Raw genomic sequence first — 45,000 nt, 5'->3', positions numbered from 1 at the left:
AAAAATTCAAGGGAAAAGCATTTGTAGGAACTTTTGTTTCTTACAAACGTTTGATTGTTGGTAGATAAGGATTTGGAAATTTGTTGAAAAATAGGAGTTCCTACATTTAGGTTTTTCTTTTCCCCCTATTTTTTTTCTGTTGGTTTTTGTCTTGTGGTTAATGTATTTCTTGATTTAACTCACGTTTTTCAAGCTATAAGGGGCGAATTTTGTCTAAAGTTATTTCAAAAATAATCTTTCCTATCCTAAAATGACGTTTCAAGATAAAGAAAAAAGGAGTATTTTTGAAGTGGGTTCTGGAAGAATTATTTCGTTCGTTCAATACCTTGAATCCAGTTTTCCGAATAAAATTATGTCTTATTTGATCCGGAGACTAGATCCTTCCAATAAGAATATTCTTATTCGATGAGTCCAAATGTTGGACTTTACGATTTTAATCTAAGAAAGTTCCATTTTCGGTTCTTTGCAAAAAACCGAATTTGAACTGGAATTGCAAAGTATAGTTGGAGTGGGCTTTAGATACTATTTTGATTGTATCGAACGATACTTTCCCCTAAAATCGGTTGTCGGATCCCCCTAATTCTAAAAATCTGGCATAAAATTATTTAGCGGGATATCCATGTCTGAAGAAACTCAAGAAAAGAAAAACAAAAAGATCAACAAAATGACCGTGGCGGAAATCAACACTGCGATTCAAACTTCAAAAGAAAAAATGAACGGTTCTTCCAGCAAATATATTTTGCATCTCAATGCAAGATTGGAAGAACTTGCGGCAAAAGGTAAGAAGTAATTTCCTTTTTTAATCTGTCGGTTTTCGACGGATTTGGTCTGCGTCGTTTTTACCTCTTTGAACTTCTCGATCCTTGCTTCAATTTATCGATATAAAACATCAATACGCTTCGGCCGTATTGTTTAATGGATTTTCCTGGCATATAAAACCCGGCGCTCGCGTTTGTCTTGTGGGCCCGAACGGTTCTGGCAAATCGACTTTATTTAGAATTGCGGAAGGGAAATTTATTCCAGACAACGGAACCGTAGCAAAATCAAAAAATACCGAAATTTCAGTTTTTCAACAGATACCGGACTTCGATCCGGAAGCTTCGGTCATAGACACTGTATTAGAAAAACATAAACATTATCGCGAGTATTCAGAACGATTGAAGGAAATCAATTGTAAGTTCGATCTTGTTTCCCACGATTCGAAAGAATTCACAGCGATCCTAGACGAACAAAGTGCTCTGGAAGAATACGCTTTTACGTACGGGATTCACAAGTTAGAATCCAATGCTCGCAAGGTTTTGGGAGGATTAGGATTTTCTAATGCTCAGATGGAAATGAAGGTTCGCGAATTCTCTCCCGGTTATCAACACCGTCTTGGTTTGGCGATCACTCTTCTGAATCCAGGCAACTTGCTTTTGTTGGACGAACCTACGAACCATTTGGATAACGCATCTAAGGAATGGCTTGCAGGTTATCTGAATTCCACCGGACAATCCTTCGTGCTCGTTACTCACGATCCCGAATTTTTGAATGCGACCTGCGATACAATCGCAGAACTTTCCCCTTCGGGAGTCATCGAATTTCGGGGAACCTTGGAAGAATATTTCGAACACAAAAATGAATTTCAGGAAAAGCTTCAAGCTCAATTCGAAAAGGAGGAAGCTTATCTTAAAAATAGAATGGAATGGATAGAGCGATTTCGTGCGAAGGCTACGAAGGCAAGACAGGTCCAATCTGCGATCAAAAAACTTGAAAAAAGAGATAAGGTGGAAGCGCCTCAGGAATCTTTCTGGAATTCCAAGTCCGATTATCGTTTTAATTTTATTTCCTCGGGAAAAATTACCGTAAGAATCGAAAACGGAGCATTTTCGTATTCCGGCAAGGCCCCTTATATTTTCAATAACGCTGATTTAGAAATTTCCGCGGGAGACAAAATTGCAGTTGTTGGTCCGAATGGGGCCGGAAAGTCTACGTTTCTTCGTTGTTTATTAGAAATTCATAAACTAATTTCGGGAAAGATTTATTACGGGCCGAAAACAAAAATCGGTTACTTCTCGCAAAATCATCACGAAGAACTGGATCCTTCCAAAAATCTGCTTCAAACCGTGATGTCCGCTTATCCTGATCTTACGGAACAACAAGCTAGAAGTCTTCTCGGTTATTTTTCTTTTTCAGATGACTCCGTTTATAAACAAACCAATCTTCTTTCGGGTGGAGAACAAAGTCGTCTTCGTCTTGCAATGCTCGTTCGTTTTCCGGCCAATGCCATTTTCTTGGACGAGCCTACAAATCACCTGGATTTAGTCGTTCGGGATAATTTGCGTCGGGCACTGATGGCTTATGAAGGTTCCCTTTTGATCATTTCTCACGATCCAGAATTTTTAAAAGATCTCTGTAACCGTACCATTTCGGTCGATAACGGGCAGATCCGTGATTTCAATTGTAGCTTCTCCGATTATCTGAAATACAATTTACAAGAGACAGTGCATCCTAAATTACAAAGCGACAGTTCTACCTTGAAAAAGGGGGAGACAAACCAAACCCGTTCTAAAAAAAATTCTGACAAAAATAGAATCAAAAAAATTCAGAAAGAATTGGAGCAGATAGAAACCAAAATCGAACTTTTAGAAAAATCCAAAAAGAATTTGGAAGAAGTGTTGGCTGATCCGGGCTTTTTTAAAAATCGTAGTTATCAATTGGAGTTAGACAACTTAAACGAAGTCAAAAATGAAATCACACATTTGACCTCCGCATGGGAATCGCTTCAATTTGAGTTGGAAGAACTTTCAGAAAAGTCTAAATTGTAATTTGGTTGGAATTCCGTGGAAACTATGAATTCGAATTACTTGAATTTTTAAGTCCGATTGTTTGAAAAAAAAACGGCTGATTCAGCGGATATCACGTTCTATTTTTATATTGAGGAATATTATCGTATGACCCCTAAAGAACTAAAGTCGAGATTGGATTTGAGAGAAATGAAAAAGGATTCATTTTATCTTCTCGATGTGAGAAATCCAAACGAAGTGGAAATCTGTACAATCGAAGGAACCGATCTTTTGGTTCCGGTAGGAGAACTTCCGAATAGGCTTTCCGAAATCAATTCTTGGAAAGAATCCGGTAAGGATGTGATCGTATATTGTCGTTCCGGAGGACGTTCTGCTATGGCTTGCGGGATTTTAAAACAATCCGGTTTTACAAAGATACATAATGTGGAAGGGGGGATTTTACTTTATTCGGACGAAGTTGATTCTTCTATTACTAAATACTAATAAGACTTTGCCAAAATCTCAAGTGCAGCGGGAAGGCTATATAGTCGCCCCAAAAATTTTTACAAGAATCGGCTGCAATCGGTTGATAAGTCCGTAATAAAAGTGGGATTCCGTATTTTGTGAAACTCAGGCGTCTGACTTCTACGGGCGCTCGATAAAACTCAGCTTTCACTCTTTACGGGTCGTTCGATGGGTTTAGGACAAGTTCTTAGAAGATAGTTTATCATTGGAATTCACACGATTTGAATTTTACGGTAAACTTAAAATCGGTCCAAAATGAACGTTGCGACGAATCGTAAGTTCAAAATTCGGTTGGAAATGTCTTAAAGTTCTTCATTCCCTTTTAATAAAGTCTAAATCGCTAATTCGGAGAATCTACTGATTTCGAGTTTTAGAATTAAATGTCGTTTTTTATCAGAGTTGCTATGTTGCCGAATGATTTTGTTCTCGAGAGTATATGAGAAAAATACGATTTTATGTTATAGTAGTTTTATTTTTTATCGGAGTGAATTGTCTTTTTATTGAAAGGTATTGGGTCCGATTCCAAGAATACGAATTCAAGTCCGATAAAGTCGCAAAAGATTTCGACGGTTATAAAATTGCAGTCGTTTCCGATCTTCACTACGGTTTTTTAAATCCTGAATTTTGGATTCGATGGGTTATAGAAGAAATCAATTCTCGTAATGTGGATTTAATCGTAGGCTTGGGAGATTATGTAAAGAAGCGGGATACGGATACAGAACTGTTAAAAGTTTGGCCTATTTTAAAAGAACTCAAGGCAAAGGACGGCGTTTATTTCGTTAACGGCAATCATGATCATTGGGCAAACGACGGACTATCGCTTGAACTTTTAGAAAGAAGCGGCCGGTCTATTAGAAATAAAAACGTAATAATACAACGAAAAGCGTCAAAATTTATCCTGGCCGGAGTCGGTGATTTTTTGGAGGATAGGACTGACATCGATAAAGCTTTATCCGGTACCTTTCATAAAGATTTCAGGATTGTGTTGTCTCACAATCCTGACGCATCCAATACAAAGCATGAAGAAAAAGTGGATTTGTTTCTGGCCGGACATACTCATGGGGGACAAGTAAGAATCCCGATTTTTGATCTTTCACCGATTTTACCCGTAGAGGATTCCAACTTTGACGTCGGATTTAAAAAAAATAAATCCGGCGAAGACGTATTTATTTCTGCGGGTATCGGCTGGTCAATTTTACCGATTCGATTTTTTTGTCCCGCGGAAGTTCCATTGATCGTATTGCGTTCTCCATAGGGATTGGCTCTAAGTCATAAATGGGAATTTGCTAGAATTTCTTGAAAATAAATTAGAATTATATTATGTTCTAAAGTATGGCGCTATCGCTATTTCTTTCGAGGTTTCGAACTTATAATTAAAAGGCTTATTCTCCTGAAAGAATTTTCTGAAAATACGAAAAACCTTCCGCTAACGGATCGTCTTTTCCTCCACGACGGCGTTTGAGCATATTCGTAAGATCTAATACCATCAATCCGTACATCCAAGCCCACATCGTTCTTGCTATTGTCGGATATTCCGTTTTGGGAAGTTTGAACTCGCGACTAACGCAGCCGTTTCTTATGGTTTCTAAAAACACTCTATAACTAGTGGGCAAACTTGGAAACGCCTTTCTATGCATGTGTCCATGGACCGTGTTAAACATTACTTTGTGGAGTTCTTTATTATTGAGAGAAAAGTCCCAATAGGTTCTTGCGATTCCTGCAAGTTTTTCAAAGGAATTCTTCCCATTTTTTTGCGCGTCTCGCAACCGTTGGGTTAGCTCGGTTTCTCCTTTGGCTATCAATACTTGAATGATTTCTTCTTGGCTTTTAAAATGAGAATAAGGACTTGCTACGCTGCAGTTCAACTTTTCGGCGATCTTTCGCATAGAAAGTCCGTCGATCCCTTCCTCTTGTAGGATTTCCATCGCGACTTGGACGATGTTTTCCCGGTTCAGGCTATTTCGGGATCTCCTTTTGTGTCGAACTACAATAGTCATTTTATTCCAAATTTATCAAGTAGCTTAATTGAAAGCGTCTAGATATTTCACTTTATATGTGTTGTTTCAACTTTATAAATCCCTCTATGATCTGAAAGCAAAAATCAATTTCTCAACGTTTATACGCGAAGTTTATAGAAGTCGCATGCAAGATGTTTATTATTATCAGAATCAAATGAGAATGATTTGGTAATTAAAGAAAAAACCGAAAAGAATTCCTACTTTCCAAAATAGGCTTTTTTTGAGGAGTTGGACGAAAATGAGTAATGGTGGATCGTTACGTTTAGGGTTTTTTCTAGTTTTGTAGATGGCAAAGACGATTGTGAAAAAAAATTGTGGGAATTCCCGTATTTAAATTTTTTCGGGAAATCCTTTTTAAGGAATTTGTAGGAACTACTACTTCTTCCACACGAAAAAAGGGTTTGTCTTCTTTTGGGAAATCAGGATCAGAGGATTTTTTATTTCCGCTTTGGACTAAAAAAGAATATAAAAACGATTCTTATAAACGAATTAGAATTAGCCGCAATTTTATTTCGAGTCAAAGATCAATGGAAAAAAAGGAAAGTGCAACTGTGCGATTTCTAAAGAAAAATTGGGTTTTACTTGGATCAAGGAAAAAGATCGAACTAAGATTTCCGTGTTTCGTAAACAAGAGGGATTTTTTCATGTAACGGTTTTGACGAAAAGTGTGTACTTTCCGGTTAAGACAGAAATTTTTCCATCTACCTGCTTCGAAAATTTTCCAATGGGATATCTACAGGCGCAATGTGTCGGATAATGCGTAGAAGTACACTACAAAGCGAAGAAACATTCAGGAATTAGAATATTAAAGTTATTAGGAGTAATTATGGAAGAGGCAGTCATCCTGGACGGAATTAGAACCCCGTTCGGAAATTTCGGAGGAACTTTAAAGGACCTTAGTGCGGTTGATTTGGGAGTTTTGGTTTCGAAAGCGATTTTGGAAAAAACAGGAGTTTCTCCGGACGGAATCGGAGAATCAATTTTTGGAAACGTAATTCCGACCGGAAAAGAGGCGATTTATCTCGCTCGCCATATCGGTTTGAAATCCGGTCTTCCTTTGGGGGTTCCGGCCTTAACTTTGAATCGTCTCTGTGGTTCCGGCATGGAAGCGATCATTCAGGCGGCAAAGAAGATTTACCTTGGAGATGCGGATGCGGTTCTTGCGGGTGGTGTGGAATCTATGAGCAACGCTCCTTACGTAGTTCGGAACGCACGCTGGGGTGTTCGTTATGGCTCCGCTGAATTCGAAGATTCATTGGAACAAGGTCTTACCGATCAATACGTAGGTTTGATAATGGGGCAGACTGCGGAAAATCTTGCGGATCAATATAAAATTTCCAGACAAGAACAAGACGAATGGGCTGCAATCTCTCAGACCCGTGCGGAAAAAGCGACTATGGAAGGTCGTCTTAAGGATGAGATTTTTACCGTTACGATTCCCGGTAAAAAGCCAGTTACATTAGAAAAAGATGAGTTTATCAAAGGTGTTGCCGGAATCGATAAACTTGGGACTTTGAAGGCTGCTTTTCGAGACGGCGGAACCGTAACTGCGGGAAATGCATCCGGTTTGAACGATGGGGCGGCCGCTACGATCGTGGTTTCTTCTTCTTATGCGAAAAAAATCGGTAAAAAACCTCTCGCGATTATCCGCGGTTATGGTCACGCTGGCTGCGATCCGGCTAAGATGGGAATCGGTCCCGCACTTGCGATTCCGGCCGCTTTAAAAAAGCAGGTCTAAAACTTTCAGATATGAGTCTTGTAGAAATCAACGAAGCTTTCGCCGCTCAGTATCTTGCCGTTCAAAAGGAACTCGGTCTTAATCCGGAGATTACTAATGTAAACGGAGGGGCCGTTGCCATCGGACATCCACTTGGGGCTTCCGGCGCCAGAGTTACGATTACTCTAGCATACGAACTAAAAAGAAGAAAGGCGAAATACGGTGTCGCTTCTCTTTGTATTGGAGGTGGTCAAGGAATCGCGCTCGTTTTGGAAAATCCGGAAGTGTAACTAAAAGTTTCGCTTCATGTTCTATCAAAAGGCTCGGAAAACTCCGGGCCTTTTTGTTATAGTTTGTATCAATCCAAGATATTATATTTTTTAAATATTATAGATGATTTTATTTTATGCGGGAAACGTGCGGGATCGAATCGGAAATCGCAATTATTTGTATTGCCGATTTTTTATTTGGATAAATGCTTCTGAATGTTTCCGCGGTTATAATCGTTCGATCGTTAGTAGCAAAAATGCGCTAGTTCCCATAGATTACGTCTCTTTGGGGAATTTATGGGCGGACTCTTACTGCTGTCAAACTCTCGTAGGAGTTCCTATAATTCTAATGCTTTGGGACAGACTTTTAACGGGAGTTCCCTAAAATTAAAACGATTGGATTTTTTTATAAAAGGGAATAATTTGAAGGTTAGGTTTAAAGAGCAAAAAATTCGAATACATTCCAGCTCGGTCCGGCCGGGGTTGGATTCAAGAAGAGCAAAGGTGGTGGGAATTCGTTCGTACCTTCTTGACGGTAAAGGATTCCCTTCGAATCTTGCATACAGAGCTTTATTCTAGGTTTCGATACCGATTTCGAAGAGCCGTACCGGAAAATAAAAATCCCGGCATCGACGATCCCAAGCGGGGAATGCCAGGAACCATCGGATGAGTTCAATTTCGATCAAGGTGTACTATAAAAATGGAATTTGCCCTTTCTAGTGAACAGAAAGAATTGCGTGATCTTGCCAGAAAATTTGCTAAAGAAGAAGTTCGTCCAAAGGCAGAACATCACGATCGTACGGGAGAATACCCCCTTGCAATCTTAAAAAAAGCCTGGGAAATCGGACTAATGAATCTTCATATCGAACCCCAATTCAACGGGGCCGGTATGTCGGAACTTGACGGGGTAGTCATTGGAGAAGAACTTTTTTGGGGGTGTTCCGGTGTGGCGACCGCAATTCTTGCAAACAATCTTGCGTTAGCTCCTGTTATTCTCGGAGCAAGTGATAAAATCAAAAAAGAATTTATTCAACCAATGACGGAGGAATTTAAACTCGCGGCTTATGCGGTGACCGAACCGGGTGCGGGATCGGACGTCGCGGCAATTCGTACCTCCGCAAAAAAAGTCGGAGACGAATATATCATCAACGGTTCCAAAATGTGGATCACGAATGCCGGATACGCAGATTGGCTTTTCGTTCTTGCAAAAACCGATCCTTCCGCAGGTCATAAAGGAATTACCGGATTTATCGTAGATGCAAAATCTCCTGGAATCATCGTAGGAAAGAAAGAAATCAACATGGGACAGAAATGTTCTGACACACGTGCAATCACATTCGAAGACGTGAAAGTTCCCTCGTGGCAGATGATTGGGAGAGAGGGAGAGGGTTTTAAAATCGCAATGGGGGCTTTTGACCGCACTCGTCCTGGAGTTGCAATCGGAGCTGTCGGGGTTGCACGTGCTGCGATGGAACATTCCGTCAACTATGCAAATACTCGTAATACTTTCGGTCGCCCGATCATGGATAACCAAGGAATCTCTTTTATGATCGCGGAGATGGCCCGCGACATCGAAGCCGGAAGACTTCTTTGTTATCAAGCGGCTTGGATAATCGATAACGGATTCAGGAACACATACCAAGCATCGATCGCAAAAATGTTCTGTGCGGACATGTGCATGAAAGTTTGCACGGACGCTGTCCAAGTTCTCGGCGGATACGGATTTAACACAGAATATCCGGTCGAAAAATTAATGAGAGATGCGAAAATTTTTCAAATCTACGAAGGTACTTCTCAAATTCAAAGAATGATCGTTTCTCGTTTTCTTGCGGATGGAAAGGGAATCGAGGGGCCGAACTCCTGAAAGAGTTTTCTCTCACATTCGAGGAGTTTTCCGCGCTTGCAGAACGCGGGAATTTGATTCCTGTTTTTAAACAGGTTTTTCTAGATATGGAAACTCCGGTTTCTCTGTTTGCAAAATGGGGATGTGAATCTTCACAGAATTCCTTTCTTCTGGAATCTGTGGAAGGTCGTGAAAAGCTGGGAAGAAATTCTTTTCTTGGCAAAACTCCTTCCCGTATCCTTCAGGGAAAGAACGGTCTTTTTTATATCACCGTCGAAAACGAACCTTCGACGGAAATCATTACTTACGATCCTTTGGTTCTCTTGGAGAATCTTCTCGGAGACGACGTTTACGTCCAAGACTATCGTCTTCCTTCGTTTGCGGGCGGGGCGGTAGGATTTGTGTCTTTTGCGGCGATTCGCTATTATGAGAACATTCCGGATACAAAACCGGAAGATGAAAACGCCCCCGATTGTTATTTTGCGGTCTACGACGAACTTCTTGTGGTCGATCATATCGATCATATTTTAAGAATTGTAGTTAATGCAAGAATTGGAGAACATTCTTCCTTGAAAGAATGTTACGATTCTACGATCAATAAAATCAATTCTATCGAAAATGAAATCCGAAACGGAATTGTTCCAGAAGAGATCAAAAACCCGAAGGTTGTAAACGGTGTTCTGCAATTAAATCCGAATATTCCAGACGAAGAATATAAGAAAAATGTGGAAAAGGCCAAGAAATATATTCAAGCTGGAGATGTATTTCAAGTCGTGCCTTCCAGAAAGTTGAAGTTCAAGCCGGATGTTTCCCCGTTTCAAATTTATCGCGGCCTAAGAACCGTAAATCCGAGTCCCTATATGTATTATCTCCGACTCGGTGAAATTACGATTGTGGGAAGTTCTCCGGAGATTATGGTGAAATACGCGAACAATCAGACGTTTCTTCGTCCGATCGCAGGAACTCGTCCTCGCGGTAAAAATTCAAGCGAAGATAAATTTTTGGAAGAGAATCTTCTCTCCGATCCGAAGGAAATATCGGAACATGTTATGCTTGTCGATCTCGGACGCAACGATCTCGGAAGGGTTTGTAAACCCGGAAGCGTTCGTGTGAACGATTTTAAAGTGATCGAGAAATATTCTCACGTTATGCACATTGTAAGTCAATGTTCAGGGGAACTTGATGAAAATAAGACTATTTATGATTTGATCCGCGCGGCTCTTCCTGCAGGAACTGTTTCGGGTGCTCCGAAAATCCGCGCGATGGAAATCATAGATGAGCTAGAGGCGACTCGAAGAGCAATTTATTCCGGAGCTTTGGGTTATATTTCATTTTCCGGAGAAAGTGATCTTGCAATTATCATACGGACGATCGTGTTTTACGGAGATACTGCATTCTTACAGGCGGGTGGCGGAGTTGTATATGATTCGGTTGCCGAGTTGGAACTGGAAGAAACAAAAAACAAAATGGCGGCCCTTTTAAAGGCGGTAGAGTTTGCGAGAAACGGACTCAAAGGGGAATGGAAATAATGCTTCTCCTGATTGATAATTACGATTCTTTCACGTATAATCTTTATCAATATTTCTGTCAGATCGGAAACGAAGTTGAAGTTTATCGAAACGACAAAATTACGTTAAGCGATATTAACGAACTTGCTCCGAAAGCGATCATTCTTTCTCCGGGTCCGGGTCGCCCTGAGGATTCTAAAGTCTGTTTGGATGTGATTCGCGAACTCGGCGGTAAACTGCCTATCTTTGGAGTTTGTCTCGGACATCAGGCGATTGGCCTTGTTCACGGCGGTAAAATCGTATCCGCCCCTTCCATCATGCATGGAAAAATTTCTCTGATCGAACACGATGGGAAAGACATTTACAAAGGGATTCCTTCTCCTTTCGTTGCAACTCGTTATCATTCTCTCGTGATTCAACCAGAAAGTATACCGCCGGAACTCGAAATAACTTCCAAAACTCCGGATGGGGTGATCATGGGAGTTCGTCACAAAACCAAAAAACATCTTTATGGCGTTCAGTTCCATCCGGAATCCATTATGACTAGCGCTGGGCTGGATCTGATCAGAAATTTTTCCTCGATCGTTCAGGGGTTATGAAATTTTTTTTCAGGCTTTTGTCCTATTCCGTACATTATAAATATCGATTCACGTTGGGGATCGTTTTCGCGTTATTGACAGCAGTTTTAAACGCGGTTTCTCTCACCGCGCTCATTCCTTTATTCGATTCTCTCGGAAACGACAAACAAACTCGCTTTCAATTACAAATGACTTTACCCGAGCAGAGAATTCTTCTCAAACAAAAAGTGTTCGGAAAGGAATCTCTGGACGGACTTGAAAGAACCAAGCTTCTTTTGATCAATGCAAAAGAATGGGTTAATAATAGAACTAAGGGGCTCGAACCGAAAGAGGTCGTTTGGTCAATTTGTGTCATAGTGATGCCTTTGTATCTTCTTAAGTTGATAACGTATCTGTTGTCCGTATTCTGCATCGCAACCGCGGGTTATAAGGCGGTACGCGACATTCGGCAGGAGCTTTTTGAAAAAAACCAGCTTCTTCCTTTGACCTATTTCTTTAAGGAAAAAACCGGTTTGATGATGAGCAGAATTATCAACGATGTTGAAATCGTTGCGGCTGTGATTTCGAGTAATTTCAGGGATGCAACAATCAACTTTTTTTACGTGATCACACACTTAATGGTTTTATTATATTTGAATACAGAGTTGTTATTGATCGCTTGTCTTACCGTTCCGGTTATTATTCTTCCTGTGACTTTGTTTACTAGAAAGATCACCAAATCCACCGCTAGATTTCAGGAAAAGATGGCGGATCTGAACGCGAACATTCAAGAGATGATTTCTGGGATCAAGGTGATTCGAGTTTTTAATTCTGAAAAATACGAGCAGGAAAAATTCGGAAAGATCAATCAAAACGTTTATCGCAGGAATTTTAAAGGTCAGTTTTATCTTCAGATTTCTCCTTCTCTTGTTGAGTTGACTTCTTCGATCGTGGTTTTAGGTTTTTTTGCGGCTGGTGCGAGCCTTATTTACAGCGGAAGATTCACTCAAGGCGAGTTCATGGCCTTTTTATTGACCCTTCTGTTTTTACTTAGACCTTTGACTCAGCTTTCTCAAATGGTGGGGAAGATCACTCAATCCATCGCTTCCGGAAAAAGAATTTTCGAGATCATCGATCTTGAAACCGAAGATCACAGCAAAGAAAGTAAGGTTGTTGCAACTCCTCTTGCATATAACATAGAGTTTAAGAATTTATTTTTCGCTTATCCTGGAACCGGCACAGCGGTTTTAAAAGATATCAATCTCAAAGTGAAAAAGGGCGAAACGGTCGCTCTCATCGGCGCTAGCGGTTGCGGAAAGTCTACTTTGATGGACTTGATACCAAGGTTTTTTGATCCCTCCTCGGGATCGATCGAGTTTGACGGAATTGATATTCGAGACGTCTGTCTCGGAGATCTTCGTAAAAAAATCGGGATCGTAACTCAGGATATTTTTCTCTTTCACGGCTCCGTAGCGGATAACATCGCTTATGGAAAACCGGGCGCAACTCGTAAAGACGTGATTCGTGCGGCTAGACTTGCGCATGCACACGACTTCATCAAAAAGATGGATAACGGGTATGATAGTATTTTAGGAGTTCGTGGATTGAATCTTTCAGGTGGACAAAGACAAAGACTTGTGATCGCAAGAGCTCTTCTTCGGGATCCTGAGATCATGATCTTAGACGAGGCCACTTCTGCGCTCGACGTTGAATCGGAAAGATTGGTCAGTGATGCGCTTCGGAGATTGTATGCGAACCGTACTACGTTTGTAATTGCCCATAGACTTTCTACCATCAAAGATATTTCGAGGATCATCGTGATGGACAACGGAAAAATCGTGGAAGAAGGAGATCACAATTCCTTATATGAGCAAAACGGAATCTATCGGAAATTATCCGACAATCAATTTGCGGCAAACAATGGAGTATTACCATGAAGAAGAACGTCTTAATCGTGGATGACAATGATCGTTATGCGAACAGCCTAAAAGTTTGGTTCGAGAAAAAAGGATTTGAAGTTATAAGAGCCGTAAACGCGGCCCAAGGTTGGGAAATTTATTCCAAGGATAAAAATCTTTTTCATACGATCGTAACTGACATCACTATGGAAACTCAGACTTCGGGGCTTTGGATGATCCGAAAGATTCATAAAGACGATTATCGAGGAAATAAAATCATTGCAACAACCGGTTTTGATTTTCCGGGAGTAATGTTTTTCTCTTCTTTGATACTGCCTTACTTTGCAGGCATCGGCTGGATGGTTCCGAAAGCCCCATTGAAAGAAGGAAAGGTGGTTTTTCTTTCCACTTCTTTAAAATCAAACGTGTCTTTTGAATCAGTTCTCTAAAGGAAGGCTTTCTTCCGTAGAAGGTTCCTCGTTCTGGCTTGAAGGAGCCGAATCTGTTTCTTCCATTTCAGAAGCGGGAGTAAATTTGTAGTTCTGCTTTTTTTTCAGAGATTTTCTAACTTTTTTCCCTTTAGGCTCTTTAGTCGGAGCCGTAATCGTTCTGATTTTCAGATATGCTCCGAATACCCAGGATTGAAACGTTTCGTAATAACTTTCCGGATTTTTGGATTCTAAGAGGAGAAGATAATAATAATCTTCTGCGAATTTATCTCCGACTTTTTGGATGAATCTGCGATCGCTCTTTTTTAGAATTTTTCCGACTTCTCCAGCGGAAAGATCGCGCAGTTTGCGGGATGTGGGATACGGATTTTCTTGGGAGAAGCCGCTTTCCACTTTCACGGTCCCGAATTGATAAAAAGCCTTTCTAAGATACAATTGCGCCAAAATTCTTTGAGTTAATTCTTGGGAAGTTGAGCTTTCTAATATTCTAATAAATGAATATGTTCCATAAAGACTCGTATTATTGCCAATCGCTTCTATGATGTCTTTTGCGAATTCGGGTTTTGTTTCCAAGGTTTGTTCTAAGATTCTTAATGAAGCGCGGGTTTTATGGATTCCCAGGGCTTCGATTGCGGTTTTTTGAAGTTCGAGATCGTCGGAATTCAGATACGTTTTGAAAAGTTTGAGATCCTCGTTTATCTGAAATGCGGCGAGCCCTAAGATGGAGGATTTCACAATTTCGCGTTTGGAAGAACGGATTCCCTGACGTAATAGTGCGTCTCTTGCGGAAGGGTCCTTGGTTTTACCCATTCCTCTCCAAGAAGAAAATTGAATTTCCGGATCGTTGGATTTGATTCCACTGAAAAAATAATTCAGAGAAGAAGGTGATCCGATATCAGCTAATGCTTTGTAGGCGGCTTGTTTGACTGCTTCTCCGTCTCTTTCGATAACACGATGTAGAGTTTTTACTTCTCTTTTGCCTATTCTGCCGATTGCTAAAACCGCCGCGGCTCTAACTCTTGGAATCGGATGAGTAAGGGCAATCCGATCCAGGACTTTATAACGTTTTTCGGTCTCTGCTCGGAAAACGGCAAGGATACCTTTTTTAATCAGTAGATCGTATTCGATTTCTTGTCGTTCTTGCGGTGTAAGATCCTTTCTTTTAATTTTTTCATAAGAGGAAACTCCGTCCGATTCTTCGGTAAGGTTTCTGGGGTCGTCTACGTTTAAACCGTCGGAAGAGTTTTCGTTTGTGGGTGATTCTTCTTGCGGATCGGAATTTTCGGCGAAGTTATCTGAGGCGTCAATCTGCCTTGGGAGATCGGCGTTGTGATAAGGAGGGGCATTCGATTCCGCTTTCAAATCGACTAAACTTGGAGAAGAACAAAGAATAATACAAAGATATAAGTTTTTAAGTTTTGAATATAAAGACATTGGATACCTTTGATACGTAAAGTTTTCTGTAAAGATACTACTCATAAATTTGACTGATTTTTCAGGTTTTTCCTATCTTTTTCCATGACAAGCATGATTTCCGGAAACCGAAAGGAATGCTTGACGGAAACTGGAAAACCTGTTAAGTTTCAGCAAAAGGAGAATTTCTGTATTAGTAAGCTCAGCGGTAATCTTAACGGTCTCAAATCCAATCAAATCCAAAGACTGAAAAAAGTTTCCGAGAAAAGAATCCGGGAAGACGTGATCATTAGTCAAGATTTTGCGCGCACACTCTGCGAATTATCCTTAGAAATCGGCAAACAAATCGGAATCTTAATTGATCGATCCGGCTACGTTACCCACGTGCTGGTCGGTTCCGACAATTCGATCGAGATTCCTTTTTTGGATAGACTTCGTACCTCCGAAGCGAGGCTTCGAGGTCTTAGACTGGTTCATACGCATTTAAAGGGAGAATCTTTGAACCAGGAGGATTTAACCGACTTAGCTTTGTTGCGTTTAGATTATATGACCGCTGTTGTTATGGATTCTTCCGGAAATCCAAACGGGTATTATTCCGCGCATCTGAATCCGGAATCGGAAAACGAGCTTTGGAGTGTTCTCCCCAAAAAATATCCCGGACAATTAACTGAAGGAATTTTGGAGGAAATCTTAGAAATAGAATCCAGACTTTCTCGTTCAAAAAGAAATCTAAAAGACGCTCAAAAGGAAAACCGTGCTTTTTTAGTGGGGGTTTATCCTGAAAGAAACGTGGGTAGACATCCTTCTTTGTCTATGGAAGAATTGAAGGAACTTTGCAGAACTGCGGAAGTTCATGTCGTGGATACTTTCATACAGAGAAAAAATCGTCTCGATCCTTCCACGGTTTTGGGAAAGGGAAAACTCGAAGAGATTATCTTGAAAGCGATTCAGAAACACGTGGAACTTCTCGTATTCGATCTTGAACTTACGCCTTCCCAAGCAAAGAAGATCTCGGATATCGCGGACATCAAGGTAATCGATAGAACGCAGCTCATTCTCGATATTTTTGCAAGGAATGCAAAGAGCAGAGACGGTAAACTTCAGGTGGAATTAGCTCAACTTAAATATCTCAAGGGACGGCTCACGGAATTGGACGATAACATGTCTAGATTAACTGGTGGAATCGGAGGAAGAGGTCCCGGGGAAACAAAACTTGAAATCGGAAAACGAAGAGTCGAAGAACGAATCACGAGACTCGAAGTTGAACTCAAATCTCTCAGAAAACGAAGAGAAATCAATCGAAGGCAAAGAAAGAGAAACGAGTTACCCGCTGTCGGCATCGTCGGTTATACGAATGCGGGAAAGTCAACGTTTTTAAACGCTTTAACAAACAGCGAGGTTCTTTCCGAAAACAAACTTTTTGCTACACTTGATCCGACCACGAGAAGAATTCGTTTTCCAGAAGAAAGAGAAATTATTATCTCCGATACGGTTGGGTTTATCCACGATCTTCCGCCTGAACTTTCCAATGCGTTTAAGGCAACTTTGGAGGAATTGGGAGACTCCGATCTTTTGGTACATGTTGTGGATGTTTCTAATCCGGATTATAAACTTCAGATGGAAGCCGTTGAAAAGATTCTAGAAGAATTAGAACTTTCTCATATACCGATGATCCAAGTGTTTAACAAAATCGATAATCTCGAAAAGTTCAAAACTTGGAAGACCGAAAACGATTCTAACGGTTATAAAGTTTTTTCCCGTCCTTCCGTTAATCATGGCCCTGGGCTAGAAGCGATCGCAGACTTGAAAGAGGAGTTGGGTATCGACGTTCATTCGGATACGGTTCTAGTTTCTGCCTACCAAGGTTGGGGATTGAAAACTTTTCTGGATCTTTTGGAAGAAAGAATCTATAATTTGTCCCGATCGAATTATTCTATTGCAGAAAAGTTGTAAGGGCTAACTCTGGAACACTCGTTTTGCCGTGGAATATTTTCGTTTCCTGTCTCCAGCACAATTTGGCGTTTTCATAGTCTGTTGAACGCATAACTGACGGCTGACTACGTTGTTCTCTTTACAACAATGCTAGATCACATGAGTCGCATTCTTTTCAATGTGCTTAGCTCATTTGAAAAGAAATTTACTAAAAATAACGTGAGTTCGGCGTAAGAAATTCACGATTTATTTTTTTTGTAGGAAGTTTGAATTTGAACTTTGTAAATCTATTTTTAAAATGTGGAACTATCGCAAATCGCGATTTTAGGAACAAATTCTAAAAGTAGGGACCCCTACTTTTAGAAAATTCTTTCTCATTTGCTTACGACCCTGCTCACGTTAAAAATAGGAAGGATACTAGAGTGGTCTCAAAAATAATTTGGAATGATTGGAATCGTCATTTTAAGCAAAGATAAAATATTTTTGAGATGGGCTTCTAATCAAAAAGAAAAACTCAAACATATTGCTCCTATCATAACGTTACCCACAAATTACTACTCGGACGCATAAAAAGAATACTGTAATAAGAGCCGGTCTCAAAACTGCTTGTACTGAGAAAGCATAATAATATCAATGTGAAATGGACAAATATTATTCAGAGATACCTGATGCCCTTTGGCAAAAAATCGCATCTTTTATCCCTAAAGAAAAGGTCAATCCCCAAGGGGGGCGCAATCGTGTACCTGCAAGAGTGGTAATGGCAGGGATTATCTATCGAATGAAAACGGGATGTCAGTGGCGTGCAATTCCGAATGACTTTGGGTCCGGTCAAACTTGTCATAGAAGATTTCAAGAATGGGAACGAGCGGGAGTATTTAAAAAGATCTATAAATCTATTTTAAAATATTATGATGTGAAGAATAAGATAGCATGGGACTGGGCTTCGATGGATTCCGCAATGGTTAAAGCTCCCAAAGGGGGAGCTTAACCGGAAAGAACCCTACAGACCGTGCCAAATTAGGGGTTAAACGGCATATTCTTACGGATGGAAATGGTATTCCTTTGGCAATTACGTTGACTGGAGCTAACGTTCATGACAAACGCGGTGTAAAAGATACGTTGAATTCAATCTTAGTTTTTCCGGAAGAAGAAGAAAAAAACCGAAGCATCTTTGTTTAGATAAAGGTTATGACTTCAAAGATATAGAAGCATTCATCAAGAAAAGAAACATTCGAGCTCATATTCGGAAAAAAGGTGAGAAGCCTCTCATCGGCAAATATAAAGGAAAACCAAGGCGTTGGGTCGTTGAAAGAACAAACAGTTGGCACAATCGATTCAGAGCTATTCTAATTCGCTGGGATAGAAAAGCGGAAAATTATCTGGCATCTCTTTATCTCGCAAGCTCCATCATTGCTTTTAACTTTTTTAATAGGTAGTTTTGAGACCGGCTCTAAGTTTGTTTCAAAAGTTAGAATGTTAGATCTTCTTTAAAAAAGCCAACAATTCTGGATTCGGCGCAATTTTGTGAGGACTTCTATATCTCTGCAAAAATCGCTCGTTAATTCTTGGTACCATTTTCATACGTCCGAGTAGTAAGTCCGACAAATTCAGATTCAATATTTCTTTCTCCAACCTTTGCGTATATTCCGTTTTTATTTCCTCATCATATTACTACTTTTAGATTTGAGTAGAATAAAATGTTTCGTTCCATTTTTTCAAAGTGGAGGAAGGAAGGTATCCAACCGATCGTCCGGACCCCAAATATCTTTCCCTTCTTTCTTGAACAGATTGATCCAAACAGGTAGATTATTACCGTTTAATTTTACAACTTCTTGAAGTTTTTTATTTTCATAAGGAGTTTTGGGAGAGGCATATACATAACTGCCAAGGTCTGAGTAGTGAAGGCATGCGCCAAGCCCATCACTCCAACGACCTTTACGATTGGTTACGACCCACTTTCCGGTTTTCCTCTCCCTGCATGCAAATTGATGCCAGATATCGCAGTGACAAGTGGACCAGTTTCCATCCGACCAAATCCGTCCACAATGTTCTTTATCCTCTGCATTGCGCGGCTCATCTTTACCCATAACCTTACTCACAAGTTAGGAGGATTTTGGAATAAGAAGGATCAAAAACGCAGATCTTTCAAGTGTTCCGACGTGTTAGTGATTAGGGGTTAGATTTTAGTGGATAGAACTTTACATATAATAAAACGCAAGTGTTCAGACAAGAATCCTATTTTTTACTTGCAAAAAGTATGATTTTCTGATAGAGAAAAATCTCCCGAGTTTTTCCACCTATTTCGCGACCCGTAGAGAGCGAAATAGCCAGCGAACAGCGGAGCATTACCGAGCGATCCCTAGAGAGCAAGGTTGAGTTTTGTAAGCGGCTCTCAACGAAGTTGAGAAAGAAAGCGAAATAGAGTTATTCTCCCCACCACCCAAACGCGGGGAAACTCAGGCACAACGCTTCCTGAACTCAGCAAACACCTTCCTATGGGTCGGTGTTTAGGGCGCGAAAGGTATAACTCAACACAACGCTTCCTAAGGGGCGCGTTGTGGGGCGTAAGTTACACAGAGGATTTGTCGTAATTCCGACAGATTTATCTTGAGATCCAAGTACTTGTGGGTAAGGTTATGATTTTTACCCCATGACCAGACTGGTTGTTTCGCAAAATCGACATCAAACTGATCAATTCCAAAAACGTTTACTTCACAAAAATGCATGGACTGAATATTACTATTTGTGAATGAACTTTGGATCTTTCCATGACCGCTTTGACAGCTGTCGCTCATAAGGAGAATCCTTTGACCTGCGTTAACCATATCTTTCAATTTCGGCATATCTGCGGAGGAAGGTTGTTTTGAACAACTTCCAGAATAACGATATAACTACGAGTCTAAGGAATTTTTCAAAACCTTAAGAACTTCGGAATAATGCCCGTCTAAATGATCTTTCACATAAATAAGCAGGACTTCATTTCTATTATTGGGTTTGGAAATCCAATCACGAATTTCTTCCAAACCCTGGCGAAAAGTACGATCGGAAGTTTTACAACCAGAGTGATTTGCCGCACCACTACAAAGAAGAAGTTCTTTGATGCCTTTTTTACTTCCGGTAGTCCAATGAACTTCCAATTCGAGATAACGCGCACCTAAACGAAGTTGATCACCAATGGTATATTTCTGGTTCGTAGAAAAGGAGCCACTTTTTGTGTAAGCACTACTGCTGTAAGAATTATGAGTTCCATAGAAAAGTGCCCGAGTTATCGGAAGGTTCATATCAACTTGGGTTTTTCTTTGCAAATTAAGAACCTTATTCTCATGTGATTTCTCGAAAATGTCGATTGGGTTTTGCACCACTTTTTCGCGATGTGCATGGAGATTCCCCACATTTCCCAAAAAGAGAAAACTGATGAATACCGTTTGAAGAAAAAGTTTTAAGTTGGGAAAATAATTTCCTCAAATATCATTCTCTTAAAAATTTTTGAGTATAAGATTTCTTTGAAAATTGCGAAAACTTAAGACACCCATAAGTTATTAACTTCCCCCTTTGATTTTGGAGATAAAGTCACCTACGGCTTTCAAAATTTCACCGGTTTTAAACCAGGACATTAAAATGATACCTGAGGTAATAAAAAGACCGTAAACGCTAATTCCTCCGAATCCTTCCGAGATTTTTGCATCTGGAAAAGATTTTAAAGTATAAAGACCTAGAAATAAAAATAAAAGACCTAGAAAAAAGGCACGATTTGAAATACGAAAAAGATTTTTTTCGACTACAATATAGTTTTCTAAACTTTTCTCCAATCCTTTTGCTTGGGAAGAATCAGGATGAACCGCTAAGATATCTTTTGCTTTGAGTGTTTGTTTCATAAATTTTTACCTAGAAAAAATTTTTTTGGCCATGTTTTGGTTTAAAACCGCATAACAAAAACCGGGAAACTTCGGATTTTTAATCCGAGCTTGTATAGATGCCTCCTTAAAAACTGAAATGAATTCAATCCACTCAGGCTCATCCCAAGTGGCTTTTGTAACCGTACAACCTAGAGAAGAAACCCCTACAGAATCTTTTTGGACGTTTTGAGCATGAATGTTTAACCCTACTTTATCGTAATATAAAGGATCAAGTTCATTCCAGACGTGATCCTCGTTTACGTCCCTGCGATAATAAAATGGGGAAGCTTGTACTAAGGCTTCGTGACCTCGATGAGTATCAATTTTAATCAAATAAAGACCTTCCTCGGCATCTTTAATGCCGTATTTGAGAAGGCTTTCTTTAGAAACTTTACCAGGATCCATTGTCACTACCCTGCTTCCCCAAGATTTAGCGCCTGGATAGATATTAAAAAGAATATCGTTGAAATGATCAAAAGAATTGTCGTTTAATAAAACTTTGTTATTAATGATACTAATACCTCTAACACCGATCAATACGAAATTGGTTTTAAATTCAAGTGTCGGCCACTTCTTTTTAGAATGAAGAAACTTAGATTCGGTTTCTTCAATCAAAGCCTGAACAAAATGATCGCATTTCATATCGCGATCTTAAATCCGTTCTTTTATCATTGAAATAATTTTTTTCAGTTCTGTAAAAGGAAACTTCGCTTATAAAAACATTCCATTGTCTTTTTAAAAAATATCAAGACGGATTTTTTTTACAATAAAAATGAAAATATAAATTTAAAACTGAATCAACTTGTCCGCATCACTCAAGGATTAAACTTCTTCGATTTTTAAATGACCCAAAAATAAATCAGTGCCTATCCCAAAATCTTACAATAAATCAGCTACAATCGCTTCCGCATTTGTTATATCGAACTCATGTTAAACAGAAACATTCGATCTATATTCGAAAAAAGGTGAGAAACTCTCATTGATAAATATAAAGGAAAACATAGACGTTGAGTCGTCGAAAGAACCGACAATTGACACAATCAATTCAGAGTCGTTTTGATTCGTTGGGATCGGAAAATTATCTTGCATCTCTTTATCTCGCAAGCTCAATCATTGTTTTTAATTTTTTCAATAGGTAGTCTTGAGATTGGTTCTAAAATTCCAAACTTTCTTATAAATTTCCTAGAATTTTGATTACATATAATATTGAAACTTACCCCAAAAATAGGGTGTAATATCCCGAAATAAATTCTCATTTTAAATGGAAGATTTTCCCCCTACTTTGTTGTATCTTACATGAAGTTATTCAAAATCAATCCGCGACTGATCCTTTTTTTCTTCTTTTCGGCTGTAAGAATTCAAACGAAGAATCCCCTCTACTTTTAGCGGGAACTCTTCTAACAATCGCACAACAAGGTGAGATTCAAGACTTAATCTCCGGTCCGGTGTTAATCGATCAAGAAGCAGAACTTACAAACTACAAGTTTAAAATTTATAATCCGACTCAAAAATTCATTCTTGAAGCTTATTTCTCAAAACCAGCAGGGATGGGGCCGTTTCCTCTGATCGTCATGATGCACGGATGTGCTGGCGCACATTCGAGTAGTGACGTCACAAAACCTCCCGCTTCTCTTTATACAGAATGGGCTAACCGAGGAAAAAATTTAGGATATTCTACTCTCTTAATCGATAGCTTTACAACAAGAAACACAGGACAAAATCAATGTAATAACGGCGCCAATGTCGGAACATCGGAAGTTACGGACAGACCAACGGATGCATATGCAACTTTAAGTTACGTAAAAAGGTCCAAAGTTATCAACAACGATAAAATCGTTTTGCTGGGATGGTCTCACGGAGGAAGTAGCGTATTTTCCACTGTGGATACAAATTCGACGACCCAATACCGCTCGGGAAATCCGAGACCGTTTAAAGCGGTTATTTCCTTTTATCCTGGGTGTGGACTCAACAACGCATTCAGTGGAATTTCTGCAAGCCAATATCTTCCGTATACGCATATTAAAATTCTTGCGGCCGGAGCGGACCCGCTTTATACAGTAGGTTATTGCAATACGAGAATTTCAAGGGCTCAAACCTTAGGCGCAAGCGCCGCAACAAACAACTCAATTTCGATGACCGTATATCCGAATACACATCATAGTTTCGACGAGGCCCAAAGTGTCTCTTCCAAATTCGACAATAACGATGTGACCGCAAAACCGAACGCGGACCAAGAAGCAATTAATTTCTTTCAGCTTCACAATCCATAAGAGAAGCTTAATCTTGTCCCGGGAAGATTGAAATTCACTTTTAAGCAGTTTTTCTGCGGGACATTTATAAATTCCCGTAAAAAGAAAAATCGAACTTTAGAACAGCCACAAATTTTATTTTTTGATTCGATAAACGTTTTCGCGAAAAAGGAAACAGATACAGTTAAAATAAAGGTTTCAAAACTCAACACTTCAATAAAGAATTGAATTGTTACACACAATTTCGATTCTATTAAGAATCTATCCCAAAACCTGCAGAGCGATCTAAACACCGACCCATAGGAAGGTGTTTACTGAGTTCAGGAAAGTTATGCGCTGAGTTTTATCGAGCGAGCGAAACGTTTTGTTTTTTCGAACGACCTGAAACGCGATTCCATAGCGAGCGTCGTTTCACTGAGTTCAAAAAATGATCAATTGAAATAGGTGCCTCATTTTCTACGGATCATTTCGACAGGGAGTGAGACGCTTTAGTTTCACAAAAACGCAGTAGTTCCTAAAAATTAGGTCTTTTTGGGGAATTGATAGGTTTTTAAATCGTCTTTTCAACATTACACTAGTAGGAGTTCCCACATTGGACGGTTTCGGGACAAGTTTTTGATATGGAAAAAAAAGATTACAGCGACGAAGTCCGTCTGCATCGATCTAAGGCCATTCGTTTTCTGCTTTTTATTGCCGGTTCTGTTTCCTTAGCTTTGGGAATCATCGGAATTTTTACGCCGATCCTTCCTACGACGCCCTTCCTTCTTTTATCCGCTGCGTGTTATGCGAGGGCATCTCATCGATTTTACAACTGGCTTATGAATAACCGGTACTTCGGTTCTTACATTCGTGATTGGAGGATTCACAAAACAATACCTCTTAGAGCCAAAATCATCGCGATTTCCATGATTTTTGTGACGATTGGAACTAGCGTATTTTTCTTTATTCCGATTTTAGCGGTAAAAATCCTAGTTTCATTGATCGGAATTCTCGTAGTGATTTACTTGATTCGGATTCCTACAAAACCGAAAACGTAATTCCTAATATTGCTCAGTATGGAGATCGTGACGGAAACATATGAAATACCTTAGAGTCGTTCTCCTTCAGAAGTTCCGCGGTATCCAAAATCTCTAGAATTTTACTTCGCTTCTCCGGCTCCTCTTGAAGCCAGGAATTCACAAAAGATTCGAGTCTTTTATAGTCTTTAATAAATGAAAGAGAACGAATGTATTCGATCTTATCTTCTTCTTGGGCGATTTTTAATTGAACGACGGCTTGATACGTTATAGCCGCTGCCCGATAATTTCCTGTATTGTAATAGGCGCGAGCTAAAAATCGTTTTTCCTGAAAAGGAAGTTCCCCGTATTGAGTATAAATCTTAATCGCCTTTCTATAATTTTGATGAATCTCCATTACAAGTCTCGCATGGATCAACATGTACTCTCGAGATATAAACCCTTCTTTAACAAAGTCAACACACTGAGAATAAGCATCCGCTTTATTACCCAAAAGAAAATTGGATTTCAGAAGAAGAAGTTTCGCGGCCCTAAAATTCGGTTTGAGTTCGATCGCTCTTTCCGCTTCGGCCTTCGCTCGAAGGTAATTTCCGGTTTCAAAATAAGCCAGTGCCAAATTGATTCTATAGAACGGATTGTAATTGGAAAACTCCACCGCTTTCTGAAAATATTCCAGAGACTTTGCCCATTTGGTTCTTTGAACAAAGATCATCCCCAACAAATAATAAGATGGATCGTGGTTCGGATGAATTTGAATCGCCTTCAGAAGAAAATTTTTCGCCTGAGGATATCTTCCCTGCGCGTAAAGATAAGAGCCTTTCAGATAGTGGTACTCCACCGAATTCTCATCTAATTTTCTGACTTTATCTATGTTGACCGAAGCTTTAGCGAGATTATTGGCGCGGATGAGATTTACGGTTTCAGTATTCAAAGCAGTAATCTGAACCCTACGACGAGCCGCCTCAGTCGGACTTAAAGAAATATTTTCTTGATTGAACGTGGAAACGGAATCTTCGGGGAGATTTTCGTCCTCGTCGTTTGCGAAAAGAACATACGAAAAAAAGAACAACAACAAAAGCAAATGAAAGATATGTTTCATAAGTTCCTTTTATCCGAACCGAATTCGACTCAACTCAAGAAAAAACGAAATCGGTATACGATTCAATTTTTCTCAAAGTATTCCTCATCATTGGTCTTTTTATTGAAAAGTCGAAGTTCTTTCTCGTTTACTTTTAAGATTCTATACTCCAAATCAAAAGCGAGGTCTGCGAGATTAAAATGGATATCGTCTCCTTGAATTTTATAAGTAAGATGAAAAGTATCATACTTGGCAAGGCCCTGCGGAAAAATTTGGAGATGATTTTTTTTCTCCTTATTTGGTGTGGTACATTCTCCTTTTTCGGAGCATTCTTTGACTTTTATCCAATCCCCTAAAACCAACTCTTCCTTTTTTTTACAAACGACAAATAAAAATAGAATCAAAGTGGAAACGAGAAAGATTTTTTTCATAGATTCAAACATAGAGATGTGTCTCCCACTGTCCAATGAAAATCACCCTCCCAAGAAACAAATCAAGAGGTCCCAACAATTTTCAAGGATTGAGCGAGAGTTTATCGAATGTCCAAATATTCTTTCAAACTTAGAATTTCGAACGTATTGAGAAGATCGGGATGAATTGCGCTGATCGTACAGGAAATCCCTTCGGAACGAGCATTTTTTAAAAACCAAACGAGAGAACTGATTGAAATGGAATTCATCATAGGAATATTTCCCAAGTTGAGAACGATACTTTTCGGTTTTTTATCGATCGCGTCCATAAGCATTCTCCTGAACGTATAGTAATCATTAAAAATGGCCGTAAGATCGGGAGTGATTTCGATCGTTTCAGGTGTTTCTGACATAAAAATTCATTTCAAAGTTTCTCCATATGCTTCCGTAAATCTCGGACAAAAAAACTTTCTCTTTGAAAAAATCTCTCTTGGAAATTGCAAATTCAACCGATTTTTTGGAGGGAGAAGAAATAATGTTCGAGAAAACCCATTTCATGAAAACCCAGGATCTCCTGGAAAGAGGAATGAATAATTCTATTCTCAAAAGAAAAGTAATTTCGGACAACATCGCAAACGCCGACGTTCCTCATTTCAAAAGATCCGAAGTAATCTTCGAATCGATGATGAAAAGAGCGATCGAGTCCGAGAAAATCGAAGCTTTGAAAGAAGTACCGACTCAAATTTCGGACGAACGCCATATTCAATTTTTCAAGCCGATGGATTATCGAGAGGTCCAACCGAAAGCAAACATAGATTACTTAACGACTATGAGAGCTGACGGGAATAACGTGGATGTGGAAAAGGAAGTCGTGGAAGCTTCCAATTCTCAAATGCAGTACATGATGATGACCGAAAGACTCAATCAGAACTACAGAGACCTAAAACAGGTTATGAGAATGGCTTAAAAATTTGGATTGAATCTTCTCGCATCTATTTTAATGAGGCATAATTTTACGTTTTAGGAAGTGGCCATGGGACTTTTTTCATCAATCAATATTTCTGCAACCGGCTTATCCGCCCAAAGACTGAGGATGGATGTTATCTCCAATAACATCGCAAATTCGACCACAACTCGAAATACAAACGGGGATGGCCCATTTAGAAGAGATCGAGTTGTGATGACTCCGATCAATTTGAGGACCAGATGGAGAAGTCCGGTTTATCCGTTCGGAGTCGCTCCCGGAGAAGGCAAGGGTGTGAAGGTAATGAAAATAGAAAAGGACATGACCCCTCTTCGATTGGTTTATGATCCGACACACCCGGACGCGATTCAGATCGGACCAAAAAAAGGATACGTGGAAATGCCTAACGTAAACATAGTCACGGAGATGACGGATATGATTTCGGCATCCAGATCTTATGAGGCAAACGTACAAATGATCAACGGGTCCAAAGCGATGTTCAATAAGGCTTTGGAAATAGGTAGGGCTTAATCATGGAAATCAATTCTAATTCCTCTCTCTGGTATACATATAACTCGGGTTATACGGGAAATAAACCTCATCCGCTCAGTCCAAAGGGGGATAATGTAAAAGTATCGACTACAGAGGAAAGACATTACAAAGACGTAAAACAACCTGTTTCTCCCGATTACGTAGCGGAAAGTTTTTCGGAGGCGATGAAGAACGCCCTAACTTCCGTAAACGATCTTCAAGTGGAAGCGGACGAGTTGACTCAAAAGATGGTTTTCGATCCGAATTCCGTAGACGCTCACGAAGTGATGATCGCTTCCGAAAAAGCAAGAGTGGCTCTGACGTTCACAAAGACGATCGCTGACGGAGTAGTCCGCGCTTATAGAGAACTCACTTCCCTAAGATAACATTTTTATAATATTCTAAAACGGCTTTTTCAGCCGTTTTCAAAAGAAAAACGTTTTTCCCTATTTCTAAAAATTCTTTCCATACAGGATGATGGAAAGAATTTCAGAATGAATTTCAATTCTATCCTTACAAGACGCTTTGAAATCAAAGATCATTTCGCGTTTCACATTCTTGCCCGATTGCAACCAAATACGACGGTAATAAACCGGTGTCTGAAATTCATTGAAAATTGTTTGCGCGACCGAAACGACAAGTTCTCCATACCTAAGTTCCGAATCTAGAAATTTTGAATTTTCCTCGAATACAGACAATGAAATCCCAAAGTTGCAATTTTTAGGAATCGTATTATCCCATCGATGGAGTATTCCTTTTTTATAGGGACGAGAGACGTTATATTCCACGTTGTCGATTCCGATTTAACCCCATTTAGTCTCATTTTCGTAATCGAATTCAAATTGTGGTAGGCCAAGGGAATTCTGAAATCGATTGCAGAATTTTTTTAGAGTAAGAGGACTGTAGAATGCCAAATGTTCGGTTAGACAAATGCGGTCTATATTATAACCCATATTTACATTCTTTCGAAGTAAGAAGGAACAAGAATCGAAGATGATTGACTTTTCGTAAAATCCAAGCTGAAACCGGGACTTTGAAGTCCCGGTAACTTATTACAACGAGTATCATTCCAAATGCAACATCTCTCTTCTTAAAACGCGATCCGTCGAACGACCCATAGGGAGTCATAACGTTACCCACAAATACTTGGATCTGAAAATAAATCTGTCGGAATTACTACAATCCTCTGTGAAACTTACGCCCCACAACGCGCCCCTTAGGAAGCGTTGTGCCTGAGTTTCCCCTTATTTTTGGGTGGAGGGGAGAAAACTCTATTTCGCTTTCTTTCTCAACTTCGTTGATAGCCGCTTACAAAACTCAACCTCGCTCTCTAGGGATCGCTCGGTAATGCTCCGCTGTTCGCTGGCTATTTCGCTCTCTACGGGTCGCGAAATAGGCGGGAAAACTCGGGAGATTTTTCTCTATCAGAAAATCATACTTTTTGCAAGTAAAAAATAGGATTCTTGTCTGAACACTTGCATTTTATTATATGTAAAGTTCTATCCACTAAAATCTAACCCCCTAATCACTGACACGTCGGAACACTTGCATTTTATTGTGCATAAAGTTCTATCCACTAAAATCTAACCCCCTAATCAGTAATACGTCGGAACACTTGCGTTTTATTGTATGTAAAGTTCTATCCACTAAAATCTAACCCCCTAATCACTAACACGTCGGAACACTTGAAAAATATCAGTTTTTGATCCTTATGATCCCAAAAGCCTCCTTAATTTGTGGGTAAGGTTATGATAGGTCGCAATGCGTAGTCAACGTTCTAGGCAAGATCATGTAAAGTTCACTCACTACTTGAAGTGTGGGAACTCATACATTTTAGGAGTTCCTACAATTAAAGTTTTGGCACAAGTTCTAAATACAAACTTGTGGTTTCGGCTGGCATTATTGAGTTTAGAAAGTTTTGCGTGAGGAAAGGTAATTTCTTAGGAAGAAAAAGCTTTTTTGGCTTCCTCAATAGAATGATAAATCTGTACTTTTTTCGGAAGTTCCATCAAACGGATTACGTTTTCCAAAAAATGATTGAGGCCGCCAATTACTATTTTGCCGGAATGTTGATCCACAGTTTTGATCAAGGTAAGAATCGTAGCAACTCCCACGCTGTTGATGTATTCGAGATTGGAAAGATCTAAGATGATGTTATAAACTTCCTCTTCGAAGATAAAATGAATTTTGCGGGAAATCTCGAAAGAGTTGGAGTTGGTTACCTTTCCGTTGAATATAACGAGTTGGACTTCCTTATCGGGGAGGCTTGTCCTTACCGTCTCAATATACAATGAATCGAATTCTACTTTCGCCATGAAAATTCCTTTTAATTTTTTCCGGATAAATTTTTCTCTTTTTTCCGAATTGCACCTTCATATTCCAAGTGTATGCTTCTATGAGAACATTTTTTTCAAATTCTACTACACAGACTATTCGGAAAATCCTACAGATTCACATTTGGGTTCGAAAAGTGAAAGAGGATTTTCTTACTCCAATCAAGAAGAATCTAAACCTTTCTTATTTTCCTCGGGATACGAAAATAAGTTAAAATCCTCCCGTTCTATTCAAGGAATTCTCAGAGTTTGTCTTCTAATCGAATCGCGACCGAAGTATGTCGGATTAAAGACAGCCCGTCTATGATCTTCAATGATTTTTTTATATTCTCTTCCGTTGCAGGATGTGTAATCACAACAACTTCAACGGGTTCTTTTTCAGCTTCATTTTGTCTCACCGAAGAAATCGAAATTCCATGGTCTCCCAGCACCTTAGAAATTTCAGAAAGAACTCCGGGTAAATCCAAGGTAGTAAACCTGAGATAATAACGCACTAGGGAGCCGTTAGCTTCCGAGATCGTTGCTTGTGGAAAAAGATTTTTTTCCCGAGAACGGCCTTTGTTTCTTCTCGCTCCATAATAAAGCACATCGGAGACGACTGAAGAGGCGGTTGGCAAAGATCCGGCTCCTTTCCCCACAAACATTCCCGGTCCTGCGTATACGGTTTGATAATAAACCGCATTCATCTCGTTCATAATGTTCGCAAACGGATGTTTGACCGGAATCATCACAGGTTGAACTCTGGCTTCGATTCGATGAGACAACTTTCGCACCAGCCCGAGAAGTTTAATTCTATAGCCGAGTTCACTCGCAAATTGAATATCTAATTTGCTAATCTTTGTTATACCTTCGATTTGTATGCTCTGTAAAGGAATTTTTTCGGAGAATGCTAAACTTCCCAAAATACTGATCTTGTGAGCGGTATCGATTCCTTCCACATCGAACGTGGGATCTTTCTCTGCGAAACCTAGGTCTTGAGCGATCCGAAGAGCTTCCGAATAATCCAGATGTTCCAACTCCATCTTGGAAAGAATAAAATTTGTCGTTCCGTTAAGAATACCGTATAAAGAAAGAAACGAATCGGAACCGAGCGCGGATTTGATCGAGCGAATCACTGGAATGGCTCCTGCTACGGATGCTTCCATTCCGATTTCTAAACCCTGCTCTTGAGCGAGAGAAAACAATTCATCCCCTTTTTGAGAAAGTAAAGCTTTGTTTGCAGTAATCACCGTTTTTCCATTCTTTAAAGCTTCTTTTACAATCGAGTAGGCGACATCCGTTCCGCCGACAAGTTCTAAAATCATATCGATTTCAGGATCGGTAATAATCTTTTGATAATCGGATTCCAATTTACAATTTGGAAAATTTTGGAGTTCCTTTTTGATTTTTTCGGGGGTCCGAGTACAAACGGAGGAAAGAATCAGTTCTATTCCAAATTTTTCGCGATATGAGGTACTTTCTTTTTTAAGAATTTCGATAACGCCTGATCCTACGGTTCCGGCTCCGATCAATCCAATACGAATGCGTTCCATGGTTTACCATCTTCGTAGTTTGCAGGGAAGATTCACTCAATTTTCGATGGAAAAGCGGCGTTCTTGGAAAGATTGAAATTTTAATTTACAACGCATCGTTTCTCTGGTACGAATCAATAAGAAATTCTTAAATTCAAAAACACAGGTCCAAATGGCAAACAAAAGAAGGCCTCCCAGAAAGAAGCATAGTTCGAATCAAAAAGGTCCAGGAGGGAATGAAAGGAATCGGGAAAATACGGATTCCAACCGAGGTGGGAGCGAGCAGAGAGAAGGAAATAGAAAATATTCTCACCAACAGCGCCAACAGCAAGGAAAGAATTTTCAAAGAAATCAAGAATTCCATCGCAAAAGCCGGGAACTCGCTATGGAGAAAAATTCCGCTCCTAAGATAAGAATACCTCGAGAAGGTGGAAAGTTGGTGGTACGCGTGATTCTTACCGTCAGTATTCTGTTGTTAGGAATTTTCAGTTATTTCATTTGCGAAAATTATCATACCAAAACTCCCGTTTATGGAAAACGCGGTTGGGATGATACGTTTCATCGATCTGCAACTTGGTCCGAAGCAAGGGAGATCTGTGAAGAAAAAGGGAAACGTCTTCCCGGAAAGGACCAACTCAAAACTTTCAGCAAGAGAGCGGAGCAAAAGTTACGAAGCGCGGGAATTTTTTGGTCTTCCAGTCAAGACGGAGAAACGGGTTATTACTTTTCGGTTAATTTCAAAGACGGTTCGGAGATTAGCAGTTCGGGAACGATGAAGTATAACGTGATCTGCGTTAAATGAAGTTGGGGCAATTTCGTTTTGTTTTAAGAAATAAGACGGAATTTCACTTCTTTACGGACTTTCTTCCGGGTTTTATGCAAAGAGATCCTGTATGATTAATAAAATATCCGGTAGAATTGTCACTCATGAGAAAGATTTTTTGGGAACCGTGGAATGGGATTCTAAAACAGGGCTCATTCTGGGGGTTCGGGAACACGCAGAAGCGAAAGTGTTTTGGAATACACGGCCAAAAGAGGATGAAATCCGATTTGATCCCTCCGAGACGGTGATATTTCCGGGTTTTGGAGACATCCATATTCACGCAAGGGAAGACGAAAGTGGTAAACACATCTACAAAGAGGATTTTATTTCCGCGAGTGCGGCGGCAGTCAATGGCGGAGTTATTCACGTTGCGGATATGCCGAACAATCCGATCCCTCCCGTGGACGAACTTACATATTCAAAAAAACGCAAGTTAGCCGATCGATCTAAGATACACATAACGTTATATGCGGGAATCGGACCAAACACAAAACCTCTAAAACAATCCGTTCCTTATAAAGTTTTTATGGGTCCGAGTATAGGGGAACTTTTCTTCCATAATAACCAAACTCTGGAAGATACGATCCGTGCTTATGCGGGGGAGAATATAAGTTTTCACTGTGAAGATCCCGAAATTCTTGAAAAATATCAGAATGAAAAATTTCACGAAGACAGAAGACCCCCCGAAGCGGAAACGACGGCAACCGACTTTGCTTTGTATCTGATCGAAAAATACAATCTCAGAGGAAAACTCTGTCATTATTCTACCGGAGAAGGTCTGAGCAAAATCAAACTCGCAAAACAAAAAGGACTCAAAATTACCTGCGAAGTAACGCCCACTCATTTGTTTTTCGATAGGTCTATGTTGACTTCCCAGAATCGTCATTGGTTTCAGATGAATCCACCTTTGCGGGGCAGGGAAGATCGGGAAAGAATGCTTGAGGGAGTCAAACAAGGTTGGATCGATTATCTCGCGACGGATCATGCTCCTCACAGTATCGAAGAAAAACACAAGGGTACAAGCGGAATCTCTCAGTTGGATACATATTCACTTTTTGTAACATGGTTGATCTTGAAGGCGGAAGTGGAATTAAAAACGATTGCAAGGATTTGCGCAAAGAATCCGGGCGACTTTGTGAACGAATATCTTCCCGAAAAATTCGGCAAAGGCTTCGGTGAGATAGAACCGGGTTATTCGGCCAATTTTACCGTTTTGAATTTAAAAAAGCCGAAGAAATTTCTAAAAGAGGAAATCAAAAGTAAGTCCGGTTGGTCTCCTTTTGAAAACTATGAGTTTCCGGGTTCGATTGAGGCGGTATTTTTTTGCGGCGTTAGAATGAAATGATCGGAAGATTTCTGAATTCTTACGGTTATCCTTTTTACTTGAACCTGTTAGGCAATTAAACGATTCGTAAACTGTTTCTCGAATCAAATTCAACTTTCAGAATTTAGATTATAATAACTAACGTGAGTTCGGCGTAAGAAAAATCTGGGCGAATCGCTTGCGGATTTCATAGCTTAAATGGCTCGCGAACACGCTTTTCGCTCCAATTCCTTCGGAATTTCCACTACAATTGCTTTCGCATTTGTTATACCGAACTCACGTTAACTAATTTCCTTTCTATTCTTAAATGAGGACTTTATGTGTACGTAGTCTTCGGCATACAGGAATTGGAAGTGTAAAAGCTTTCCCTTTAAAAAGATTTTTCTAATTTTTTTGTATCGAATTTGTATCCATCTAAAATTAAAATGCGGATTTTCTATGAATTTTTAAAAAGCCCAAAGTTTCCACTTCAGAGCGTGTAAAATTGTTTTTTTGTAAAATTCGGTTTAGAAATGTCTAAGCTGTACTCCAATGTCGAAGAAGGGTTGACTTTTCAAAACCAAACTTTTCGTAGACGCCCTTTCCCATCTCGGTCGCGTGTAAAATGATAAACCCCGGAAATTCTTTTCGAATTTCGCCTAATATATGTTCTATGAGAGCAGATGCGTAACCGAAACTCCTATGGTTGAGATCGGTAGTAATCGAATATAAACCGAAGGATTCTCCGTCATAAAAAGTCATTCCGGTCGTGGTCATTTGCCCGTTTATAAAGCCTCCGTATAGTCGAAATGAGTTTTGATCCAATAATTTAAGATACAGATTTTCCCGGTCTTCGGATTTGAAAGAATCGTTTAAGATCCTCAACCAAACTTTTAGATCTTTTTCGGTTTCGATTTTTCGAATATCGAGTTCCATATTCGATTTTTTGTTAAGCGAAATAGGATCTCCTTTTAAAAACATTCCGACCTGTTCGTTACAGGAATTATACCCGAGTTTATGAATCGGGATTTCGTGAGTTCTAGTATTCAAAAAATCTAAAATATCAGAATGGAATCCCTTATTCCTCAGATCCTCGATTTCCGAACTCAAGTCAGAAAGGGATAAGTTCCTTTTGAGGATGACTCTTGTAAACCAATGCGAAGCCGGATTCGAATAGAAGTCAAAACTTTTATAATTGAGGATTGGCGCTTCCATCAATTTGGAAAGCGTCCTATGAAGTTTTACGTAATTCTCCGTGATTTCTACGACGATCGGTTCCAATAGAATTAAGCGGGAGCGAGAATCTTTTTCTTCCAGTGATGTGCGCTTTTTCTTCCTTCTTCCATCGCATCCTTTCCATGTCTAAGCTGATTTGCGTCTATATAAGGAGTTACCGTTTCGATTCTTAATATTTCTTTTTTGTAATGTTTTGCGAGTAATTCTTTTAGTTCTCTTGTTTCATTTTCGATGATCTGAACCGAGGAATGAAAAGCGCGGATCATTGCCCTTTCAGAGTGGCCTTTTTTGGCGCGAACGCTGTGAATTACAATCTTACGGATGGACTTATCTAAAATCAATTCCTTGATTGGTTCCTGATCGGCGACTCCTCCGTCTATAAATTCTTCCTCCCCCAACTTTTGAATTTCAAAAAGGAAAGGAAAGGTCATCGAAGCGAGAATTCGATCGATCAAATCTCCTTTTGTTTTTAGTTCTCTGATTTGTTTTGTTATGTTTGAAACGGATATTCCCATCGGGATAGGAAGATCTTCTATCTTTTTATGACCCAAATAAGGTTTTAATAATTCTTTGATCTTTCTGCCGGAAAGAATTCCAGAATAATTTTTCAATCCTTTGCGGATTGGCTTTATGAAATTTGTGACCAAATTCCCTTCCCAAAAATCTTTTTTCCTTAAGTTTGAAATTAGATCGGTCATAGTATCGATGGGAACTCCGGCCGCAACGAGAGAACCGATCAAGGCTCCTGAACTACAACCCGTAATTTTGGAAGGATAAAATCCGATTTCGGAAAGTCCCTTTGCAAAACCCGCATGTGCGTAAAAACCGAAAAAGGCTGAGTTAAATGTAAGAGCTGTAAATTTTTGTTTAACATGTATTTGCATAATATAAAATTTTTTGAATATGTTTTATTCAGCAATAACCTCGCTGAAAATCCATGAAAAATATTCCCGATTCCCTTCCAATAAAGGAAGACTAACGACACAGGGCACGGAGTAACTATGCAAGGATTTGATCCTTAGGGTAAGTTCTGTCATGAGTTCGCTTTTTGTCTTCAGGATAAGAACGGCTTCGTTGCTTTCAACCAACTTTTTTTCCCAATGATAGATTGACTTTATCTTCGGAAGAATATTCGCACACGCGGCTAATCTTTCCTTTACGACGGTCTTTCCAATTTTAATAGCTTCCTTTTCGTTGCTAACTGTGACGTAAACGAGTCTAGCTTCCATTTTATTCTCCTTAAACGTAAACAAGTAAGAATTCTAATTTTAAATTTCGTCCGGATCGTATTTTTTCAGAAAGTTTTTTATACTTTCCTTATGTTTTAGTGAAATTTTACGAAACTATAACTATGAGGACACTTCTGGATCAAAACTGGAAATCTGAAACTACGGGTCAGGAGTTTCTTAAAATTGCATTTTGCGTTATTTTAATGTTTATAAACGTTAATCCTCTTTTTTCGGAAGGATCGGAAAAGTTTCTTTTTCGTTGGAAGTTGACTCCGGGAGAGAACGTTGAGTTAAACGAATATCATAACGTTCGTCTGATAAGCCAAGAAAGAACGATCAAAAGAGAAGATAAGAATCGAATTCTTTTGCAGACTCTCTCTTGCGAAATGAAAGTATGTTTGTTGGACGGATTCTTCGATACGTACAGTCGTTTTCCGGAAGTTGACTCCGCATTTCGCAAAGATAAAACGTTTAAAAGCAGATTTCAAATTACGGATTTAGGGCAATACAAGGTTCCACAGGAATATAACATGCCGAACCTACGTTCTCTTCCAAGTTTTTCCGAAAAGCCAGTTTCTGTCGGAGACGAATGGACTCAACCTGCTACGGAAAGTTTTCAATTTCCGGGCGGAAGAGTAATGATTACGGTTCTTGCAAAGTATAAATATCACGGCGTTGACGAATGGGAATTCCAGAATCTTTCCGATAAAGGCGATCGGATTGAATACAACTATACGTTATATTACGATTCTCAAACGGGACAAGAGGGAATTCCCTTTAAGATTTACGGGTTTGCAAGAGGTATGGTTTTTTTCAATCGTGAACTCGGCCTTCCTCAATATAAAAGGGTTCAGTTGAGTTATACTTTCATTTACGCAAATGGAATGGCTCAGGAAATGTCATTCGACATTCACGGGGTATATAATAAAAACGTAAAACTTACGGATAGTGATAAAGATAAGTTCGCTGAAGAAGTCCGTAAAATTTTGGGTGGGGAACTTCCTACCGGGATCGAATCAGGCTCTGATCCGAAAAAAAACTCTAAAAATTCTCCGAGAGAAACTCTTTCATGGCCCGAAGAAGAGGAGAACAAAGCTAAACAGGAAACAATGAAATCTTCTGGTCCTCCGGTTGAAATTCGAAGAACAGAAGAAGGAATCGCGATTTCATTAAACTCGGTGTTGTTTGATTACAATAGTTCCCAACTCAAAGATGAAGCGAAACTCGAATTAAAAAGAATCGCATCCGTATTGAAAAAATACGGAGATAGGGAGATCAGGATTAGCGGTCATACCGATAACTCGGGCGGAGACGAATACAATCGAAAACTTTCCAGAGAACGTGCTCTTTCCGTCTTAAAAGAACTTAGAGACGAACAAGGTTTGGAAGAAAAAAGGATGTCTTATGAAGGATATGGAAAGTCAAAACCAATCGCCGATAACTCTACAGCCCAGGGCAGACAAAAAAACCGTCGGGTTGATATTACCATCGTGATGGAATAGTTCTAAAATCCGAACTGATTGATCTAACCCTAAATTAGGAACTGGTTCGAAAAGTGAAAATTCTACGGAAATTAATAAGTTGGGGAAAGAGTGAAAAAAAGATTCAACAAAGAATAACTATTACAGGTAAAAATCAGTGTTCTGATTTCTTCTGAAAAGAGAAAAGGGTTTTGCCACATTTATTTAATGTGAGTTCGACGTAGGTTAACGTTCTAATATTTCCATAAATAAATGTGGAAACTCCTAGTTTTTTAAGGGCCAAGACAACATTACAGTTGTATATTCATTCTAATCTTAACCGTTCCAAAGCGCAGGAGTTCCTACAGATAGCGACTTTCATTTCGTAAGAACTTCTGAATTTGAGACAGGCTCTCTGGTTTTCTTACGCCGAGTTCACGTTATTGAAGGGTTTGTTCCTAAAGTTCTTATACTTTTCACTCTCTCGTTTTTCTGTCCTTTTTGATATATGAACTTTTGCATTAAATCAAATTCCAAGTTAGGAAAAAAGGATCGTTTTTTAGATTCTAAAATAATTTCAAAATCTATTTATTTTAACGTGAGTTCGGCGTAAGAAAGTTTGGGCGAATCAGAAACTAAAGTGCAACGACTCCCTGAACTCAACGCAGAGCTTTCCTGAACTCAGTAAACACCTTCCTATGGGTCGGTGTTTAGGTCGCTCTGCGGGTCGTCGTCGCAGCTCGCGAATTTCATAGATAAAATGGCTCGCGACCGCGCTTTAACTCAATGTTGCTGCCTACGATCGCAACATAATGCTCCAATTCCTTCGGAATTTAACTCAATGTTTCTCCCTACGGGTCGAAACATATAATCGCTTTCGCATTTTGTTATACCGAACTCACGTTATTTTAAATACCTCTTCTGAGAATTAGAAGCTACTTTTGACACTAAATAGTGATCTATTTATAATAAAGAGTCAATTTTATGTCTTAAGTGGTGCAAAATTTGCTTTACAAACAGATCACAAAATGGTTTTTCCGATGGCTCAAACAAAAAAGGAAATCGTTAGAGTAGAGTTTTTTTCTTCGAAAAAAGTGTAGGGAGAAACTATTCCATGAAGATTGGATTGGGTATTCAGAAAGTTCAAAGTCGATTTAGAAGGATTGTTCTGGTCGTAAGTTTTCTAGTTTTTTTGTCCGGCGCAAATTCCATTAGCGCCGCTTATGAAAGGGAAATTCTTACGTACAATTTGGTAGGTCGCGGTTTCAATGTGCTTGAAACCACCTATTATAAGATCAATGTCGTTCATTACCGCAAACCAAGCGGAGGGCCGATCATTATCAATGGGAAAACGGTTTTGTTTGTTCACGGTTTTGGAGACAATAGTGCTTTCTTTGAACCGTTAGCCAAAGAATTGATCAACCAGGGAAAAGCGACTCACGTTTATATTATGGATCTTCCGGGACATGGTGCTAGTACCATGACTCGTGGGACTGCGCCTGTTCCGGCTAATGTGAGTCAATTGAGTGTTGGAAATTATGGAGATGCACTCCGTGCTTTGCTTAACCAAATGATTGGTACGGAAAAAAGGAAAATTACGACCATCGTTGGTCATAGTATCGGTGGTCTTGTCATTCAGATGATTCAAAGTAAGTTTCGGGATGGCGGTTCCAGCCTTTTGGATGCATTTGGCATCGAAAATACGATCCTGATCGCAAGTGATATTCCTTCGGCTTTACCTTGGTTCGGTGCGGATGCTCCTATAACTGACCCGAATTCTGCAAAAGGTTTTGTTTGGAATTTTAAGGCGGAAAAAGTGGTGGAAACGCAACCCTTTCCTCCTCAGGTTATAACGGGCCTTTTTGTAGAGACGCCAGACGATTTTTACATCAATACAAAGTTCGCGGTGAATGGGGTCCCGGTAACGGGTGCTCCGACTCCGGCTCAATTGGAGGTTATGAGCAATTTGGAGCCGTACACGGCTGCAGCCAATATCGTAGGTTTGGATCCTTCCGGACAAACGACAAATGCTGTTTCGAGGTTGTCCGTTTCTCCAAATATATGGAACGGTTTTAACCTCAAAGTAGTGTGGCTGGAGAAAGGTGTATTTTTCAATCAATCGGAAACCGAAGGACTTGCACAATATCTCAAAGCCGAATCGCATGCGATCACGATCTCCGATCCTGAAGCCACTCACGGCGCTCCGTTTTCTAAGCCTTCTCTTTTTCTTTCCCTTTTCTAATTTTTTAACCGACGACCGTACCAGATATGGTACGGTCGTCGCATAAAAACAAAACGACTTCGTTTTTGTATAAAAAAAATTTAGAATATTCTAAAATAAGAAACTATTATTTTGTGAGATGTGGATTTAATTCGATTTGGAATTTATGAAATAATATCGTTCGAACATTTGTTGTTCCTGACTTATCTTTTTTTCCTATGGGAAATATTTTTCCCTTTGATAGAATAGAGTCATACCAAAAATATTTCAGCAAATTGTATAAAGCTCAAGATAGATTCGATCAGATTCCTTTTATCTTGAACTTTCATTGTATAGCGCTGTAAATCTCCTTTGAAATAAATTTTTACTTTCTAAAAATTTTGAGAGGCCACGAGTCATCTTAAGCTATTCGGCAAAAAAAGTCTCTTAGGAGCATTATAGTATTCTAATGTTTTAACAGTGGCTCTTACTCATCCCTAAATAATATAGTGTCCAAAATTCTCCGTCTAAACGGGGATTTGTGCTAAAATTGGCGGTACTCCTTTATGTAAAGATCAGTAGCTCAATCTTTTGAGGGAGACACTCAAGGAGTAGACGGCGACGGCGAGAACGATATGAAAAATATCCACGTTTAAAATAGGCCCTCTGGAGCCTGTTGTTCCTATCACAAGTCCTGCGAGGATGAAAAGAATCGCTCCCAAAATCCCATAAAGGGCTGGAATCTTTGTCTCTCCCGAGTTTTTACGAATACAAACAAGAATCACCGTAATCATTGCAATTCCTCCCAAAGCCGTGGATAAAAGTGGGAAGAGAAAAACATAACCGAAAATTATATAAAGAAAAATGAAAACTCCCGCAATCGGATAAATAAAATTCTTTTCCAATTTTTTAATCCCGATATGGAAGAAACCGGTACCAATTAAAGGTACTCCGACAAAAGAAGCAAGCCCTACCGAAAAACGATAGATCGGATCTAAAATCTCAATTCCCAAAAAGTGAATCGTTCCTAATCCGGCGGAGATTCCTATCGCAATAAATCCGAAAAAACCAACGATTCTTGAATAAGAAGTTATATTTTTAATTTGAATCGCGACAAAGATAGAGACAAAACTTAAAATAAAATCTGAAAAAGCTGTACTCAATTGCATGGTAAATGATAATTTTTGAAGAGATAAATTTTGCAATTCTTTACTTTCAAGAGTTGAAAAAAAGATCAGAATTCGGTTCGAAAAGTTTTTAGAATAAATTTTTACATACATAAAGTTTAATGCTTTAAATGAGTAACGAGTAGTAAGATAAGTTCTGATAAATTCGGAAGACTTTAAAAAATCAAAATAATTTATCCCAAATATAAATCCCGGTAAAAAACTCCATACCGGCTGCCAGTGCGATATGTGCGTAAAGCCCCCCTCGAATCGAATGAGTCCTAATGCTCAAAGCCCCCATTAACAATCCTCCAAAAAAAGAACTTAGAATTTCTCCTCTCGGTTTTTGGAAGTGAACCATGCCGTAAATTAAAGCCGCCATTCCTACTGCGTGATAACGGCCTACGACGCTTAAATATCGAATTAAAAATTTTCTAAAAAAGAATTCCGTAAAATAGAAAGTGTAAAGATATACGATTTCAAAAATGAGAGTCGTGAACCAAGTCGCATGATACAGTAGTCGTTCGTTTGTAATTGGGGCCCTCGGATAAAATTCTTTAAAACCTGGAATAAAAGAACCGATTGCCGAGATTATCACAGCGAGAATTAAAATCGGATAATAAGAAGGACTTTTTCTTTTTTCAAATGGAACAGGATTTGTTTTGTATCTATAAAAGTCGTATAATAGAGGAAAGACTAACAAGGGAAGAGTATGCGTGAATTGTTTAATAATCTTCCAGGTCCAAAAAATCCATTCTCTTGGAAGATAGAATAAGAATTTCTCATAGGGAAAGTCAGATAAATTTAAAACAATCAAACTAATCCAAAATACGAAAAGAAAACCGATTATTTTTCCTTTACGGAATCGAATTTTTCTCTTTCTAGGAAGATGATAATAAAACATAAATATTAGAATTCCATATAGTATGAATGTACTAGTCGCTTTTAGTTTGAAATCCTTTGAAGTGAGAAGAGAAAATCCGAATTCTTCGTTCAAGAATAGGATTAAAAATAGGCTCCCATAAAAACCGAATAATAGAATATAGATTTTGGAATTTTTTCTAAAAAATCCTTTTAAGATTGATATGATTTCCATTTAAAAACCAATTCAAGTTAAAAGGATAAAACTTTCCAATACTTTCGATAAAAACGGATCAGAAAATTTAATTTCGAGCTTGAGAATGTGAAAATTAAAAATAAAAAAGATTTTGTAGCGAATTTTGCTTTTAAATAGGATGTTTAATCTTTATTCGACTATTACTAAAGTATTGCCGTATCTTTGTATTGATTAAGAATATTATAAAATACTTTTAAGATGCACTTTAGTATTGATCCTAAAAAAGTGTTCTAAGTTTGCGATTGATCTAAATAAACCATTATAAAAAATGATTTCTGAATTTCTAACGATAACTTTTCGTAATAAGGAATCCTTCATTAAAACCAAAAATAATGATCAAGGCCTTTTCTTAATGCCTTAGAATGTGGGAACTACTATAAGAATTTAACAACGAAAAACTGTTTCAAAAACCCATAAACTATTCAAGGGGAAGTAATCTGCGGAAATTCCTATATACTTTTGCGGAATGATTGTAACTGATTCGTCTTATAGGGGCTCTTAAAGTCGTTGGGACTAGTTTTGATAAATTTACAGAAAATGTTTCAACCAAAAGCCTCCGTAAAAAAATCCGAAACAATACTAAAAACAAAAACTGGTTACTACCGATAACTATATAATAAAGTACCTAATATTTTGCACGGAATCACTGTTTTGCGATAAAATTAAAGGTACTCAATTTTATAGAGATCAGTAATCAACAAAGCAGCTCGGGGATTGTAGAAGAGAATGTGAATGATTTTATAAAAATTCAAAATTGAACGCGAGAATTTAAAGTGACAACGCTATCAAGTGGATCGAGACTGTTGGGAAAATATCATGAAGAAGGATCTTAAAAATTTCTCTTTACTGATTTCTATACGATAGAGTTTCCAAGATTCTGCCTCTAATGGGTTTTGTGCTAAAACTAACGGTACTTCTTTATATAGGTATCAGTAGTCCATTGAATTTCCAGTAAGATTGAAAAAATGGCGTTTAGCAAGATCTTATATCAAATATAGTTTACAAAAAATCCAATATATAAAACTTTGGTAAATAAATAGTCCCATTTTTTCTTAAATCTGTACTATTTATTGGATCAACCATAAAATCAAGCTGGATGTGTAAACCTCCCATCCAAGACTAGACTATCACGAACATGTTACCGCAAGAACTGGAACAAAAACTTGCATTTTTGAGTCTGGAAGATTCCTTAGAATGGATCAATAACGAGTACGGAGAGACTGCGGCTTTTTCCACGAGCTTGGGTCTTGAGGATCAAGTTATCACTCACGTTATATATACTCGAAATTTAAAAATCAGAGTTTTTACTTTGGATACCGGTCGTCTTTTCAACGAAACGTACGACCTTCATAAACTTACGAATGCAAGTTACGGTAGGAAGATTGAGACGTATTTTCCCGACACGACCGCGGTTCAAGATCTAATCAATACGAAAGGTCCCGACAGTTTTTACGATTCTGTGGAAAATAGAAAAGAATGCTGTTACATCCGAAAAGTAGAACCGTTAAACCGCGCACTTGTCGGAACAAAACTTTGGATCACCGGAATTCGTTCGGAACAATCGGATTCTAGAGGTTCTTTTTCGAAAGTGGAATTGGATCCTTCTCGGAATATACTGAAATATCATCCTCTTTTGGATTGGTCTTTGGAGCGCACTCAGGACTTTATCGATACGTATCGGATTCCGACTAACGTATTACACAAGAAAGGTTTTCCTTCAATCGGATGTGCTCCTTGCACAAGAGCAATTCAGCCGGGAGACGACATTCGCGCCGGAAGGTGGTGGTGGGAAGCATCCAATCAAGAATGCGGACTTCACGTCGTAAACGGAAAGTTGGTTCGTCAAAAATCCGATCCTAAAAGAGCGATATGAATTCAACTATGAATAGGTCTAGACTTACACATCTCGAACAGCTGGAAGCGGAATCGATTTATATCCTTCGGGAAACAGCCTCTCAGTTTGAAAGACCCGCTCTTCTTTTTTCCGGTGGAAAGGATTCTATCACCCTCGTACATCTCGCGTTGAAAGCGTTTCGTCCAGGAAAGTTTCCATTTCCACTCGTTCACATCGATACCGGTCATAATTTTCAGGAAGCCCTGGACTTTAGAGACGAACTCGCTTCCAAAATCGGAGAGAAGCTGATCGTTCGTTACGTTCAAGATTCCATCGACCAAGGAAAAGCCGTCGAAGAAAAAGGAAAGTTCCCGAGTAGAAACGGAATTCAAACCGTGACACTTTTGGATACGATCGCGGAGTTCAAATTTGACGCGTGTATTGGCGGTGCTCGCAGAGACGAAGAAAAAGCCAGAGCGAAAGAAAGGGTTTTTTCCGTTCGAGACGAATTCGGTCAATGGGATCCGAAATTACAAAGACCGGAACTCTGGAATATTTATAACGGAAAAATCAGTCCCGGCGAAAACGTTCGCGTTTTCCCGATTTCCAATTGGACCGAGTTGGACGTTTGGGAATACATCCGTAAAGAAAACATCGCGCTTCCTTCATTATATTTTTCTCATAAACGACAAGTGATCTATCGAGAGAACCTTCTGTTCCCCGTTTCTAAGTTCATCACGATCGATGCAAATGATCGCGTGGAAGACAAGATCGTTCGTTTTCGCACCGTGGGAGATATGACTTGTACCGCGGCTGTGGATTCTCAAGCGGATAATATCGACGACATTATCCTCGAAATCCAGACGACTCGAACTACTGAGAGAGGTTCCAGACTCGACGACAAACGTTCCGAAGCGGCTATGGAAGACAGAAAAAGAGGAGGATACTTCTGATGGATTTGTTACGTTTTATCACTGCGGGAAGCGTGGACGACGGAAAATCCACTTTGATTGGAAGACTTCTCTACGATAGTAAATCAATTTTCGAAGATCAACTCGAAGCGATCGAAAAAAACGCCCGAGGCAATAACGGTCAAATCAATTTAGCTCTTCTCACAGATGGCCTTAAAGCGGAAAGAGAACAAGGGATTACGATCGACGTCGCTTATAAATATTTTTCCACTCCGAAAAGAAAGTTCATCATCGCCGACGCTCCGGGTCACGTTCAATACACCCGTAACATGGTTACGGGAGCTTCCAATTCCAATCTTGCGATCATTTTGATCGATGCGCGGAAAGGTGTTATCGAACAGACTTATCGTCATTCTTACATTGCTTCCATGCTGAGAATTCCTCACCTTGTGGTTTGTATCAATAAGATGGATCTCGTGGAATTTTCGCGAGAGCGATATGAGGAAATCAAAGTAGAGTATCTGAACTTCGCTTCCCGATTGGACATTAGAGATATTGAATTTATTCCAATCAGCGCTCTCAACGGAGACAACGTAGTTGATAAATCCGAAAATCTTTCCTGGTATGACGGACGCACTCTTCTCAATCATCTTGAAGAGGTTTATATCGAAAGCGACGAGAACATCGAAGACGCGCGTTTTCCGGTTCAATATGTGATCCGTCCATTTTCCGACGAACATCATGACTACAGAGGTTATGCCGGTCAGGTTCGCAGCGGAATTTTCAAAAAAGGCGATTCGATTACCGTTCTTCCTAGCGGGTTTACAAGTACGATCGAA

The 45,000-nt window shown here is 39.3% G+C and carries 37 protein-coding genes and 5 pseudogenes (1 of these 42 only partly in view); 25 read left to right on the top strand and 17 right to left on the bottom strand.

Going from position 1 to position 45,000, the window contains the following annotated elements:
- The first annotated feature begins 619 nt into the window (after positions 1-619).
- From LEP1GSC062_RS23775 to LEP1GSC062_RS01115, 4 genes are all read left to right on the top strand, one after another.
- Entirely contained in the window at positions 620-790 is a 171-nt protein-coding gene (locus tag LEP1GSC062_RS23775) for a hypothetical protein (protein WP_002620966.1), read from the top strand.
- 73 nt (positions 791-863) lie between these two features.
- Positions 864-2,807, top strand: a complete 1,944-nt coding sequence (locus tag LEP1GSC062_RS01125) for an ABC-F family ATP-binding cassette domain-containing protein (protein WP_020983155.1) — start codon at positions 864-866, stop codon at positions 2,805-2,807.
- A 126-nt stretch (positions 2,808-2,933) separates the two neighbouring features.
- A complete protein-coding gene (locus tag LEP1GSC062_RS01120) occupies positions 2,934-3,269 on the top strand; it encodes a rhodanese-like domain-containing protein (protein WP_020983158.1) in 336 nt (111 codons plus the stop codon).
- Positions 3,270-3,726: 457 nt separating this feature from the next.
- Positions 3,727-4,545, top strand: coding sequence for a metallophosphoesterase (locus tag LEP1GSC062_RS01115; protein WP_020983121.1), 819 nt, complete (start codon positions 3,727-3,729; stop codon positions 4,543-4,545).
- A gap of 127 nt (positions 4,546-4,672) precedes the next feature.
- Here the strand turns inward: LEP1GSC062_RS01115 and LEP1GSC062_RS01110 are convergent, their stop codons facing one another.
- Positions 4,673-5,287, bottom strand: a complete 615-nt coding sequence (locus LEP1GSC062_RS01110) for a TetR/AcrR family transcriptional regulator (protein WP_010577301.1) — start codon at positions 5,285-5,287, stop codon at positions 4,673-4,675.
- Between the two features lie 847 nt (positions 5,288-6,134).
- Between LEP1GSC062_RS01110 and LEP1GSC062_RS01100 the strand changes: the two are divergent.
- The 6 genes and pseudogenes from LEP1GSC062_RS01100 to LEP1GSC062_RS01065 all read left to right on the top strand — a co-directional run bounded on the left by LEP1GSC062_RS01100 (position 6,135) and on the right by LEP1GSC062_RS01065 (position 13,549).
- A pseudogene (locus LEP1GSC062_RS01100) lies at positions 6,135-7,315 on the top strand (acetyl-CoA C-acetyltransferase).
- Between the two features lie 679 nt (positions 7,316-7,994).
- The gene (locus LEP1GSC062_RS01085; protein ID WP_010577297.1) at positions 7,995-9,158 is read left to right on the top strand and encodes an acyl-CoA dehydrogenase family protein; all 1,164 of its coding nucleotides are present in this window, start codon (positions 7,995-7,997) and stop codon (positions 9,156-9,158) included.
- An 86-nt stretch (positions 9,159-9,244) separates the two neighbouring features.
- Complete coding sequence (locus LEP1GSC062_RS01080; RefSeq protein ID WP_020983111.1) at positions 9,245-10,666, top strand: anthranilate synthase component I family protein; 1,422 nt, start codon at positions 9,245-9,247, stop codon at positions 10,664-10,666.
- A complete protein-coding gene (locus LEP1GSC062_RS01075) occupies positions 10,666-11,244 on the top strand; it encodes an anthranilate synthase component II (RefSeq protein WP_010577295.1) in 579 nt (192 codons plus the stop codon). Before LEP1GSC062_RS01080 ends, LEP1GSC062_RS01075 begins: the two co-directional genes overlap by 1 nt.
- The gene (locus LEP1GSC062_RS01070) at positions 11,241-13,139 is read left to right on the top strand and encodes an ABC transporter ATP-binding protein (RefSeq protein WP_010577294.1); all 1,899 of its coding nucleotides are present in this window, start codon (positions 11,241-11,243) and stop codon (positions 13,137-13,139) included. Before LEP1GSC062_RS01075 ends, LEP1GSC062_RS01070 begins: the two co-directional genes overlap by 4 nt.
- Positions 13,136-13,549: a response regulator gene (locus tag LEP1GSC062_RS01065; RefSeq protein WP_010577293.1), complete on the top strand. Its 414-nt coding sequence runs from the start codon at positions 13,136-13,138 to the stop codon at positions 13,547-13,549. Before LEP1GSC062_RS01070 ends, LEP1GSC062_RS01065 begins: the two co-directional genes overlap by 4 nt.
- Here LEP1GSC062_RS01065 and LEP1GSC062_RS01060 read toward each other — a convergent pair.
- Positions 13,538-14,983, bottom strand: coding sequence for a HEAT repeat domain-containing protein (locus LEP1GSC062_RS01060; protein WP_020983114.1), 1,446 nt, complete (start codon positions 14,981-14,983; stop codon positions 13,538-13,540). The two genes, LEP1GSC062_RS01065 and LEP1GSC062_RS01060, sit on opposite strands and share 12 nt — an antisense overlap.
- Before the next feature lie 93 nt (positions 14,984-15,076).
- On the opposite strand from LEP1GSC062_RS01060, the gene hflX reads away from it, so the two are divergent.
- A complete protein-coding gene (gene hflX, locus LEP1GSC062_RS01055; protein WP_010577292.1) occupies positions 15,077-16,915 on the top strand; it encodes a GTPase HflX in 1,839 nt (612 codons plus the stop codon).
- Between the two features lie 619 nt (positions 16,916-17,534).
- Positions 17,535-18,330: pseudogene (locus LEP1GSC062_RS22765) on the top strand (IS5 family transposase).
- Between the two features lie 279 nt (positions 18,331-18,609).
- Here the strand turns inward: LEP1GSC062_RS22765 and LEP1GSC062_RS01045 are convergent.
- The 4 genes and pseudogenes from LEP1GSC062_RS01045 to LEP1GSC062_RS01030 all read right to left on the bottom strand — a co-directional run.
- Positions 18,610-18,978, bottom strand: a pseudogene (locus tag LEP1GSC062_RS01045) (phospholipase); the annotation flags it as partial.
- A 555-nt stretch (positions 18,979-19,533) separates the two neighbouring features.
- Positions 19,534-20,310, bottom strand: a pseudogene (locus tag LEP1GSC062_RS01040) (phosphatidylinositol-specific phospholipase C domain-containing protein); the annotation flags it as partial.
- Between the two features lie 123 nt (positions 20,311-20,433).
- Entirely contained in the window at positions 20,434-20,769 is a 336-nt protein-coding gene (locus LEP1GSC062_RS01035) for a hypothetical protein (RefSeq protein WP_010577288.1), read from the bottom strand.
- Between the two features lie 6 nt (positions 20,770-20,775).
- Positions 20,776-21,432, bottom strand: coding sequence for a hypothetical protein (locus LEP1GSC062_RS01030; RefSeq protein ID WP_010577287.1), 657 nt, complete (start codon positions 21,430-21,432; stop codon positions 20,776-20,778).
- A 333-nt stretch (positions 21,433-21,765) separates the two neighbouring features.
- Here LEP1GSC062_RS01030 and LEP1GSC062_RS25725 point away from each other — a divergent pair.
- From LEP1GSC062_RS25725 to LEP1GSC062_RS01015, 3 genes and pseudogenes are all read left to right on the top strand, one after another.
- Positions 21,766-21,929: pseudogene (locus LEP1GSC062_RS25725) on the top strand (IS5 family transposase); the annotation flags it as partial.
- A gap of 165 nt (positions 21,930-22,094) precedes the next feature.
- Positions 22,095-23,060: a dienelactone hydrolase family protein gene (locus LEP1GSC062_RS01025; protein ID WP_039940763.1), complete on the top strand. Its 966-nt coding sequence runs from the start codon at positions 22,095-22,097 to the stop codon at positions 23,058-23,060.
- Positions 23,061-23,659: 599 nt separating this feature from the next.
- Positions 23,660-24,076 (top strand): YbaN family protein, encoded by a 417-nt coding sequence (locus LEP1GSC062_RS01015; RefSeq protein ID WP_020983136.1) that lies wholly within the window; start codon positions 23,660-23,662, stop codon positions 24,074-24,076.
- 13 nt (positions 24,077-24,089) lie between these two features.
- Here the strand turns inward: LEP1GSC062_RS01015 and LEP1GSC062_RS01010 are convergent, their stop codons facing one another.
- The 3 genes from LEP1GSC062_RS01010 to LEP1GSC062_RS01000 all read right to left on the bottom strand — a co-directional run bounded on the left by LEP1GSC062_RS01010 (position 24,090) and on the right by LEP1GSC062_RS01000 (position 25,956).
- Positions 24,090-25,154, bottom strand: coding sequence for a tetratricopeptide repeat protein (locus LEP1GSC062_RS01010; RefSeq protein ID WP_010577284.1), 1,065 nt, complete (start codon positions 25,152-25,154; stop codon positions 24,090-24,092).
- Between the two features lie 62 nt (positions 25,155-25,216).
- Positions 25,217-25,564, bottom strand: a complete 348-nt coding sequence (locus tag LEP1GSC062_RS01005) for an LIC10301 family lipoprotein (RefSeq protein WP_139356679.1) — start codon at positions 25,562-25,564, stop codon at positions 25,217-25,219.
- A gap of 101 nt (positions 25,565-25,665) precedes the next feature.
- Positions 25,666-25,956: an STAS domain-containing protein gene (locus LEP1GSC062_RS01000; RefSeq protein ID WP_010577282.1), complete on the bottom strand. Its 291-nt coding sequence runs from the start codon at positions 25,954-25,956 to the stop codon at positions 25,666-25,668.
- Positions 25,957-26,078: 122 nt separating this feature from the next.
- Here LEP1GSC062_RS01000 and flgB point away from each other — a divergent pair, with 122 nt between their 5' ends.
- The 3 genes from flgB to fliE all read left to right on the top strand — a co-directional run bounded on the left by flgB (position 26,079) and on the right by fliE (position 27,424).
- Entirely contained in the window at positions 26,079-26,510 is a 432-nt protein-coding gene (gene flgB, locus LEP1GSC062_RS00995; RefSeq protein WP_010577281.1) for a flagellar basal body rod protein FlgB, read from the top strand.
- 66 nt (positions 26,511-26,576) lie between these two features.
- The gene (gene flgC / locus LEP1GSC062_RS00990) at positions 26,577-27,038 is read left to right on the top strand and encodes a flagellar basal body rod protein FlgC (protein WP_002627830.1); all 462 of its coding nucleotides are present in this window, start codon (positions 26,577-26,579) and stop codon (positions 27,036-27,038) included.
- A gap of 2 nt (positions 27,039-27,040) precedes the next feature.
- Positions 27,041-27,424: a flagellar hook-basal body complex protein FliE gene (gene fliE / locus LEP1GSC062_RS00985; RefSeq protein ID WP_002627795.1), complete on the top strand. Its 384-nt coding sequence runs from the start codon at positions 27,041-27,043 to the stop codon at positions 27,422-27,424.
- A 66-nt stretch (positions 27,425-27,490) separates the two neighbouring features.
- Here fliE and LEP1GSC062_RS00980 read toward each other — a convergent pair whose 3' ends face one another.
- The 3 genes from LEP1GSC062_RS00980 to LEP1GSC062_RS00970 form a co-directional block, all read right to left on the bottom strand.
- Positions 27,491-27,826, bottom strand: a complete 336-nt coding sequence (locus tag LEP1GSC062_RS00980) for a hypothetical protein (RefSeq protein WP_010577280.1) — start codon at positions 27,824-27,826, stop codon at positions 27,491-27,493.
- A 1,152-nt stretch (positions 27,827-28,978) separates the two neighbouring features.
- Positions 28,979-29,353, bottom strand: a complete 375-nt coding sequence (locus tag LEP1GSC062_RS00975) for an STAS domain-containing protein (RefSeq protein WP_010577279.1) — start codon at positions 29,351-29,353, stop codon at positions 28,979-28,981.
- Positions 29,354-29,613: 260 nt separating this feature from the next.
- Entirely contained in the window at positions 29,614-30,903 is a 1,290-nt protein-coding gene (locus tag LEP1GSC062_RS00970) for a homoserine dehydrogenase (RefSeq protein WP_010577278.1), read from the bottom strand.
- A gap of 151 nt (positions 30,904-31,054) precedes the next feature.
- Between LEP1GSC062_RS00970 and LEP1GSC062_RS00965 the strand changes: the two genes are divergently transcribed.
- On the top strand, positions 31,055-31,684 hold the full coding sequence (locus LEP1GSC062_RS00965) for an LIC_10572 family protein (RefSeq protein WP_010577277.1): 630 nt from the start codon (positions 31,055-31,057) through the stop codon (positions 31,682-31,684).
- 91 nt (positions 31,685-31,775) lie between these two features.
- Complete coding sequence (locus tag LEP1GSC062_RS00960; RefSeq protein ID WP_010577276.1) at positions 31,776-33,050, top strand: amidohydrolase family protein; 1,275 nt, start codon at positions 31,776-31,778, stop codon at positions 33,048-33,050.
- 495 nt (positions 33,051-33,545) lie between these two features.
- Here LEP1GSC062_RS00960 and LEP1GSC062_RS00955 read toward each other — a convergent pair whose 3' ends face one another.
- The 3 genes from LEP1GSC062_RS00955 to cutA are packed head-to-tail and all read right to left on the bottom strand — an operon-like array spanning position 33,546 to position 35,473.
- Positions 33,546-34,289: a GNAT family N-acetyltransferase gene (locus LEP1GSC062_RS00955; protein ID WP_010577275.1), complete on the bottom strand. Its 744-nt coding sequence runs from the start codon at positions 34,287-34,289 to the stop codon at positions 33,546-33,548.
- A gap of 5 nt (positions 34,290-34,294) precedes the next feature.
- Complete coding sequence (locus tag LEP1GSC062_RS00950) at positions 34,295-35,128, bottom strand: patatin-like phospholipase family protein (RefSeq protein WP_010577274.1); 834 nt, start codon at positions 35,126-35,128, stop codon at positions 34,295-34,297.
- Positions 35,129-35,152: 24 nt separating this feature from the next.
- Positions 35,153-35,473: a divalent-cation tolerance protein CutA gene (cutA, locus tag LEP1GSC062_RS00945; RefSeq protein ID WP_020983126.1), complete on the bottom strand. Its 321-nt coding sequence runs from the start codon at positions 35,471-35,473 to the stop codon at positions 35,153-35,155.
- A gap of 122 nt (positions 35,474-35,595) precedes the next feature.
- Here cutA and LEP1GSC062_RS00940 point away from each other — a divergent pair, with 122 nt between their 5' ends.
- On the top strand, positions 35,596-36,975 hold the full coding sequence (locus LEP1GSC062_RS00940; RefSeq protein ID WP_010577272.1) for an OmpA family protein: 1,380 nt from the start codon (positions 35,596-35,598) through the stop codon (positions 36,973-36,975).
- A gap of 1,072 nt (positions 36,976-38,047) precedes the next feature.
- Positions 38,048-39,175, top strand: a complete 1,128-nt coding sequence (locus LEP1GSC062_RS00935) for an alpha/beta hydrolase (protein WP_010577271.1) — start codon at positions 38,048-38,050, stop codon at positions 39,173-39,175.
- Between the two features lie 533 nt (positions 39,176-39,708).
- Here the strand turns inward: LEP1GSC062_RS00935 and LEP1GSC062_RS00930 are convergent.
- A complete protein-coding gene (locus tag LEP1GSC062_RS00930; RefSeq protein WP_039940780.1) occupies positions 39,709-40,302 on the bottom strand; it encodes a DUF6962 family protein in 594 nt (197 codons plus the stop codon).
- A gap of 181 nt (positions 40,303-40,483) precedes the next feature.
- Positions 40,484-41,395, bottom strand: coding sequence for a CPBP family glutamic-type intramembrane protease (locus LEP1GSC062_RS00925; protein WP_020983142.1), 912 nt, complete (start codon positions 41,393-41,395; stop codon positions 40,484-40,486).
- 1,156 nt (positions 41,396-42,551) lie between these two features.
- On the opposite strand from LEP1GSC062_RS00925, the gene LEP1GSC062_RS00920 reads away from it, so the two are divergent.
- The 3 genes in view from LEP1GSC062_RS00920 to LEP1GSC062_RS00910 are tightly spaced (at most 8 nt apart) and all read left to right on the top strand, a layout consistent with a single transcriptional unit that may run on beyond the window.
- A complete protein-coding gene (locus tag LEP1GSC062_RS00920; protein WP_010577269.1) occupies positions 42,552-43,289 on the top strand; it encodes a phosphoadenylyl-sulfate reductase in 738 nt (245 codons plus the stop codon).
- An 8-nt stretch (positions 43,290-43,297) separates the two neighbouring features.
- Positions 43,298-44,203 carry a sulfate adenylyltransferase subunit CysD gene (gene cysD, locus LEP1GSC062_RS00915; RefSeq protein WP_010577268.1) on the top strand — a complete coding sequence of 302 codons (906 nt, stop codon included), beginning with the start codon at positions 43,298-43,300 and terminating at the stop codon, positions 44,201-44,203.
- A protein-coding gene (locus tag LEP1GSC062_RS00910; protein WP_010577267.1) for a sulfate adenylyltransferase subunit 1 crosses the window boundary here: on the top strand, positions 44,203-45,000 show its 5' portion. It continues 453 nt past the right edge of the window; 798 of the gene's 1,251 nt are visible here — the first part of the coding sequence; its start codon is at positions 44,203-44,205; its stop codon lies off the right edge, out of view. The genes cysD and LEP1GSC062_RS00910 overlap by 1 nt, the downstream gene beginning before the upstream one ends.

The sequence above is a fragment of the Leptospira alexanderi serovar Manhao 3 str. L 60 genome, assembly GCF_000243815.2.
GTDB lineage: Bacteria > Spirochaetota > Leptospiria > Leptospirales > Leptospiraceae > Leptospira > Leptospira alexanderi.
This window is presented reverse-complemented; position numbering and strand designations above follow the sequence as displayed.

What these genes read in the sequence shown, in the direction of transcription:
- LEP1GSC062_RS00950 (WP_010577274.1), bottom strand. Translation starts at nt 35,128, where the DNA reads ATGCAAATACATGTTAAACAAAAATTTACAGCTCTTACATTTAACTCA.
- LEP1GSC062_RS23775 (WP_002620966.1), top strand. Translation starts at nt 620, where the DNA reads ATGTCTGAAGAAACTCAAGAAAAGAAAAACAAAAAGATCAACAAAATG.
- LEP1GSC062_RS01080 (WP_020983111.1), top strand. Translation starts at nt 9,245, where the DNA reads ATGGAAACTCCGGTTTCTCTGTTTGCAAAATGGGGATGTGAATCTTCA.
- LEP1GSC062_RS01110 (WP_010577301.1), bottom strand. Translation starts at nt 5,287, where the DNA reads ATGACTATTGTAGTTCGACACAAAAGGAGATCCCGAAATAGCCTGAAC.
- LEP1GSC062_RS01065 (WP_010577293.1), top strand. Translation starts at nt 13,136, where the DNA reads ATGAAGAAGAACGTCTTAATCGTGGATGACAATGATCGTTATGCGAAC.
- LEP1GSC062_RS00970 (WP_010577278.1), bottom strand. Translation starts at nt 30,903, where the DNA reads ATGGAACGCATTCGTATTGGATTGATCGGAGCCGGAACCGTAGGATCA.
- hflX (WP_010577292.1), top strand. Translation starts at nt 15,077, where the DNA reads ATGATTTCCGGAAACCGAAAGGAATGCTTGACGGAAACTGGAAAACCT.
- flgC (WP_002627830.1), top strand. Translation starts at nt 26,577, where the DNA reads ATGGGACTTTTTTCATCAATCAATATTTCTGCAACCGGCTTATCCGCC.
- LEP1GSC062_RS01030 (WP_010577287.1), bottom strand. Translation starts at nt 21,432, where the DNA reads ATGAAATGCGATCATTTTGTTCAGGCTTTGATTGAAGAAACCGAATCT.
- LEP1GSC062_RS00960 (WP_010577276.1), top strand. Translation starts at nt 31,776, where the DNA reads ATGATTAATAAAATATCCGGTAGAATTGTCACTCATGAGAAAGATTTT.
- LEP1GSC062_RS01015 (WP_020983136.1), top strand. Translation starts at nt 23,660, where the DNA reads ATGGAAAAAAAAGATTACAGCGACGAAGTCCGTCTGCATCGATCTAAG.
- LEP1GSC062_RS01005 (WP_139356679.1), bottom strand. Translation starts at nt 25,564, where the DNA reads ATGAAAAAAATCTTTCTCGTTTCCACTTTGATTCTATTTTTATTTGTC.
- cysD (WP_010577268.1), top strand. Translation starts at nt 43,298, where the DNA reads ATGAATAGGTCTAGACTTACACATCTCGAACAGCTGGAAGCGGAATCG.
- cutA (WP_020983126.1), bottom strand. Translation starts at nt 35,473, where the DNA reads ATGGAAGCTAGACTCGTTTACGTCACAGTTAGCAACGAAAAGGAAGCT.
- LEP1GSC062_RS00935 (WP_010577271.1), top strand. Translation starts at nt 38,048, where the DNA reads ATGAAGATTGGATTGGGTATTCAGAAAGTTCAAAGTCGATTTAGAAGG.
- LEP1GSC062_RS01085 (WP_010577297.1), top strand. Translation starts at nt 7,995, where the DNA reads ATGGAATTTGCCCTTTCTAGTGAACAGAAAGAATTGCGTGATCTTGCC.
- LEP1GSC062_RS01075 (WP_010577295.1), top strand. Translation starts at nt 10,666, where the DNA reads ATGCTTCTCCTGATTGATAATTACGATTCTTTCACGTATAATCTTTAT.
- LEP1GSC062_RS00930 (WP_039940780.1), bottom strand. Translation starts at nt 40,302, where the DNA reads ATGCAATTGAGTACAGCTTTTTCAGATTTTATTTTAAGTTTTGTCTCT.
- LEP1GSC062_RS01115 (WP_020983121.1), top strand. Translation starts at nt 3,727, where the DNA reads ATGAGAAAAATACGATTTTATGTTATAGTAGTTTTATTTTTTATCGGA.
- LEP1GSC062_RS00920 (WP_010577269.1), top strand. Translation starts at nt 42,552, where the DNA reads ATGTTACCGCAAGAACTGGAACAAAAACTTGCATTTTTGAGTCTGGAA.
- LEP1GSC062_RS00975 (WP_010577279.1), bottom strand. Translation starts at nt 29,353, where the DNA reads ATGGCGAAAGTAGAATTCGATTCATTGTATATTGAGACGGTAAGGACA.
- LEP1GSC062_RS01070 (WP_010577294.1), top strand. Translation starts at nt 11,241, where the DNA reads ATGAAATTTTTTTTCAGGCTTTTGTCCTATTCCGTACATTATAAATAT.
- LEP1GSC062_RS01035 (WP_010577288.1), bottom strand. Translation starts at nt 20,769, where the DNA reads ATGAAACAAACACTCAAAGCAAAAGATATCTTAGCGGTTCATCCTGAT.
- fliE (WP_002627795.1), top strand. Translation starts at nt 27,041, where the DNA reads ATGGAAATCAATTCTAATTCCTCTCTCTGGTATACATATAACTCGGGT.
- flgB (WP_010577281.1), top strand. Translation starts at nt 26,079, where the DNA reads ATGTTCGAGAAAACCCATTTCATGAAAACCCAGGATCTCCTGGAAAGA.
- LEP1GSC062_RS01120 (WP_020983158.1), top strand. Translation starts at nt 2,934, where the DNA reads ATGACCCCTAAAGAACTAAAGTCGAGATTGGATTTGAGAGAAATGAAA.
- LEP1GSC062_RS00940 (WP_010577272.1), top strand. Translation starts at nt 35,596, where the DNA reads ATGAGGACACTTCTGGATCAAAACTGGAAATCTGAAACTACGGGTCAG.
- LEP1GSC062_RS01000 (WP_010577282.1), bottom strand. Translation starts at nt 25,956, where the DNA reads ATGTCAGAAACACCTGAAACGATCGAAATCACTCCCGATCTTACGGCC.
- LEP1GSC062_RS01010 (WP_010577284.1), bottom strand. Translation starts at nt 25,154, where the DNA reads ATGAAACATATCTTTCATTTGCTTTTGTTGTTGTTCTTTTTTTCGTAT.
- LEP1GSC062_RS01060 (WP_020983114.1), bottom strand. Translation starts at nt 14,983, where the DNA reads ATGTCTTTATATTCAAAACTTAAAAACTTATATCTTTGTATTATTCTT.
- LEP1GSC062_RS00925 (WP_020983142.1), bottom strand. Translation starts at nt 41,395, where the DNA reads ATGGAAATCATATCAATCTTAAAAGGATTTTTTAGAAAAAATTCCAAA.
- LEP1GSC062_RS00965 (WP_010577277.1), top strand. Translation starts at nt 31,055, where the DNA reads ATGGCAAACAAAAGAAGGCCTCCCAGAAAGAAGCATAGTTCGAATCAA.